Below are 47,629 nucleotides of genomic sequence, written 5' to 3' on the forward strand. Positions count from 1 at the left end.
TCTTGAAGGAGTCAGTAGAGGCGCTTTGATTTCGCCTTTGAAAGTTCGCATTTGGACTCTTCAAGAATCCCCGTCCCGGAGCGGGCTGGGGAGTATCAAGGGACTACTGATACTAAATTCTGGTTTGTTACTCCTTGATGATTCGGCGATTGAAATCGCTACTACACAAGCGAAGTCCGCCTCCGCGGACTAAGAAATAAACGGGGTATTTAAGCTTGATTTGGCATGAAAACTGAAAACTGACAACTGAAAACTGAAAAATGCTTACTTTGATTCACCCAACTGCTGTGATTCATCCCCGCGCCGAACTGCACCCGACTGTAGAAGTGGGTGCTTATGCTGTAATTGGGGAAAGAGTGAAAATCGGGCCGGAGACTAAGATTGGTGCCCATGCAATTATCGACGGGCTAACAGAAATAGGTGCTCGCAATCAAATTTTCCCTGGTGCGGCCATTGGTTTGGAACCTCAAGATCTCAAATATGAGGGTTCTCTGACTAGGGTGACAATTGGCGACAACAATGTGATTCGGGAATACGTGACAATCAACCGCGCTACTGGAGCGGGGGAAAGCACGACGCTCGGCAATAATAATATGTTGATGGCTTACGTTCATGTGGGCCATAATTGCGATATTGCCGATCGAGTAATCATTGCCAACGCTGTAGCCCTAGCGGGACACGTCAAAATTGAGTCTCAAGCCAGACTCAGCGGGGTTTTGGGCGTTCATCAGTTTGTCCACATCGGCCGCTTATCCATGATCGGTGGCTTGAGCAGGATCGATCGAGATGTGCCACCCTATATGCTAGTCGAAGGGAATCCTTCGCGAGTGCGAGCTATCAACAAAATAGGCCTCGAACGTGCAGGTTTAACTCCAGAAGATTTGCTAGTTTTAAAGAAAACTTTTCGGATTTTATACCATTCTGGCTACACTCTCAATCAAGCTTTGGAACAATTGGATTTGTTACCGGAAAATCATCACTTGCAGCACCTGCGGAGATTTGTGCAACAGTCTGTAACCAAAGGGCGGCGAGGCTTGATTCCTGGTAAAAAATGAATGAGCCTTATATTAATTCTTGCGGACTCAAAGAATTAGTATTATTGAACCGCGAAGACGCGAAGGACACGAAGGAAGAGAAGGAAGCTGTACGGTGCGTCAGTCACCAGCTATAGGTAACTCAAACAGTTTTTGTCTGACGCACCTTACCGAGGATATTGAGGAGTTTATGAAAATTTTTATCAGCACTGGTGAGGTTTCTGGCGATTTGCAAGGAGCTTTGTTAGTTGCAGCTTTAAAACGTCATGCTGTCGCCGCTGGTTTGGAGTTGGAAATAACCGCATTGGGCGGCCCTCGTATGGCTCAAGCTGGCGCTACTATTTTAGGCGATACTCTGGGTATTGGTTCTATGGGTATTATAGAATCTGTGCCGTATATTTTGCCAACGATCGCAGTTCAGCAAAAAGCTAAACAATATCTCAAAAAATTCCGTCCCGATGTTGTTGTATTGATTGATTATTTGACTCCCAATCTCGGTATTGGTAGCTACATTCGCCGCTGTTTGCCCGATTTACCTGTGGTTTGGTACATCGCACCTCAAGAATGGGTTTGCTCGATTTCTCCTCGCAATACGGATCTGATTGTCAATATTGCCGATCGCATTTTGGCGATTTTCCCCCAGGAAGCTACTTATTATCGCGCCAAAGGCTCTCAAGTCAGTTGGGTTGGTCATCCTTTGCTGGATAGAATGCAATCTGCGCCCAGTCGGGAAGTTGCCCGCAAAACTTTGGGAATTGAGCCGGAACAGGTTTCAGTCGCTCTAATTCCTGCTTCTAGAAAGCAAGAACTCAAGTACCTGATGCCGGTGATATTTGAGGCTGCTCGCATTATCCAAGCTAAAATCCCGGAGGTTCATTTCTGGATTCCGGTTTCTCAAGCAGCTTTCCGCAGCAAAATCGAACAAGCGATCGAGAATTACGGTTTGCGGGCTACTTTGTTGGAAAATCAAAATCTGGAAATATTGGCTGCTGCCGACTTTGCGATCGCCAAATCTGGTACTGTTAATTTGGAATTAGCTTTGCTCGGCGTTCCGCAAGTTGTCGCCTACCGCGTCAGTCGCATTACGGCGATGATTGCTCGCCACCTGCTGAAATTGTCGATTCCTTTTATCTCTCCGCCCAATTTGGTGCAAATGAAGGCGATCGTTCCGGAGTTGCTGCAAGACGAGGCTACTGCCGAAAATATAGTTTTCCACGCCCTGGAATTGCTGCAAAATGCCGATCGACGCCAGCAAACTTTGACGGATTATCGCCAAATGCGCGAAAGTCTGGGAGATGTCGGTGTGTGCGATCGCGCTGCTGCCGAAATAATCAAAAATGTTAAAATAAATACAGCTTCTTAAAACAATTTTAGTATTGAAATATTATGTCAAGCTATCGGAAAAAGCGACCGATCGCTGTTGATTTATTTGCAGGTGCAGGCGGCATGACGCTGGGCTTTGAACAAGCAGGTTTTGATGTACTTGCTTCAGTCGAAATTGACCCCATCCACTGCGCTACCCACGAGTTCAATTTCCCGATGTGTTCTGTATTGTGCAAAGATGTCTCAGAGCTGACGGGAGCAGAAATTCGGCAAAAATCTGCGATCGGCAAGCGCGAAATCGACGTAGTAATCAGCGGTTCGCCCTGTCAAGGATTCTCGCTGATGGGGAAGCGCGATGTCGGCGATCCGCGAAATTCTCTAATTTTCCACTTTCAACGCTTAGTTTTGGAGCTCAAACCCAAGTTTTTTGTAATGGAAAATGTGCCGGGAATTGTAGCAGGTGAACACAAAGAACTCCTGAATCTTTTAATTAGCTCTTTTCTGGAAGCAGGCTATCAAGTAGAAGAAAACTATCAAGTTCTTAACGCAGCTCACTACGGAGTACCGCAAGCTCGCAAACGATTGTTTCTGATTGGTTGCAAAAAAGACTACGATCTGCCAAACTATCCTCAGCCAACTACTTTTTTGCCTAAAAAGAAACTTCCTAAACGCTATAAAAAAGTTAATTTACCTGCGGTTCCGACAGTTTTGGATGCGATTGGAGATTTGCCGGAAGTAGAAAAGTATAGCGAGTTGCTACACCGAGATTGGGTAATGGTGGAGTACGGAAAGTGCAGCAGCGATTACGCGAGTTTTTTGCGCGGATTCGATGATTTTGATAATGATTATGCTTACGATCGCCAGTACGATCGACAAATCCTCTCATGCAGTCGGCGCACCAAACATTCTGCCGAATGTATGGAAAGATTTGCAGCCGCAGCCTACGGCGAAAAAGAGCCGATCAGCCGTTTTTACAAGCTGCACCCCGACGGAGTTTGCAACACTCTCAGGGCTGGAACCGACAGGGCGAGGGGCGCTTATACTTCGCCAAGGCCAATTCACCCGATCGCGCCTCGGTGCATTACAGTCAGAGAAGCAGCGCGATTGCATTCCTATCCTGACTGGTTTAGATTTCACGTCACAAAATGGCACGGTTTTCGCCAAGTCGGAAATTCTGTACCGCCACTATTGGCGAAAGCTGTAGCAGCGCAGATTATTAGCGCTTTGGGCGTAAAACCAATTAAGCCGAGTTTCAAGCTTTCAAGTGGAGAAGATTCGTTACTTAAACTAAATTGGTCGGAAGCAGAACAATATTATCTCGAAACATAAGAGTTAGATTTAATAATTGGTAATTGGTAATTGGGAACGGGTAATTGGTAATTGGTAATTGGTAATTGGTAATTGGTGTTTCATAGCGGTTCTAAACTTTCGCGATCTACTCGCTATTTGTCTTGCTAATTAGCCATTACCAATTACCAATACTGTACCTCACTTGATAATTGCTATATATACTCTGATTATTAATCAATTATTTTTCTTGATTGTTACCTATTGACTGTAGATAAGCATTCAGCTTCGGTGACAATTCATCAATTATTGGTTGGAATCTTTTTACCTGTTCACTTCCCACTAATTTTCTGGCATATGCTAGCCTCAAAAAGCTGATTGTTTCATACAAAGAACCTCTGGCAATCTTGACAAAACGCCGATTGTCTTGATAATTATATCTACCACGTCCTTCTGCAATATTAGCGCAAACGCTATCGGCGGCGCGTACAAGTTGCTTCCCGATAGTATCTTTTGTAAAATAGTCCCATTCTTTGACGATAAACCAAACCTCATTTGCCAATTTTTCAGCCAACTTGTAAACATCCAAATCCTCAAAATCTGGTCTACTCATATCTCACACCCCTTAATCAATAATTACCAATTACCAGTTACCGGTTCCCAATTACCGATTACCAATTCCCAATTACCAATTCCCAATTACCGATTACCAATTCCCAATTACCAATTCCCAATTACCCATTCCCAATTCCCAATTAAAAATCAACTTCCAATCTTCCTTTTAATAAATAAGCAGCCATTTGGCCCTTACCTTTGACATTGATTAAACCGCGTTTTTCAAACTCATACTTGTCTTCTATAAGCAAATAAGTTGCGTCGGAAATCTGAATTCCGTCCGGGATACCGTGAGATTCCATGCGGGAAGCGGTATTTACTGTATCGCCCCACAAATCGTAAATAAACTTTTTTGTCCCGATGATTCCAGCTACCACTGGGCCCGAATGAATGCCGATGCGGATGCTAATAGTGAGACCGAACTCTTCTCTGTATTTCACTATGGCTTCTTGCATATCTATGGCCATTTCGGCGATCGCATCTCCGTGATCTGCTCTCGGATTTGGCAACCCCGCCACTACCATATAAGAGTCACCAATTGTCTTAATTTTTTCTAAACCGTGTTTTTCGGCGAGATCGTCGAACTTGGAAAATATATCGTTGAGTAAATGTACTAATTTTTTGGGCGATATTGATGCTGACAACTGGGTGAAGCCAACAATATCCGCGAACATCACGCTAACTGCTGCGAATTCGTCGGCGATTACACCTTGTTCTTTTTTTAATCTTTCGGCGATCGCCTCTGGCAATATATTTAACAGCAACTCCTGAGATTTTTTTTGTTCTATCTCTAATTTGACTAGATAATCCTGCATGGTTTGATAGGCGAGATTCCTTTCTTGCAGGTGCATATAAGCTTTTGAGTGATAGCGAATTCTAGCAATGAGTTCGACTGGATTGGGCAGTTTTACTAAATAATCGTTAGCACCCAAGGAAAATGCTTGCGCTTTTAGTTCCGCTTCTTCTTTACTGGAGAGAACAATCATCGGAATGTCTCGCGTCAGCGAATTCCCTCGAAAAAAGCGCAGCAACTGCAATCCATCTATTTCTGGCATTACTAAATCTTGGAGGATGACTGTTGGCTTCACCTCTAATGCTTTCTTAATTGCTTGAGCTGGATCGTTACAGTAATAAAATTTAATGTCTTTTTCATTAGCAAGCATTCGGCGCACCGCTTCGCCGATCATTTCCTGATCGTCAATCAGTAAAACTGTAACAGTGTATTCGGTCAAGCTAGATATTTTTTTGCTTTCTGAATTTAAAGGTAAATTTAAGTCGATCGAGTGACGGCTTTTCTCCAATTTGAGGTTACTGAGAATGGCGCTATCTCTGGCGGTAACTGGGTTTTTCCCATTGTTTCCCCTATCCTCAAACTTCAACTTTACCACGTTGCCGTTGACTATTTGACTTTCTCGTTGATTTAGTGCACAACTGCAATCGAATTCAATAGCCTGAGAGTGAGTTAATTTCATAACTAGATCGGGCAACGGCCATTGTCTGGAGAGGATCGAAACTTTTACTTAAATATTTTCTAAGTGTCAATAGCGACCCGGTATTATTTAAGTACGCTTACCAGGTGATAATACCAGGTTGGTAAAGTTTTATCCGCTGATTTTTGTAAAATCTTTACACAGCCTAGCACGCTTGACATTGATTGCAAGGGCTACGATCGCTAATTGTTGGGTCAGCCGACTGCTGCTTGCTAGCAGGTGCCCGGTAACCGCAGCATTCCGTGAAATTACAGACTGCTGGCAAGATACACGCGCGATCGCGATCCCAAAACATCACCCCAATAGATTGATTATGATCGCTGAGAGTCTGGCACGACCTCGGCCATTGTGCTCAACCACTTAAGCCTTATGGCCCAAACATCTCTAGTATTTTCTACACGAGATATTTCATGCAGGCTGGGGCGATCGCCTCGATCGGCAAAACCTGCACAGCCGCATTCAAATCAGCAGCAGCTTTCGGCATCCCGTAAACTACTGAGGTAGCGCGGTCTTGGGCGATCGTGTGCCAGCCAGCCGATCGCAAAACTTTGAGCCCTTTAGCGCCGTCTTTGCCCATACCGGTTAACAGCACTGCCACCCCTTTGCCCTGCCAGTATTGAGCGACACTCTCAAAAAAAGTGTCCACTGAAGGGCGGTAAGGATATTCTAAAGGTTCTTTCGTATACTTAAGTGTTAAATTCGATTGTAATACTAAGTGGTCGTTAGTCGCGGCAATTATCACCTTACCGACTTCCAAAGGTCGATCGGCAACTGCGACACTCACCGCCAACTTACTTTTTTGACTCAGCCAATCTGCCAAACCAGGAGCAAACTCAGCATCTACGTGTTGGACGATCGCCACAGCCGCCGATAAATTGGCAGGTAAAGCCGATAGCAGAGTTGCCAAAGCTTGGGGCCCGCCAGTCGAAGAGCCGATCGCCAGCAGCGGCGGAGTCAAGCATTTAGGAGTTGCGCTGTGAAATAAAGAAGTCGAGTTACTTTTACCAATCAATCTAGCGACTTTAGAAATAGTTTTTAACAACTCCATACCGCCGCTTGGGGAATTGCCCATCAACCCCAAAATTGGCGTATTAATAGCATCCAGAGCTCCATATCCCATAGCTTCAAAAACCCTGCCCGCATTACCTGTCACCGAAGATGTCACTAGCAGAATCGCGCAGGGAGATTGCTTCATGATCAGGCGCGTCGCCTCAACACCATCCATCACCGGCATGATCAAATCCATCAATATCACATCCGGTGTATTGCGGGCGCACTTGGACACAGCTTCGGCCCCATCCGCCGCTATCCAAATAATTTCATACTCCGGTACCGTCACCAAAACTCGGCGCAAAGCTTCAGCAGCAATCAACGTGTCGTTGACGATCGCTATTTTCATGTTGAAATTGCTCATAGTTAATTAATTTTCAGTTGCGGGTAGTTGCGGGAGCCTGCCGATCCAGTTTTTTATGCTGCGGCCTTTTCTTTAAAACTGAGATATTGCACTATTGTCAATAAGCCTTTTATGAACAGGCAAGATGCCTGTTCCACAAGAGATGAATTTTTTTGTGGAACAGGCATCTTGCCTGTTCCTGAGAATGGTGTTCGTCGGTCAGTTAAAACTAAACTTGTAGACGGAGGCAGCAAACCGCTTCTCAATTAGCGATCGATACTGTTGGGTTAACACTTTTTCGGGCCCGGAGATCCCCCTAAATCCCCCTTAAGAAGGGGGACTTTGAGTGCTTCCGGTTCCCCCCTTCTTAAGGGGGGCTAGGGGGGATCTCCGGGCTCGGGGCCAAGCGTATTGAATTACCGATTGAATTACGAACTATCACGCAGCCTACCACTATTCATACCACATTTTGGTCGTATTTTTAGTTTTTAATTAAAAAAACTTAACCCGAGATTTTTTTTCAAGCCTCACCGATTAAATCAACCACCGCATTTAACAGCGTATCGTCGTGAAAACTGCTTTTAGTTAAATAATAATCCGCTCCCACTTCCAATCCTCTGATTCTATCTTGCTCGCGGTCTTTGTAAGAAACAATAATTACCGGAATCGACTTTAGGGCCGAATGATTTTTAATTTGACTAACCAGCTCAATCCCCGTCATGCGCGGCATATCAACATCGCTAATTACCAAATCAAACTGCCCGGTACGCAGAGCATTCCAACCATCCATACCATTAACAGCTATTTCAACCTCATATCCTTGATTTTCTAAAAGTTTGCGCTCTACTTCTCGAACAGTAATTGAATCATCTACTACCAAAACGCGCTTGCGAGTTGTTGATTCAGCAGTTTGTTCGGTTTTACTAACTTTCTGTAACTGACTTTCAGCCAGCAGTTTATCAGTCGATCGCACCAAATCTTCAACATCGATAATCAGCACCGGCGTACCGTCTTCCATAAAAGCAGCCGCGCTGATATCCGCTACCTTACCCAAACGCGGATCTAAAGGCCTGACAACTAAATCGCGTTCGCCCAGAAACTTATCCACAGCTAAACCATAACTGCTAGAGCGATCGCTCACAATGATCACCGGCAGCAAATCCAACTTTTCAGGTGGCGCAGCTAACTCCAACACCTGATAAGCTGTCACCAAACCAATGTTTTGGTTGTCAAGAGTAAAATACTGTCGGTTTTCGGCGATCGCAATATCAGCAGACTCAACCATCACAATGCGATCGATCCGAGTCAGCGGAAAAGCATAAGGTTCCCCCGAAATTTCCACCAACAGCGTCCGAATTACCGACAGAGTTAGCGGCAACTGCAAATGAAAACTCATACCTTTTTCCGGCATAGATGTCGCCCGGAGAATGCCACCAACCTCCTGCACCATACTTTGCACAATATCCAAACCAACACCGCGGCCCGAAATTTCCGTCACTTGACTAGCAGTAGAAAAACCAGGCAAAAACAGAAAATCCATCAATTCCGGTTCAGTCAATTTCGCAGCCATTTCCGCACTTACCATACCTTTCGTGACAATTTTTTGGCGGAGTTTTTCCGGTTCTATTCCTTTTCCATCATCCGAGACGGTAATTGATAGCATCCCGCCCCGATGTGCAGCTTCCAGTCGGATCGTACCTTCAGCCGATTTTCCCGCAGCCAAACGTGCGTCTGGGAGTTCAATACCGTGGTCGATAGCGTTACGCAAAATGTGTGTTAGCGGTGCTTCTAATTTTTCTAAAATATCTCGATCTACCTGAGTAGATTTGCCAACAACTTCAAATTTCACTTGCTTACCCAACTGTCTCGCCAAATCTCTCAGCATTCGCCCAAAAGCTGAAACGCCGTCAGCAAACGGTCGCATATTGCTGGCAATAACTTCTCGGTACAAGCGATCGGACAAGTTGGCAGAACGGCGGGCAAACAGTTCTAGTTCGTTGAGGCGATCGGACAAAATATGGCGGCAATCATTAGCTTTTTTGCGAGCACTGCCGAGATAATCTTCCGATCGCTGATCTAGAACAGAATCGCTTAAAGATTCCTGCAATTTCTCCAACAAATTATAAAGCTGTCCTTGGTTTTTTCTCAGTTTTAATAATGAATCAGCAAACGGTTGCAGCCATTTTGCTTCTACTAAAGATTCGCCTGCCAAACCCATAATTCGGTTTAAGTTTTCCGCATTTACTCGTACTACGCGGTCAGCGGTTTTAGGCTTTTGAGCGTTTTCCCTGAGATTTGAAGGTGCAGGTTTTGCGCTAACAATTTTAGTCGGTCGTTGCTCTACAGCTACTGCTGTAGAATTGGCGACGGGGGAAATTTGACCGCTATTCTTTGTGCGTTGGGAAGCATTATCTTGAGGTTTTGGTTGTGGTGTCGGGGTTGTTTGGGGACTCGTTGCTTCGGCAGATTTTTGTGAAACAACTGCGGCAGTTGTTGCCGATTGTTTAGTTGTTAATAATTCAAGAATCTTACTTATATCTGCGACAATATTATCTATTTCTGCCTCTTTTTCTGCCAGCCAAGCTTCGATTTTCAGTACCGGAATTTCCTGCATATTTACCAGAAAATTTACTCCGGCGAGCAGGGTGTCAATTTGACTGGGATTTAAGCTAGATTTGTGCTTCTGAAGTGCCACAAATGTATCTTCTATCGCCTTCGCAAGTTTAACAACTTCATGGAACTGAACTATTCTGCCAGCACCTTTTATTAAATGAGCGGATTTAACAAGGGAGTCTAAGTCTAAATATTCATTGGGGTCATTTTTGAGCGAGAGTAAAGTTTGGTTTAATAGTATTGATTGTGCTTCTACTTCTCCGGCAAATAAAGCTAACATCGATAAATCAGTTTTAAGCAACCGAGTTTCTGGACTTTCAACCTGTGGCAAATCGGGCAATATTTCATGAGGAATATCAGAATTGAATTGTACGTGGTCTGTTATTTCTGCGGTAAAATCAACAGGTAATTGCGGCTCCCATTCCGGCAGAATTTCTGTTTCAACAATGGTCTCTTGTTCTATTGTTTCTGCTTCATCTGGGCTGCCCAAATCTAATTGTTCGTTATTGATAATTGCTAAGATGGCAGTTTCTAAGGTTTCAATTTGCGATCGATTAACCGGGAGCCAATTTTCGATCTCGGTTTCCGGAATCTGGCTGATTTGGGCCAAAAGGTCGATCGCCCGCAGCATCACATCAATCTTATCAGGTGAGTCTAGGGCGATCGAGCCAGCCTGCGCCGCCACAAAGCAATCCTCCATCACGTGAGCGATTCGCACCGCAGCATCTAGTCCCACAATCCGCGCCGCGCCCTTGAGCGAGTGGGCTGCCCGCATCAAAGATTCCAGTTCAGCCGGAGAATTAGGGTTATTTTCTAATACCAAAATGTTCTCATTTAATACTGCTACTTGAGTGTCCGCCTCCATGCGAAATAAATCCATCATGGAGAAATTGCTCATATCTTGATTGCTCATTTTTTATTAATCCTTAATTTATTCCAACCCACTTTCGCCCGGTTTTGTTCATGTAGGCGCGAATTCCCTTCGCCCGTTCTTCAACCCGCGGAGGCGGGTTTCGTCTGTGTAGGCGCGAATGACCTTCGCCCGCTTTTATTCGCCAGATTCCATTCACCCAATGCCCAATTCCCAATGCCCCATGCCCAATTCCCAATGCCCCATGCCCTATTCCCAATTCATTAGATAATCTTCTTATTCAACGTATAAAACAGCAAATCATCATCCAGATAACAAACACTTTGCCCCTGCCAACTGATAATCCCTTTAGTATAAGTTTCTGGCACTTTAGAAACAGTAGATGGAACATTTCTGATTTGTTCCGGGAGAATGCGGTGAATGCCGTAAATCTCATCCACTCCAAACACCCAGCGGCTGCCTTCTCTCTCAACAACTACCATCCTTTCGTAAACAACAGGACTAATATTTTGTCGGCTAGCATCTGCTGCTTCCAATCCCAAAAGTGCTTTTAGGGAAACGCACAACTGGATTTCACCGCGAATATTCACCAAGCCGATAAGTATATTATTACTGCGGTGTGGCAAAGTGTGGATAACAGAAATCTGCGTCACTTCCTTAAACAGCGCCGCCGGTAAAGCCAACCATTCGCCGTTAAGCCTAAAAATACCTACAGATATAGTACCCGCAGCCGTGACGGCGTTAGTTACTCCTTGACTCGATCGCAATAAATTAGTCCACTCTTCCAGATATCCAGTCGGCAATTCCTGTTCCAGCAAACTCCGGCCCGCGTCGGAATAGACTGGACAGTTGCGGCAGTGAATAAATGTTTTTAATTGAGGACAAGTGCGATCGCCCCCAACTCCGATCCGATTCCAGCAATCATCAGTCATTCGATTTTAGATTTTAGATTTTAGATTTTAGATTGTAGGGTGTGCACCGCGCACCAGTTTGTAGTTTGTAGTAGTTTGTAGGGTGTGCACCGCGCACCAGTTGATTTAACTAACCGTAGGGTGGCCAGCGGGGAGAAATGTTTAGTTTTGCGATCGTCACATTCAGCCCTCGACCGCACCCTACAATAACTATTGTACAAAAAAATAGATTTTAGACTGAGCCTTGCTACACCTGTTATTCTTGTGACATACTCCCACGTCAAGCCTCGTGGTGCTATGACGTGGGCATCTTTGCAGCCCGATGAAGGGTATCCAAAATTTCCTTCGCGGTACTGTCATCTATAGTTCCTACTACAGAAAGATTCCCACTACGGCGTTTTATTTTGGGGAAAATGTCCAACCCCAATTTCTTCAAATTAATCGAAGCGTTGATATCGCGATCGACCATTAAAGAATGTTGCTCGTCCCAATAGCTTCGCATACCGCAATCGGTGAAAACGATTTCATTCCGATAGCACAGAAGCATTGAGGTATAAGCAGGTTTTTGCGGAACGACGGCTGATCCAGCTTTTTCGGCTATGTATTCCAGCGTCTTGAAAAATTGACCAAACGCAGCATCCAGCCAAGACTTGTTTAGTCCTGATTTGGCTGATTGACCGTTTGGGAGGTAGTTACCCTCATCCAGAAAGCTTAACTTTATTCCGCTTCGTTAAGCCTTTTAAGTTCAAATCTTCGTGAAAAAAGAATTTAGCTCCAGACCTGACAAGTTTGTGAGCTGTTTTATAGTGGAAGTCTTGGCGAGAACGCGCTATTTTTTGGTGCTGTCTCGCTTCTTTTTTTGCTAATTTCCGTCGGGCGCTACAGCCACGCTTCCGCTTATTCCGCTTTTTTGAAATGCGGTCTAACTTAGCTTGGTTTTTGCGAAGCGGTTTCAATGAAGGCAACTTTTCGCCCGATGACGTTGCTAAATAGACATCTTCATGCAGCACCGCATCTAACCCAATTGAGTTATCCCAGTTTGGGGTAACTTTGTCAGAAATAAACTGGGGTACTGAAGCGTCTTCAAGCATTATCTGGGCGAACCAACCATCAGCCTTTCTAGTTACACTAATTTGCTTGACGGTAAATCCATCGGGGATTGGGCGGTGCCTCCGAACTTTTATCACGCCCAACTTCGGCAATCGGATATAAAACCAATTCTTGCGAACCAACTTAATCCAATCGCTGTTAGCCGTAGAAAAAGTCATCGTCCGGTAATCAGCTTCAGTCTTGAATCGGGGTTTACCCGATCGACCGCCTTTACTATCCCCTACTATAAACCGTTCAAAGGCTTTATCTACTCGTTTAGAAACATCTTGCAGGATAGTTGAATCTACCTGCTTGAAGTCCAATAGCTCACCACTGTGGAAGACTTTTACTAGGTCTTTTTTGAGGGCGGGCAATTGTTGCTTTTGAGAGTAGTAGTTGGGCTTTTCGCGAGGCGCAGAGATGCTAGCAACCAATGGACAAGCATTTATAGCAGTGCGGTTTCTTTCCCACCAATCAAATCGATCGCCTAGCTGTCTGTTGTACCAATAGCGACAAATTCTCAACCAATGGTTGAGGGTTAATTTTTGATTGGTGTCGGGATAGAACTGATACTGATACGTTACTTTCATTGCGCTACGACCTTTACGCATTTGCTGGTCATAAAAATACCAGAAAATACTAGATAAAGTCAAGTAGTAATTTAATAATTGTGTCGAGTAATGATGCTAGCAGATAAAGATTTGTTGATCTCGTCATCCACACCTTCATTGCTCGCCCGCTATGCTGACGAGGACATGAAGATGTGGAATCCTCGGTTCACGCGCCTTTCATCCCACACTAATCGAAGCGATATAGTGTGGGGATTCCCGTCTGACTAGCTAAAAAAACCGACTCGATCCGCCGACTCCCTATTTACTTTAAAAACGCTAGCATTTCGTGGCGTAAACCGAGTGTAGCATCATTAACTTGCCCGATCGCCCCATTGATATCCCGGAGCGCCGACGCAGTTTGCGAAGAAGCCTCACTCAACTGCACCATCGCCTCGCTAATTTGCACAGCACCCTGAGACTGTGCATCCATCCCCTCATTCACCTCTTCAAAACGCGGAGTCAAAGCTTGCACCCGCTGGATAATCGATTCCAACTGCAAACTAATAGTTTGCACATCTTCCACCCCGCGGCGCACCTCATTAGTAAACTTATCCATTTCCATCACGCCAACACCCACCGCAGACTGCATTTCTTTAACCATATTTTCAATATCCAAAGTAGCCACCGCCGTTTGATCTGCCAGTCGGCGAATTTCCCTAGCCACCACCGCAAAACCCAACCCGTACTCTCCCGCTTTTTCCGCTTCAATAGCCGCGTTGAGCGAAAGCAAATTAGTTTGATCTGCCACCTTCGTAATCGTCGTGATAATACTGTTAATATTATTAGCTTTTTCGCTAATAACTCCCAATTTACCCGAGATCGCACTGGTAGAATCTGCTAATTTATTCATCGTGGATTCCATGCGACCAATTTCTTGTTTACCGCCGCCGGCAGATTGAGCAGCTTGGTGGGACATCTCCGAAACTTCATCCATTGTCCTCGCCAGTTGCATAGCAGTAGCAGCAATTTCTTTAGCCGTGGCTACTACTTCATTAGTCGAAGCCACTTGTTGATTCATCGTCGCTTCCAATTCCTTGCCGGAGGAGGCAATTTGGTTCGTAGATCCACTAATTCTGAGGCCCGACAGATCTATTTGATTTTCCAGAGTTTGGGATACCGTACTCGTGAGAAACAGTCCAAACAGTCCAGCCGTTAGCGGCCCGAGAATCATGCCCAAAATTACCCAGAATGTGGTTTGACTAATATCGTTTTTAGACTGCTGTTTAGCTAGTTGTCCCGTTGTTTCATTGATTTTGAGGTCTTCCAAGATTAAGTTAGTAGCTGATTCAAACGAGGATCGATTCGCTTTGGCGCGATCGCTCAATTGATTGTAAAACGCCCCAGCCCTTCTAGCAGCCTCGATATCGGGCGACTTAGTATTCCCTTGGCCAATCAGTTCGATCTGCCTTTTAAATGGGTTGAGAATTCCTAAACTCTCAAATCTTTTATTTAAATCTAAAAAAGCTTCGTGATTTTTCTTCCAGATATCCCATTTAGCCTGCAATTCTTTGTATATCTTATCTTCCTCCGCAGTTCTGGATGTGGTTTCATACTCTTTGAAACCCTCATTAATCTGCTCCCAAGCTTTCTGAATTCTCGTCAACTCACTTCTCCTTTCCTCTGGGCTGAGTTCCAGATCCAGTAATGCCCGTTCCGACGACTCAATTTGCGTTTGTCCTTCATTAACTTTCCACAATCCACTAACGCTCGGCAGGCTATTGTTAGCTAGCGTATCAATATGTCCACCTAGCCGATAAGTGCCACTCCAACCAATACAAGCCACAGCTAAAACAATCACAGCTAGAAAAATAAATGCAGCATTCAGGCGCTTTTTAAAACTGATATTTTTAAACATTTTCTACATCCTTATTGCTTACTTTAAACCGAGAAATTTCTTGACGCAAACCTTGAGATGCCTCATTTAATTGAGAGATAGCACCGTTAATTTCGCGCAATGCGCCCGCCGTTTGCGACGACGATTGACTCAGATACACCATCACCTCGCTAATTTGCTGAGCGCCTTCCGATTGAGCCTCCATACTCTGATTTACCACTGAAAAACGCGGAGTGATAGCCTGCACCTGCTCGATAATTTCAGTCAGTTGCCAGCTCACACTTTCCACATCCTCAACGCTATCATTTACTTCTTCAGTAAACTTGTTCATTTCCGTCACCCCAGTAGAAACTGCTGCCTGCATTTCTTTAACCATTTTTTCAATATCTAAAGTAGCAACAGCAGTTTGATCGGCTAAACGCCGAATTTCTCTAGCAACTACAGCAAAACCCATACCATATTTTCCTGCTTTTTCTGCTTCTATGGCAGCATTCAAAGAAAGTAAATTAGTTTGGTCAGCTACCTTGGTTATTGTAATAATAATTCGACTAATATTATTAGCTTTTTCGCTGATGTTGCTAAGTTGGCTAGAAATAGAAGTTGTGGCGGTTGATAATTCCCGCATGGTATTTTCCATGTGGCTTAAATTCCGCTGACCGCCCTCTGCTGCTATTGTGGTAGTTTGGAAGGTAGAAGTAATTCCCTGCATTGCTTGCTTCAGTTGTCGAGAAGTAGCAGCTATCTCTTTTGTAGTAGCTTCCACCTCTCTAATCGAAGCTGCTTGTTTGGCGATTACTTCCTCCAATTCCTTGCCAGAGGCAGCAATCTCATGAGAGGAAGCAGTTACTTGAAGGCCAGAATTTTGTACTTGCCCGATCAAGGAACTTAGGCTTTGAGTCATGCTTTGGAATCCGGCGAGTAGTTTGCCAACTTCTCCCTGATAATTTGCTGAAATATTGGCAGTTAAATTGCCCGCCGATACCTCTTCTGCAACTTTTACTGCTATTCCCAAGGATTGCGCGATATTCCGGATAATTACCCAAGAAATTAACACCCCAACTCCGACAATAATCAAAGTGCTCGCCCCAGCAAAGTAAGTTGAAAAAATTTCAGCTTCCTGGGCGAATTTCTTTCTTTCATCCAAGAATCGATTTTCAGTTTCTTTGATTTCTGTGATTTTACCCCTCAACTTCGCCATAATTTCTAGTCCTGTTCCAGCACTTACTATTTTTTTTACCTCCTCTTCTCGACCAGATTTGCGGAGTTGAATAGTTTTTTCTAAATAATCGATTCTTTCTCTAATCAGGATTTGCAATTGACCGAGTTTTTCTTGTTGTGTCGGATTTTTCATCTTCTCTCTCAACTCTGCTAGTTGCACGTTAATGCTTGCATTTGCTTCATTGTATGGCTCTAAAAAATTCTCTTTTCCCGTGTACAGATAGCCGCGCTGACCAGTCTCAGCTTCCAGCAAAAGCATATCTAACTGTGCCAATTCTTGCAAAATTTTATGGCTCGAAGTAACGTTATCTAAAGACTTAACTAAAGTATTTTTAGTGTGTTGTGCTACAATATTTGCTATAAGTATTAACGTAAAGATTGTACCAAACCCCCTCCACAAAATTTGTTGAATAGTTGAATTTTTCTGCACTTAATTTACCTCTTTTTTGCCTGCTACAAATAATGAATAAAATTTGATATTTTAGAGTTTAGATACTGACGAATATTGGGTGTGAGTAACTATCAATTGACTTTGAATCGCGAAATTTCGTGGCGCATCCCCTGGGCTGCTTCGTTCAAAAGGCCGATCGCACTATTGATTTCCCGCAAAGCATCAGCCGTTTGCAGGGAAGTTTCGGCCAACTGCGCCATAGTTTCGCTAATTTGCTGAGCTCCTTCCGATTGAGCTTCCATGCCTCTATTTACCGAATCGAAGCGGGGAGTGAGAGATTGTACTTGCTGAATAATTTCGGCTAATTGCACGCCGATGTTACGAATATCTTCCATCCCTTTGCTGACTTCATGGGAGAATTTATCCATTTCCATCACCCCAGTAGAAACGGCTGACTGCATCTCTTTAACCATGTTTTCAATATCGAGTGTGGCAACGGCTGTTTGGTCGGCTAGGCGGCGAATTTCGCGGGCGACGACGGCAAAACCCATGCCGTATTCTCCGGCTTTTTCGGCTTCGATCGCTGCATTTAAGGAAAGTAAATTAGTTTGATCGGCTACTTTTGTAATCGTGGTAACAATGCTGTTGATATTGTTGGCTTTTTCGCTAATGATTCCGAGTTTGTTAGAGATAGAAATGGTAGCATTTCCCAAGACTTTCATGGTATTCTCCATGCGAACTAACTCTTTTTGACCTGTGCTAGCTTCGCGGGCAGTTGACTCTGCCATGTGGGAAACTTCATCCATCGTTTTTACGAGTTTACCACTGGTGGCTGCGATTTCTTTGGCAGTAGCTACAACTTCGTTGGTGGATGCTGCTTGTTCGTTGACTGTGGCTTCTAATTGTTTGCCAGAAGCGGCTATTTGGGTGGCTGATGAAGTGATTTGTATGCCCGATGTTTGCACTTGTTTGATTAATCCGGCCAAACCGCGATTCATGCTGCGGAAGGAGTTCTCCAATTTGCTAATTTCGTCTTTGGTGTCGCTGACATGAACTTCTCCTGTTAAATCGCCGATCGACATTTTCTCTGCTACATCCACCACTCCGGCAATTTTAGCCCCTAACGGTTTGGCGATTGTATTGCTAAAGTACAGTCCAAACAGTACGGCCGTTAAAGGGCCCAGCAGCGTGCCTAAAATCACCCAGAACCGAGTTTGACTGATATCTTCGGTGGCAGCTTTGCCTGAGTCTGCTGCTAATTGGCGATCGTAGTTCAGGAGTTCCAGCATTCCCTCTGTCGCAGCTTGAAATGTAATTACTTTCTCGTTCAAAGCTTTGTCGTTCATTCTGTTAAGCACCTCAACTGCTGATGCAGCAGTTGCTAGTTCAGGTGATTTAGTTTTACCCTGTTTGAGCAAATCAATTTGGATTTGCCGGGGATTGACAATGCCTATTCTTTCATATTCTTTATTGAGTTCTTGGAATTCTTTGTGAGCCTCAGTCCACTTTTGCCACAGCGGTTTAAATTTTTGATAAAGTTTGTCTTCTTCCTCGTTGCGCCCAAGTTTATCGTACTCTTGAAAACCTTGATTTATCTGATTCCAAGCATTATTTATTCTCGCGATTTCTCGGCGTCTTTGGTCAGCATTGATTGCTTCGTTGAGCAGCATCCGATCGGAAGACTGCACCTGTGTTTGTCCTTCGTTGATTTTCCACAAAGCGACGGTGCTGGGATAAGCATCGTTGGCGATCGATTTCAGGTGCCCGGATAGCCGAAAATTTCCGCTGGCGCCGACTAAAGCTACAACAAGCACGATCGCCCCCATGAACACAAACGCAGCGATCATGCGTCTTTGCAAAGTCATATGCTTAAAAATATTGTCCATGCTTCGATTCTCAGTTATTACCAGAAAGAATTGGTTGAAAGCCTCTCCCTTTGAGGGAGAAATTAAACTCAGACTATTAATTACTCCAATCCTCTTCCTTGTAGGTAGAGGTCGCCCTCAACTGTCAACTGTCAACTATCAACTGTCAACTGTCAACTGAATTCTTAGGCTATTTTTCCATTCGCTGAATGCGCCGGCGGACGATCGCAGCACCGGCAATATCTCCTCGCTCTTCTTTGAGCAAAGCTAGGTGAATTAGTCCTTCATAGTGATCCGGCTTGAGGTAAGTTGCTTTTTGGAAAGATTGCTCAGCTTGTTGGCGATCGCCCCTTGCTTGGTAAACTTGGCCCAATAAGACGTAAGCATCAGCATTCGTGGGATTTTGACTGAGGTAAGTTTCGCACAGTTTGGCCGCTTCCTGCAATTGTCCGCGATCGGCCAAACGTCGCGCTGCGTCTAAATCCGCACTCGCAGACTTAGCAGGATCTGGTGGTGGGGCGATCGCCCGAATTGGCAAAATCCCCGAATTCTCATTCTCTCTCGGATATTTTTGATGGGAAGTAGAGGATTTACTGTTAATACTTGGCAACTGATCGTTGCGAAGATTTTCCCTATTTCCCGCGTGTTTAAACTCTCGAACAATCCGCGAATAACTGATATTAGTCGGCTCTTTTTTGACCTGAACTTGCGGGCTGTATGGAATATCTGTTTTGCGGTAAGCAAATGCTAGGGAATGACGCACCGAGACAAATTGAGGAGGCAGTTTCTGCCCGCTTTCTGAGTGACCCAAAAATAATATTCCTGTTTTGTTTAACAATCGATTTAACAGTTGAATGGTCTGATTTCTGCCTGTTTGATCGAAATAAATTAACACATTGCGACAAAAAATTGCATCGTAAGGAAGTTGGTTAGATAAAAAATAGCTATCTAGAATATTACCCTGAATAAAATTAACTTTCCTTCTCACCAAGTCGTTCAACTGATAAAGATCTCCCGGCACCGGAGTAAAATAGCGATCGCGAAAATCCAAGTTTTTGTCGCGGAAAGAGTTTCTGCCGTAAACTGCGCGCTGGGCTTTTTTGAGAGCAACTTTGCTGATGTCTGCCGCATCGATGCTGAAGTTGATCGGATTTAAACCAGCGTCTAGTAGGGCGATCGCGATCGAGTAAGGTTCCTCTCCCGTCGAACAAGGAAGGCTCAACACGCGCAGGGTTTTGCCGGGATTTTGTGGAAACCATTCCGAAAGCGCGTAGCGGCTCAAAAAAACAAAAGGTTCGCGATCGCGAAAAAACCAAGTTTCCGGTATCACGACAGCTTCGATTAATTCTTCCAATTCTGGAGCGGATGTTTGCAATTTTGTCAAGTAAATACTGATATCCGTTAAACTGCAATCTTCCATCCGACGGTTAACGGCTCTAGTAATTGTATTAGACCCAATAGTCAGGGCATCTAAACCAATTTTTTGTCTGAGTAGAGCTTCAATTGCTACTTGTGTCATTGATTTTAGCTCGTATGACAGTTGACAGTTGACAGTTGACAGTTGACAGTTGACAGTTGACAGTTGACAGTTGACAGTTGACAGTTGACAGTTGACAGTTGACAGTTGACAGTTTACCAATTACCAATTACCCATTGCCAATGACTAATGACCAATTACCCATTGCCAATGACTAATGACTAATGACCAATTACCCATTGCCAATGACCAATAACCAATAACCAATAACCAATAACCAATAACCAATAACCAATGACCAATGACTAAATCTCAGTCTTCCTGCTGGGGAAGCAGATAAGTTTTTTGGGATTCAGGCAGCAGATGTTCTACCCTGACAAATTGAATCATACCGCGATCGTCTGCAATCATTTCTCCCAAATAAGGAGTGCTGTCAATCTTAATGCCGGGACTAACAAATTCGGTTTCTGGTTTGTCGAGAGTTTCTGTCACCCGTTCCGCCATCAGCCCTAAAATTAGGGGGCCGTGCAAACTGTGGTTGTTCCCCTCAGAAGTATTGGGAAACTGGCAATTGACTAAGACAATGCGCGTGCTCAAGTAAGCGCGGGCGGCCGTCCCCTGTATCATTTGGCACAAATCAATGACCGGGACGAGATGTCCTCGGTAGTTAAACAAGCCGGGAATGTATTCCGGCGCGTTGTGGAGTTTTTTCAAGGTGACAGTGGGAACTACTTCGACTACGCGCCTGCTATCGAGGGCATAGCGATCGTCCCCGACATAAAAAAGTAACATCAACATAGGGATACCATTGGAGATTTTAGATTCTGAAAGTCGGTCGAAAAAGCATTTTCAGAAATTTCGCTTAGTTTTGCAACAATTACGATTCTTTTGGAATTCTAGAGCTATCTTGGAAAAAGTGTATTTTCTGGAGACTCAACTTCTATGGGTTGGTTTAAAAGACTGTTTGGAATGGAAAAGCCTGAAGAACAGGCTCAACCGATGGCAGAAGTAGTACAGCAAGCTGCCGAAGCACAATCGATTGCTCCTGCTAAAGTCGGCCCAGACGGAAATTTTGACGAAAGCGGCCTGGCGAAGCGGGTGGCCTTGGCTTTTGACGGCGATTCAGAAGTTGCTGATATCGAGACTGTTTGGGTTGCTCAGCTCAGCGGCACGGTTGTTCTCAAGGGTCAAGTTCCCAGTCAGGAAGTTCTTGACAAGTTGGTGGCCATTGCCTCTGCTGAAGAGGGTGCGACGGGCGTGCAAACCGATCAAGTGACAGTCGGGTAGTTCTTCGGATCTCGATCCGTTTCGTTCTGAGTACGATCGAATTAGTCAAAGCTCGATTAAACCCGCTATGGCGGGTTTTTTCCTGCCTTCTCACCCTCAAAATATTAATTTTTGTAAATAAGCGCGCTTTACTTAAAAAACAGTATAATTGAATACAGAAACTAAATAAGTTTTAGGTAACAAAAAGCAAACCTGACCTGACCCCGCCCAAAAACGGGTACAAGCCGGGACACTCATGAGGGTCGATCGCAAAATTTTAGACGAAAGTCCCAGCTACCAGATTCATCTGTGAAGTAAACCTCAAATCGACTGACGATCGTTTTTATCTCAATATAAGGATCGAAAAATATGAAACTCACTTATCGCGGTGCCAACTACGAGTACGACATTCCGACAGTGGATATGATCGAAGGGGAAGTCGCGGGCAAATATCGGGGTCAAGACTGGAACTATCGGTATCCGAGACACCTAGCTGTCCCCAAAAAATACGGCGGTATCAACTCTACCACAAAGCGAGATTTTCAAGCCCAGCAGCAGGTCACAACAGTTGGCGCAGCTTGCGCGGCGGTTGAATCTGCACCAACTGCTGCGGATTTGGCGCAAGTTCACCGGGTGCATATTTGCAGTATTCTCGATCGGCGGAAACAAGTAGCCGCAGCTAAAGGCGATGAAAGATTACTGCGCTTGCTAGAAAGAGAGTGGCAGCAGATGGCCTGTTAGGAGATAGCTTGGGAAAATTACAATCCCCGGTTCAATAACCAAAAAATAGGTTTGTAGTGAGGACTTCAGTCCGCATAAATCCAAAAACTCGCATTCCTCACTACCAAAACCTCGATCGCGCTTAACTAACCGAAGATAATATAAACTACGATCTTAAATTCAGCATCAAAAGCAAGTCAAGAAAGTGACAAAAATCCAACTTGCCTATCCCAAAATTCCCGACAGCAAAAACGCTCCATTAGATAAGTGCACAGCCTTTGAAAAGTACGATGGCACTAATCTGCATTGGGTTTGGGAACAGCAACTGGGCTGGTATGCGTTTGGAACACGTCGCGACAGATTTGATTTAGACGATCGGGGAATTGCAGAATTTAACGCTGCACATCCGGGTTTGGAGGAAGCGCCGCAGATTTTCGTCAGAGACTTCGCGAAATCTCTGGAAGTTGTATTTCAGGCGAACCCAGAATATCACAGCCCAGAAATCACGGTATTTACAGAGTTTTTTGGTGCTAGCTCATTTGCAGGAATGCACAAACAGGAGGAACCCAAAAATTTGGTGCTGTTAGACGTGCAGGGCGATCGAGGTATTGTCGATCCAGAGCAATTCCTTCGAGATTTCAGTTTAGTAAACATTGCCAGAGTTGTGTATCGCGGAAAGTTGACAGGCAAATTTATCGATGAAGTCCGTCAAGGAAAATACGGTGTAGCCGAAGGAGTTGTTTGTAAAGGAAAGGATAAGGCTAACAGTATCTGGATGGTCAAGATTAAAACTATGGCTTACATGAAAAAACTGCAACAAGCGTTTAAAAATGATTGGGAGACATATTGGGAATAAAATAGCGTTCGATCGATACCACGATTTTGTAGGGCGGGTTCGCCAAGATATCCAGCACAAATCCGAAATCTTGTCAACCCGCCCCGCCTCGATCGAGATCTGACGATCGCTAAATCGAACACGATCTCAAGGGCGAAACCGATTTAAACAATTGAAACTGGTTCCAGCACTTTTTGCTGTTTTGGGCGATCGATGGTTTCTAGCTGTTGCAGCAGTTGCGCTTTCACTTCATGACGGTAATTAAAGAAATGTTCGCCTAGGCCTAAAACAGTCATGTAATCGTAGAATAGACGAGGTTTAATCAGAGCGATCGCCATCATTTGCCACCAGAAACGAAACCGCGTCGAACGCATGACACCCTGACGCCAACAAACAGCCAAAAAATAGAACTTAATTGGGGCAATACTTAAGTGGATAAAAGCCCACTATAATAATTAAATACTCACATCGAAACGGCTAAAATATAAAGAGATCATGTATTATTTATTTAATTGCTCCTTGATTTTTAAACAAAAACTTATAAAATCTTGAAAATTCAGTAAATGATCTGAATTTGCCTCAACTCTTGCCATCAGTTGTTTAAGATAATATTCTTCTTGCACTTCTCTCGGTCTAGGTTTACTATAAGATAAATGCGTTTTTGAAGCCAAACTACGTTCTTTAAAAATTTCTCTAAGATAACCTTCATGAAACAGAGCTTTTGTTTTATATCCAAAAATATCCTTTGTATTTTCCCCATCTTGAACAAATTCACTCGCTAAATCTTCAGGATTATCTTGACTGACATCAAAATATTTAATATATTGCTTCAAAATTTCATTATGTTGTGGATTTCTCACAAAAAATTTTCGATTTCCTAAAAACCAAGTTTCCAGACAAACTTTCTGCACAATAACTTCGAGTTGACAATTTACCGGTAGAGATTGAAAAGGTTTATCTTTTAATTCCGACTTAATTTGCTCATCAGCTTCCGCTTGTTTCTCCGAAACTGTAAAACGATCTGCGTCTGTGAATACAACCAAGTAATTATATTGAGGAAATAGGTTTATTTCTTGGATAGCATTAGCAGTAACTCTATAGCAACTGGGAACGCCCATATCACTTTCGTAATAATAATTATTCTGAATTACCGCATCAAAACTATCCACTTCCGTCAACTCTGGAAGCAGCACAGATAACCACTTTTTATAAACAATCGGTTCTGTCTTTCCTTCAAATACAAAATACAAATTCATACTACGATTGTTTTTCGAGAATTTTGTTTAACTGAATAAATGCGTCTTGTTTAGATTTACCTAGATGATAATCCGAGGCATTACAGGTTTTAATGTGTCCGCCTTGTCGGGTAACAATTTTCCAATATTCATAGGGAATATTATTGATAATATAAGGATGATGACTTGTGGCAATAAATTGCAAGGTTTTATTTTCATGAATCAGGTCATCAGTTAATATATCAATACAATTAATTCCTAAGCTATTCTCAAATTCATCAATCAATATTACCGAACCTTCATTTGAGAGAAAAATTTCGCCAAGATGAATAATTGTACGTAACATACCCGAAGACATCCTATCTTCCCTAATCCATTTAGGCACAGATTTCTCTTTGATAGAAATAACAGGGACAAATATATCAGCAAATCCTTTGAACAAGTCGTCTGTTTTAAAAGGCTCAACTCTGACATCTTCGATTTGTTGAAAAACATCAATGAATCTTGACTTAATTGCTTCAAAAATATCTAACTTATTTTCATAAATCAGATATAGCTTAGTTCTAATATCCTCATCGCTATTTACTATGCTCTCTAAGGTTTGATATTTGTTTTTAATCGAGTGCAAAGATTGCTTTGAGCTTCTAAGACGCAGACCGTTGATTGTATGGTCGCGATATTCTATTTTATTTAGAGCATCAAAAGCTTCTTTTATAACAGTTTCTTCTTTTAATAAATACATCATTGATTGATGTGAAGAAAGCTTTGGTATTTGGCTATTTTTGAATTTTATATCCTCTTTATTCCGCTCAAATAATACCTCATTTTTTGAAATCAGTTTTTCATAAATAAATGATGGTTTTTCATTTTCATCTGGGTTTTCTTTTTCAGGATCGTCAAAATTTAGTTCATTGGTTTCAACAGTATCAAAACCACCTTCCCAAATAAATTCAGTGCCGTTTACAGTAGAAAATATGATTTTCCATTCCAATCCATTGATAGCTTTTCCATTGGCTATACGTTTTAAATCGATAATTCCACGCAAGATTTGGGTTTTGCCTGCACCTGATATGCCAACTAAAAGAGTTAAATTGGATGAAAATTTAATTTCATCAAAATCCCAACCCAAAAAATGATTTTTTAATTGGAGTGAAATAATTTTCATAAGTTAATTCTTTTTGTTCAAATTGCTAAAAATATTTAAATTGTTGCAGTTGAGCAATATTGTAGCATGGAAGAAAGAGGAGACGATCGCAAAACTTCAACCCTAAAATAGGCTGAAAATCTCTCCCCACTTCCCCCATCACCCCTTGACGCAAACCACCTGCTTCAGAGTCGCCACAACTTCCACCAAATCCGACTGCTGACTCATCACCTCCTCAATCGGCTTATAAGCCCCCGGAATTTCATCTAAAAATTCCTCATTTTTTCGACACTCAACCCCCTCAGTTTGCCGCACAAAATCATCGAGAGTGAATACATTCTTCGCCTTACTGCGAGACATCAATCGCCCCGCACCGTGAGAACAAGAACAGTAACTTTCCACATTACCTTTGCCCTTCACAATAAAAGATTTCGCCCCCATCGAACCTGGAATAATCCCCAAATCGTCAACTTGCGCGCGCACAGCACCTTTGCGAGTCACATACACATCTTCCCCAAAATGCACCTCTTTTTCCGCATAATTGTGGTGGCAATTCACCTGCAACAGCGGCTTCGTAACTTTGCCACCCGCGAGATGCTTTTCCACAATTTTCTTAAACCGATTCATCATGATATCGCGATTAAAACTCGCATAATCCTGTGCCCACTGCAAATCGTGCCAATAAGCAGCAAACTCCGGCGTACCCGCTACAAAATAAGCTAAATCTTTGTCAGCCAAACTAATTTCTGCGAGTTTAGCTAAGTCTTTGGCAGTGTCGATGTGGTGTTGGGCTAGCAGATTGCCGATACCGCGCGAACCAGAGTGCAGCATCAGCCAAACCGAGTTTTCGGTGTCAACGCAAACCTCAATAAAATGATTGCCGCCGCCGAGGGAACCTAACTGTTTTAAAGCTTTATTATCTTGGTGCTGGACTCCTTGATGCAGTTCCTTGAAATCGCCCCATCTTTGCCAGTTGGTGACAGATTTTTCGACTTCTTTATTTTCTGCAAATCCGACGGGAATTGCTGCTTCGATATCGAGGCGAATTTGTTTGAGTTTGCCTTCTAATTTGTTGGCGCTGAATGGCATTTTTACGGCCATCATCCCGCAACCAATATCCACGCCCACAGCAGCAGGAATAATTGCTTCTTTTGTGGCAATTACTGAACCGACTAAAGCTCCTTTTCCTAAATGTACGTCGGGCATTAATGCGACGTGTTTGAATACAAAGGGCAAAGATGCTACATTGGTTGCCATCTTGGTCTCTTTGTCGCCCAGGGCGTGATTTGCCCAGGATAATACTGGTTTTGGGGTGGATATTTCTAATTTTTCGTAGGGCATTTTTGTTTAAATATATTTAACTCGATCTACTGTGTAGTATATTTGTAGCACAAATATCGGCTAAGGTCAATAGCCCGATCGCCCAAAACGCGGTTTTCAACCAAAAAACTTACTTCAAACCTCGAATATCCGTTAAAAACCCCGATCGCAGGCAGAAAGTTTGTAGTGAGGACTTCAGTCCTCCAAAAGAGCGCCCTACAAGCTCAACCCGCTCGCAGTGCACACCCTACAGGCTACTTACAGGCGGTTATTTGTCGATCGCAAATACCAGTTGTTTCAGCACATCCAACCGCGAACAGTTCCAGTAATCGATGTGGGAAACGATTAAACCGTCGCCGTTAACCTTCAGTTCGCTTCTACCGCTAATTGCCATTTTCGGTTTCCAAGGTAGAGGCGCGATCCAACTCAGAGTCCAGCGAGTTTGTACAGTATCTCCAGACTGAGAAATATCGTGCAAGTCGAGTTTAATCTGTTGAAAAAAAGTTCCCATAAACCCGATCATTTTTCGGTAGCGATCGACTCCAGTAAATCGATTTACTGGGTCTTCAAAATAAACATCTTTTGCATAAATGCTGTAAGTCTGATTTTCAGGAAATCTGCGGTAGTCATCTTTAAGAATTTCCAGAATATTCATTATTATTAATCATACGCCTTAAATCACTATAATATAATCATACCAAAAAATAGGGTTTCCCATCCGGGTTCCCAGGATTCCCCAAGTTTTTAGAACAGGGTATAAATTCCAGTCTTAAAAACCTTGTCCTCAACTGTCAACTGTCAACTATCAACTGTCAATTATGATCGACCTCTACACTTTTACCACACCGAACGGCCGCAAAGTCTCGATCATGCTCGAAGAAATAGGTTTACCCTACAACGTGCACGTCATAGACATCAGCAAAAACGACCAATTTAGCCCGGAATTCATCGCCATCAACCCCAACAGCAAAATACCCGCTATAGTCGATCGCGATAACAGCATTACAGTCTTCGAGTCAGGCGCCATCCTGATCTATCTAGCCGAAAAAGCAGGCCAATTTCTGCCCACAGACAAACACAAATACTTTCAAGTCATGGAGTGGCTGATGTTTCAAATGGCCAGCGTCGGGCCAATGTTCGGACAACTAAACCACTTCAGACGTTTTGCACCCGAACAAATTCCCTATGCAATTCAACGCTACGAAAAAGAAACCTTGCGCCTCTACGGAGTATTAGATTCTCAACTAGCAAAATACGAATACATTTGCGGCGAATATTCGATCGCGGATATCGCGACTTATCCGTGGGTGGCTATTTACGAATTTCAAGGATTAACCCTCGACAACCATCCCCACCTCAAACGTTGGGTAGAAAACTTGCAGAAGCGTCCCGCCGTTGAGCGCGGTATGGCTGTTCCAGCTATACAAAAATAGCACTTTTTGTAGCGGGCTAGGAGCAACGCCCCACAATCAAATATTCTGGTTTTGGGCGGGCTAGAAGCCCACCCCACAATCAAATATTCTGGTTTTGGGCGGGCTAGAAGCCCACCCCACAATCAAATATTCTGGTTTTGGGCGGGCTAGAAGCCCACCCCACAATCAACTTCACTCTTTCTTTGTGGAACGGGCTTCTAGCCCGTTCAAAAAAATCCCTCAAACCTAATCAGCAAAGTGCTTAATAATCGCTTCAGCAAACTCCGAACACTTTAACTCAGGTACAGGCGGTTCCATTAACCTTGCCAAATCGTAGGTAACTTCACCGTTAGAAATTGCCGCGCCCAAACCCTTCTTAATCAAATCTGCGGCTTCCTGCCATCCCATATATTCTAACATCATCACCCCCGACAAAATCAGGGAACCGGGATTAACTCGATCGAGACCGGCGTGTTTCGGTGCAGTACCGTGAGTCGCCTCAAAAACAGCACATTCATCACCAATATTCGCACCGGGGCCCATGCCCAATCCGCCGACAATTGCTGCGGCAGCATCTGACAAATAATCGCCGTTTAAATTCATGGTTGCCAAAATTGAATATTCGGCTGGTCGAGTTTGAATTTGTTGGAAAATACTGTCAGCAATCCGGTCATTGACCATGATTTTTTCTTTCCACTTTCCGCTACCGTGACTTTCCCAAATTGCGGACAGAACATCGGCAACTTCTTTACAAATTACTGCTTGTTTTTCCGGAGTCAAAGCATCGTAGCCCGGATCTATTTGGCGGGCATTTTCTTCTAAGCTAATCTCGGAATTGTGCTCTTTGTTGCCGAGAATCCAGGACTCTCTTTCTGTTACGCAATCAGCACGAAATTCGGTGGTTGCCAACTCGTAACCCCAATCTCGGAAACCTCCTTCGGTGTATTTCATGATGTTGCCTTTGTGCACCAAGGTTACTTGCTGCTTATCTTTTGGCAACCGCAAAGCGTGGGTAATTGCCCGCCGCACTAAACGCTGAGAACCACTTTTGCTAATTGGTTTAATGCCGATCGCAGAATCGAGGCGTATTTGTTTTTTGCCGTGTTCTGGCGTTGCAGGAATTAACTCATTGTTGAGGTATTCAATTAGTTTGTTACCGATTTCGCTGCCTTGTTTCCATTCAATTCCCAGGTATATATCTTCTGTATTTTCCCGGTAAATAATTACATCTAGCAGTTCGGGAGTTTTGTGCAGCGATGGGGTGCCATCGTAATATTTGCAGGGCCGCACGCAGGCGTAGAGGTCAAATATTTGGCGCAATGCTACGTTGAGCGATCGAATTCCGCCACCTACTGGGGTTGTCAGCGGGCCTTTGATGGCGACGCCGTACTCTTTGATGGCATCTAGGGAATCTTGGGGTAAATACTGGTAAGTACCGTAGACATCGCAGGCTTCGTCGCCTACGTAAATCTTGAACCAGTTGATTTTCCGCTGGCCTCCGTAAGCCTTTTCTACGGCAGTATCCATGACTTTCTGGGATGCTGGCCAGAGGTCTACGCCCGTACCGTCACCGCGTATGAAGGGGATAATTGGGTCGTTGGGGACGATCGGCGAACCGTCTTTGAATGTAATTTTAGAACCAGTTGTGGGGGCTACAATCTTTTCGTACATATCTTAACAGTGCGGATAGCAATTCTCCTTATTTTGCCACGATTATCTGTCTAAACCTCAAATTTTTCTAAATAATTGCCAAAAATTTGGATGACTTTATTTTTTACCGCACAGCAAAGCAGATGAACGCAGATAAACGCAGATTCTTTTGATGATGTCTTTATTTGCGATATTTTTCCTTCTGCATATTCTTTTTCACAACCCACAAAATAAAGCCGATGACAATAGTCACGGCAACTATTTTGGAAACGGGAGCGAGGTAATCATCTACAAGTGCATAATTTTCACCTAATTTATATCCGGCAAAAGTGAGGAAACTCACCCACAAAATTGTGCCGATTGTTGAGTAGACTAAAAACGGGATTAAAGCCATATTGTTGATGCCGGCGGGCAGGGAAATCAGAGTGCGAACTCCCGGTACCAGGCGACACAAAAATACGGCTTTGTTGCCGTGTCTGTTAAACCATCTATTTGATTTGTCAATATCTGCACCGGATACTGTAATCCATTTGCCATATTTGTCTGCTAAATTTCTCAAGCGTTCTTCGCTCAATAATTTGCCGGCATAGTACCAGGGAAGTGCTCCGAGAATGGTGCCGATTGTCCCTGCTGCGATCGCCAGGGTTAAGTCCATATCGCCCTTCGATGCGGTGAATCCTGCCAGCGGCATGATCAATTCTGAGGGGATCGGCGGGAACAAATTTTCTAAGAACATCAACAGTGCAATGCCGAGATAGCCCATCGACTGCATTGTGTTAGTTATCCATTCAACCATTTTGATTTAATAATTGGTAATAGGTAGTCAGTAGTCAGTAGTCATTAGTCAGTAGTTTGCTCGTTCCTAGGCTCTGCCCATTGGTGACAACTTAAGACTGAAAGCCCTGAGAAATGTCGTTTTTACCTGAGTCTAGATCCCCCTAAATCCCCCTTAAGAAGGGGGACTTTGAGAAGATTCCGGTTCCCCCCTTATTAAGGGGGGTTAGGGGGGATCTAGACTTCGACACAAACAAGAAAGACTATCGGTTTAACATTAACTTGCCAGCAATGGGATTGCCGCTACAACTCAATACTATGATTAAGTGCCCGAAGTCCAGGAGTTGGTGTACTCAATTTGATCGGGAGTCAAGGTATCAATGTAAATACCCATTGCTTCCAATTTGAGACGCGCGATTTCTCTGTCAACTTCCACAGGGATTGAGTGAATACCTGGCTCTAGTTTGCCTTTGTTTGTGACAAGATGTTCGGCGGCTAAAGCTTGGTTGGCAAAGCTCATATCCATCACGGCGCTAGGGTGTCCTTCGGCGGCGGCTAGGTTGATCAAACGGCCTTCGCCCAAGACAATAATCGACTTGCCGTTATTGAGACGGTATTCTTGAGTGAAAGAACGTACTGTCTTCACGCCAGTGCTTTTTGCACCGAGGGATTTGAGGTCAATTTCGATGTCGAAGTGACCGGAATTGCAAACCATTGCGCCGTCTTTCATGGTGTCGAAATGTTCGGCACGAATGACGTGTTTGTTGCCGGTGACGGTGATGAAAATGTCTCCGACGGTGGCTGCTTCGTCCATTGGCATCACGCGGAAACCGTCCATCACTGCTTCGATCGCCCGAATCGGATCGATTTCGGTGACAATTACGTTAGCGCCCATGCCGCGAGCCCGTTGTGCCGTGCCTTTGCCGCACCAACCGTAGCCTGCAACTACAATATTTTTACCGGCTAACAAGATGTTGGTAGCGCGGATAATGCCGTCTAGAGTGGATTGACCGGTGCCGTAACGGTTGTCGAAGAAGTGCTTGGTGTCGGCGTCGTTAACGTTCATGGCTGGGAAAGTCAGCACGCCATCTTTCAACATCGCCCGCAGACGTACAATGCCTGTGGTGGTTTCTTCGGTAGTTCCGATCAAGTCGGCAATTTGGTTGGGGCGGTGCTGGATCAGGGCTGCTACCACGTCGCTGCCGTCATCGATGATGATGTTTGGACGGTGATCTAGGGCTGTGTTAACGTGACGTTCGTAGGTAGCCGCGTCTTCTCCTCTCAGGGCGAAGACGGAAATGCCGTAGTCTTCAACTAGGCAAGCTGCTACGTCATCTTGGGTGCTCAAGGGGTTGCTAGCGATGAGTACAGCGTCTGCACCGCCCATTTTCAGCGCGATCGCCAAATGAGCTGTTTCTGTGGTGACATGGCAGCAAGCTGAAATACGGATGCCTGCGAAGGGCTTTTCTTTAGCGAAGCGTTCTTGAATTTGACGCAATACCGGCATTTCGCGGCCGGCCCACTCGATACGTTGCTTGCCCAACGGGGCGAGGGATAAGTCTTTGACTTCGTGTTTAATTTTGACGGATGTAGCTACCATTTATGTTATTTCCCAGAAATCATTCAACTTTGTTAGTTGTACCAGATTAACCTAGGTCGCTGCAAGTTCCCCGATTTATAGATATTGTGCCCGATCGACCTTTTTGACACACACCAGTCTCGCACTCCTCGCCATCAATCTTTTTTGTTAGCGCGGCGTTCTTGAATTATATGAATAACTGAAGGCACAAAAGAAAGTACAATTATTACACCAACAATCGGCAGTAAATATTGGTCAACTTTGTCCGGAGGAATCATCTTTCCCAAAAAATAACCGAGTAGAGTCAGCCCCACCGTCCACACAAACCCGCCGATCAGGTTGTAAAACATAAAAGTTTTGTATTTCATTGCCGCCACTCCCGCCACTATCGGTGCAAAAGTGCGGACAATTGGCATAAATCTCGCCAGTACAACTGCTTTTTGGCCGTGTTTTTCGTAGAAGTTTTCGGTTTTATCTAAATATTCTTTCTTAAACAGCCAGGAATCTTCCTTGTTAAATAAGCGACGGCCCCAGCGGTGTCCAGTTGCATAGCCCACATTATCGCCAGCCACCGCGCAGACAAAACACCCAAAAATTAGCGTCCAAATATTCATAGAGTTTGGCCCCGACGCCACAATTCCAGCAGCAAATAGCAAGCTGTCTCCCGGCAGAAAAAAACCGAACAGCAATCCGGATTCTGCGAACACAATAGCCCAAATTCCCAAATAGCCGAAGGTTTTAATCAGTTGCTGCAAATCAAAATTCATCTTTCTGTTTTTCCGGGGAATGAACTCAGCAGTACATATGACATCTCGGATATCATTGTCTGTTGAATATAGCATAAACGAGGGTCAGGCAAAATAATAAATTAGCCAGCGATCGATATATTTACCTAAAAATTTTTAGTTCAAATTTAACAATGGGCGCCATAATTCAACAAATCCAAACTAGCTTGTTAAATCTGCTGGGTCAAGCGATCGAGGCAATGCCTTCAATAGCAGCGGCTGTGGTAGTTATTGTGCTGACGAACACGGCAGCAAAGTTTGTTAGCCTCGCAGTCTCGGCAGCTACTCAACAGACTGTCAAAAGTTTATCCTTGCGATCGCTCTTGGTGCAGATAGCCTTTGCCCTCACTTGGGCGGCTGGCAGTTCGATCGCCTGCGTCATTGCTTTCCCGGCTTTGCGTCCCGGAGACATCATCGGTTTGTTAGGATTGGGTTCAGTAGCTGTTAGTTTTGCCTTCCAAGACATCTTCAAAAACTTTTTAGCGGGAATATTAATGCTGCTGCACGAACCGTTTCAATTAGGCGACCAGATAGTTGTAGAAGGCTTTGAAGGTACAGTCGAAGAGATTTCGATGCGATCGACTCAAATTATGACTTATCAGGGAGAGCGAGTGATTGTGCCGAATGCGATCGTCTTTACCAATTCAGTGCGGGTACTCACAGCCATGCCGCACAGGCGAACTGACTTGCCTTTAATTTTGGACTACGATACCGAACCTTCCTTGGCAATTGAAACCTTGGTCAAAGCTATTTCCGAAGTCGAAGGTGTTTTTTCGCAACCAACCCCAGAAGTAGATATTTCAGGTCTTAACGATGGTTCTTTGCATCTGATTGTCCGTTATTGGACGCTGCCGGAACTTTTCACAGGTGCGACGGACAAAAACCAGGGCTGTGGTGGCGATTCTAGCCGCGTGCGATCGAGCGGAGATTAAAATTCCTCAACCCGTACCGGTAAAGTTGTATGACTTACGCTCCTCGAACAACTCTGCGTCAAATTCAGCTAGCGACGCATAATTAAGGATCGCAAATTAAATAATTTACACAAGTTTGTGGAATGGGCGTCCCGCCCGTCCAGAAAGGACGGGCGGGACGCCCATTCCACAAGAATAATAAAGATTGTAAGTTATTTAATTCTCATTCCTAAGCTACTGCCAGAGTGGGAGAGTGGGAGAGGGGGAGAGAGGGAAAGGGGGAGATGGGGAGATGGGAGCATCTCAATTTTTGCAAAAAGCATTTTTTATTCTAGTGCTGTCCCCGATCGCGTATTTTATAAGCCAATACGGTTGACTTAACGCTTTTTGACGAATGTCATCTCAGGATTTTCTAGGCAATACAGGCATTTCTTGAAAGTCAGATTGTTCTTAAGTCAACCGTATTGTTTTATAAGGAATGAGAATTAAATAACTTCCACAAGTTTGTGGGATGGGCGTCCCGCCCGTGCTTTTTGGACGGGCGGGACGCCCATCCCACAATAACAATTAAAATTGTAAGTTATTTAATTTGCGATCCTAAGCAAGCGAGTGGGGACAGCACTACAAATGCAAAACAGAGATTCTCCCTGCGAAACATCCTCTTCCCTCTTCCTTCTTCTTTCTTCCTTATTCCTGATGACTACTGACTAATGACTTCTTAAATCAAGCAAAAGGCGAGCCGATTTCCCATCAGCGCGCCTGAAAATTTTATGCTTTTTTTGTCAAACGTAATTGAACAGATCGTTCCGTTTCAAAAAATTATCAAACTGTCTTGCTAGCGCGGCGGCGGCGGGCTGCAACCAAGCCGCCCAAACCGAGAGCCAAACCAGTCATGGTAATCGGTTCGGGAACTGCTTCTGCGCTGACGGTGAAGTCTTGGAAGTCTGCGTCGTTACCGCCACCGCGATCGTCAAAGGAGATCAGAGTGCCTCCGTTAGACAGAGAAGCTGTTCCATTTGTATAGCTTCCAGCAGCTTGGAAAGCGTTTGTTGTTTCTCTGCCGAGCGCTGTCCACAAGGAGGATCCGCCAAACACGGCTTGTTGGGTGCCAGCGTTCAATGCCGAGGTCGAGTAGACAGTGCCGCCATCGCCGCTGTTGAGTCCCAAAGTGTAAACTTGATTTGCCAGGAATGTGAATACTGCTGTTCCCGAACCCAAGACTGTATTGCCCAAAGATCCTTTCCATTCGTTCTGGTCGCCATTGTCAGAGGATTTAGTTTCCGAAAACAGCGTGCTAACTAGAGATGTCACCGAGTCCTTCACGCTGTAAATTCCCAAAGAGGAAGTGTAGCCACCGTGAGACTCTTTGAAGTTAAACATGACATCTGTATTTTTGGCGAAGGTGATACCGTTGGTACCAAAGGAGAAGGCTTGGGCTGGAGATCCTGCCCCTAACAAAGCGGTGGCGGCTGCGGTAGCTGTTAGGGCAGATAAGAGTTTGGTATTCATGGCCTGATTCCTTGTGTTGCAATAATTAATTAATAATTTCATTATCTGATAGTTTGTGTTTGTTTTTTTCACTTTATGTGAATTTTGACCAACTCTTTATCAAGCCTTTACAATATCTTTATAAATGCTGTCGAGCCAATCGGTAAGCGGGCGATCGCTCCCTAAAAATACACACCAAAAATTATAAAAATTAGGGCTATAAACCTTGCACTCGCGGTCATGCGAGCGCTAACCCCCAACATAGATTTCGGTGAGTTTATCCTAATTTTTAATTTTCTTCCAAGTCTAAATCTTTAACAGCCAACACTTAGGTACAAACACTGTCAGTCTATTTTAGATTTTAGATTTTAGATTTAGTTGCACGATTGAATCTGGGAGATTGAACTCGGGTAGAAAATTTTGGCTTGTACCCTGACGCTCGTGCACGTGGGACGGTACCTGTTTTTGGGCATGGTCACTGTCTGGGAATCTAACAGTTATAAAAGTTTTCTATTAATCCAGAAACTAGGAATATTTGTTGTTTCCGACTCGCGTATGGGAATTAAAGTAGTCGATCGCTCGGGTAAATTACTTACAAAGTGCGATCGTTTGGTTTAGGTCTTGTGGTTGAACAACACAGAGCCCGCACCGTGATGGATCCCAAAGATGCGATCGAGAGGGGCTTTCTGCTTTGAAAATTGCCAAAAAGCAGATTTCCATCAGAAAATACCATATATAGATGCGCTTGGCAAGCCCTATTCGCGATAGATCATCAGATCGCATCAAAAAAGACCGCTGTAGCGTTCCTCAGCCCAAGGTTCGCCCCTGCGGTGGTAGCCGTTGCGTTCCCAAAAACCGAGTTGTTCGGTTTCTGTAAACTCCAGGCCGTTAATCCATTTCGCGCTTTTCCAGGCGTAGAGGTGCGGAACTACCAACCGCATCGGGCCGCCGTGATCGGGGGATAGCGGTTCGCCGAAGACGGTGTGGGCGAAAAAGTTTTCTTCTCGGAGGAAGTCGGCGATCGCAATATTAGTAGTGTAGTCGCCGTAGCAGTGTTCCAGGACGTGGAGGGCTTTAGGATCGACTTCTATGCTGTTCATAAAATCCGTGACTTTGACTCCCGTCCACTGCACGTCTAGTTTTGACCAGCGGGTGACGCAGTGAAAATCCGCAGTAAAGTTACTTTGGGGCATGGCCTGGAAGTCAGACCAAGTGAAGGTTTTTGGTTTTGCCAATCCCCAGACTTTAAATTCCCAAGTCTCAATGCTGACGGAGGGTGTATCGCCGTAAGTCAGAACGGGAAAGCCGTTGGCGAGGTATTGACCCGGGGGGACGCGATCGCTGTTATCTGATTCTGGCTTGCGAAAAAATTTGCCCTGCATTTATTCAAACTCTACAGTAAATGACTGCAATCCTCAGTATAACTTAGAGACAACTACAAACAACAGCTTTACCGGTGGATGATTTACCGACTTTGACCGAAATTGCAACGCTTGATTTTTTCCCGTTTTCGCCACCGAAATGATGCTGATGAACATTGGCGAATTATTAAAATATTGCTGCCGCAAGTGGAGTTTGCGAGATCGTTTTAGGATGGCAACCTCAGCGACTGGGGAAACGTTTTCACGTGCAGATTGCCCGAGGATGCGTAGAAAAAATATATTAGAACTGGGAGTGTCGATCGCCTATACTGAAGAGAAAAAATTCACACCACACTAAAACTCAAAAGGCTAGTTCCAGCAGTTAATATTGATTGATGTAGCACAATGATATATCCTACACCAACTACCACGATTCGGCTTTCGCCGGCGCTAAGCGATGTCTACCGAAACATTAGTTAACTGGCTCGAAGAGAACACGGAATTAGGCATATTATCCCGCGATATCTTACAGGCGATCGCGCTGGAAATGTCCATGTCAACTTTTCCCCCGGGATTTCGAGTGGTAATCGAAGATACACCAGTCACCAATCTCTACATCCTAGAAAGAGGACAAGCCGATCGCTACCGCCGCAAACAACCGGGTTTAATGTGGGGGAGTAGTTTGTTACCGGGGGCGATCGTCAATTTATCGGCACTCCAGCGATCGCAAGCTGCGGATAGTAGAATTATTACTCGTACAGAATGTCAATTTTGGGTCATTAGTGCCGATCGCTGGCGCAATTTACTAGAAAGATATCCGCAGATTGTCGAAGCCTACGCCCAACGTTTGGCTGCGAAATTAGAGCAGTTAGAAGCAGAAATCGCCTACGAAAAAGAGCGTCAAAATGCCCTCCGCAGCTATCTAGTACCGCAGGCGAAACGGGGAGTCATTGGGAATAGCCGTTATGCGGTAAAATTGCGGCAACAAATTCGCACTGCATCGAGTGACGCGCGATCGGTATTAATCTCTGGCGAACCCGGTTTAGAAAAAGATAATTTAGCCGCTTTAATTCATTTCGGTTCAAGTCGCCGCAACGAGCCAATTATTCAGATCAAAAGTGCCTTGCTTCAGAGCAATGGAGCAGAATTATTCGGGCGTTTGGGCGGTAAGCCAGGGTTGTTGGAATGGTTGGGAGAAGGGACGTTAATTTTAAATGACGTTCAAGAATTACCCGCTCAATTAAGCCCCCAAATTCAGCAACTATTAAGCCAGGGAACCTATACACCAGTTGTCAGAGAAGGACAAATACCGCGGCCACCGCGTTCTAGCAATGCCCGAATAATTTTAATCTCAGAAATCGTCCAACCCCAGCTAGATAAGCTAACGCAACACAAGATTAAAGTACCGTCATTGCGGGTGCGTAAAGAAGATTTAGAAGCACAAGTCAACTATTATCTCAACATCTTTTGTCGCCAAAAGAAATTAGTCAAGCCCCAAGTCACGCCGGAAGCAATTCGCCGCTTGCAAGCCTACGATTTTCCGGGAAACTTGCAGGAATTGCAGGGAATGGTCGATCGCGCTTTAGTTCAAGCACAAGGAAGTCAGGTATTAACAGAAGAAGTCTTTTGGGCGCAGGCGGCAAAGCAACAAAAATTTAGACTCAATTTATTCAAGATATATCCCAAATTTCGGCAATTTTTACGGAGCGATTGGTATCCCGATCGCGTGAATTATTGGTTTACCACTTGGGTATTTGCATTAGTGGTAACTATCCTGTTTGTTGCTCCCCAAGATCGACAGCATAATTTTGCCCTAAATATCTTTTGGGCTTGGTGGTGGCCGTTAATTTTATTATTATTCCCCATCATCGGGAGATTGTGGTGTGCTTTTTGCCCTTTTATGATTTATGGAGAAATCGTCCAGAAACTATCGCTGAAAATTTTCCCACGAACTCTCAATAAATGGCCGCGCCAATTAGCCGAAAAATGGGGCGGATGGTTTCTCTTCGGAATGTTTACTTTGATATTTCTGTGGGAAGAGTTGTGGAATTTAGAAAATACCGCCTATTTATCCAGTTGTTTGTTATTGCTAATTACGGCGGGCGCAGTAATTTTTTCGCTGATATTCGAGAGGCGGTTTTGGTGCCGTTATTTATGCCCGATCGGCGGCATGAATGGATTATTTGCTAAACTCTCAATTATCGAACTGCGCGCCCAACAAGGAACCTGCGCGGCGGAATGCAGCACCTACCATTGCTATAAAGGAGGCAAAGGTTTTGGGGAAGGATTAACTACGAATGGATGTCCGGTTTATTCCCATCCCGCCCAATTAACCGATAATAAAGATTGCGTCTTGTGCATGACTTGCTTAAAAGCTTGTCCGCATCGATCGGTAGAATTAAATCTGCGCCCTCCCGGAATTGAATTGTGGACAACCCACGTTCCCCACGGTTATGAAGTTGCACTATTATTTCTATTATTAGGCGGAATTTATATCCACCGCTTGCCGGAGATAAATATTTTGTTGGGGCTGGGCATCAATTTAGAACAATTTTTACCACATTTAGGAATGTCAATCGCGGTGTTAATTATCCCGCCGATGATTCCGTTATTTGCCTATGCAGTCATGCAAGCAATTTATCGATTGGGAAAAGCAGAAACTATCCCATTTAAAATTACTAAACCCCTTTCATTTGTCTGTCTCGCCTACGGATATCTACCTCTAGTTTGGGGCGGTAGTTTGGCTCACTATTGGCGATTGGGTTTGCAGGAAGGCGGGCGAGTGATTCCCGTAACTTTTGGGACTTTCGGACAAATTAGAGATGATTTGCCGAGTTTTGTGGGAGATCCGGCGGTGATTAGTTTCTTGCAAGGTCTAACTTTAATTGTGTCATTGTTGGTGACGATATTTGTGACTCAGAAAATTGCCAAGCGATCGATTAAATCTTTGATGCCTCAGCATTTAGCGAGTTTGTGTTTGATGGTGAGTTTGTGGTATGCGATCGTGGGAAATTAATGTAAAATAAAACAAGGAGGATTTACTATGACTTCACAACTTCAACAAGCGATCGATCTTGCTCAGTCACTGTCATTGACAGAACAACTTGAACTACTTAAAACACTATCCGATATTATTCAACGCACCCATTCTCTGGAAACTCAAGCTGCAACAACAGAGGAAGATACAGATTTTTCACGTCTCAGCTTTCGCCAATCTTGGGAGCAAGCAATAACCGGACAAACCTTACCCCTTTCTCAACTGTGGGAGGGAATCGACGTTGACTAATTCTCCCCTTGTTGAGATTCGTCTCACACCTGAATTTCAGCGAAAACTGAAAAACCTCGCCAAGAAATACCGCCAAATTCCAACCAATATTCAACCTGTGCTTGAACAATTACAAGTTGGAGAATTTCTGGGAGATAGAATCCCTGACATTGGCTTCCCAGTTATGAAGGTGCGGATTAGAAACAGCGATACTCAAAAAGGTAAGAGTGGTGGTTATCGCCTAATTTACTGGATTTCATCAACCACGCTGATTGTTTTACTGGACATTTACTCAAAATCAGAGCGCGAAGACATTGAGATAGAGGAGATTCGTCAAATTATCAAAGGGTTCAGCACAACTCCTGAAGAAACAGATGCTTGAGTTTTTTCGTTTTAATCACGCAAGTAAGCCAGCTTGAAGCAAACTATGTCAATACCGAAAAAAGGAACAAGAAAAATCCTTGTTGACGGGGAGCCTTTCATCTGGCTCATCCGCAGACAAGCTAGTAATATGCAAGCAGACTACGGTTGCGGAAAGCTTCATGTTGCTGTCGAACACGCTGAAAATTCTGGTTCGGTATTAGTTATTATTACCGATCGACCTCACCCTCAAGATTGTCTTCGATCCAACAAAGTAATACCAGTAACACCCTCTGATGTAGCACAATGGATACGGCAAGCGATGCAACTCGGATGGCAGCCAATGCGATCGGGAATAACTTTTCGCGTGCAAATTGCAGGGCAGTGTATGGAAAAAATATAATGCTTTATGCTGTTGCCCAACATTAAGCATTATATTAAAGCTAATTCAGTTGATTTGGTAAATGTAAACATCGTCTGAAAGTTAAAAGTGTATAATTAAGTTGACAACCACAGAGAACTGCGATGACTATTCTGAAACCCCGTTATAGCAAGCAAGAGTTTGCACGACTTGGCGATGAGATATACGATCGCATAGTGCGATCGCAAGTTGAGCCGAGTAACAAAGGTAAAATTGTGGCGATCGATATTGAGACATCTGCATGGGAGATCGATAGTAACGAGATAGTTGCCTGTAGCCGACTCCGAACAAAGTACCCCACTGCTCAGATATGGATCGTGCGCGTTGGTTCAACCTATGTGCGTCGTTTTGGTGCCGGTCGCATCCAAAAAGCCAAATGATTACAGGAGTAGTTAACGGCGATTATGAACCAATTCTTCGCATATCCATCTACAGCAATAACGGTGAACTATACGAGCGAGATGCTGTTGTAGATACGGGTTTTAATGGCTGGCTATCTCTACCACCAGATTTGGTTGTTATTTTAGGATTGCCTTGGCAGAGACGAGGACGGGCAATACTAGCTGACGGCAGTGAGAGTATATTTGATATCTATGAAGCAACTATTCTCTGGGATAGTCAGCCAGTTACTATACCAATTGATGAAGCTGATTCAGATCCACTTATTGGTATGTCATTGATGGATGGCTACGAGCTAACAATTCAGATTGTAGACAGCGGTATCGTAACTCTCAAAAAAATATAAAGTCTAACAAATTACTACGCTCGATGCTGGGCAACAAAGTTGACAAAGGACGCTAATTGTGATAATAATATTTACACATTCAAATATATATAGCCTTTCTCAAAAAGATGAGGTATGACTGACAGCTTGTATAACCAGTTCAACTAAGAGGGCCCAAGCCCAACAACATACCTCATCTTTCTGAGAACCGCTATAGTTATCGACCCACTCCAAACAAAGAAACCGGGTTCTCAACCGAGATAGAGGGCCTCAAGCAAGTATTTGGATAAAAACCAGGTTGTCGATCGCCACCCGTGCGTAAGTCCTAATCTCCCAAAAATTGTCAAAAATAATTTATTAAATATAAAAAATCATCGCGAACTTATGAGCGAATTATCAACCAGACCAGCCCTAATTACCAAAGTTATCCCCGACAGCATCTGCGCGGAAATGGGATTTGATGCCGGAGACTCCATCGTCGCCATCAACGGCCAAAAACCCCGCGACTTGATCGACTATCAATTCCTGTGCGCCGATGAATTTCTGGAACTAGAAGTTTTAGATGCTAAAGGCAAAACTCACAAGTTGGAAATAGAAAAAGAGTATGACGAAGACTTGGGTGTGGAATTTGAAACCGCCCTCTTCGACGGATTAATTCAGTGCAACAACCGCTGTCCTTTTTGCTTTATCGACCAGCAGCCTCCGGGAAAGCGCGAAACTTTATATCTCAAGGATGATGACTACCGCCTCAGCTTTCTTTATGGCAGCTATCTGACTCTCACCAATCTGACTGAAAAAGAATGGAACCGAATCGAACAAATGCGACTTTCTCCTCTTTATGTTTCCGTGCACGCTACGGAACCGGATGTGCGAATTCGCTTGTTGAAAAATTTTCGGGCTGGGAAGATTTTAGAACAAGTTAAATGGTTTCAAGAGCGCCGCTTGCAAATTCACGCTCAAGTTGTGGTTTGTCCGGGGATTAATGATGGCGAACATTTGGAACGCACTTTGTTGGATTTGGCAAAGTTTCATACTGGAAATATCCCGGCTGTAGCGTCGGTGGCTGTGGTGCCGGTGGGTTTGACTCGCTTTCGTCCTGCTGAAGATGAATTGATTGCTGTAACTGCCGAAAAAGCGCGGGAAGTTATCGCGCAAGTGCAGAAAATTCAAGCTGTTTTGAGTCAAGGGAAAGGCGGTAAAAAGGCTAATAAAAAAAGTTCAAAATTCACCCCCCCCAGCCCCCCCTTACTAAGGGGGGGAGAAGAGTTAGAAGATTTAGAAGATTTAAACTTCCCTGTGGTAAGGGGAAATTCAAAATCGCGCTGTATTTGGCTGGCTGATGAGTGGTTTTTAATCGCGGGTTTGGATTTGCCGTCGGCGGCGGATTATGAAGATTATCCCCAAATTGGTAATGGTGTGGGTTCGATTCGGCAGTTTATTGGGCAGTTTGAAACGGCTTTTGCTAAGCTGCAACCGCTGCCAGTTATTGGGCCGCGCCGGTTGGTTTGGGTGGTGGGAAATGCTGTTGAAAAGGCTTTTTTGCCGATCGCACAACAACTAAACCAAATTCCCGGCTTGTCTGTCAACATGGTGGCACTGTCCAGCCGCTACTGGGGACAAACTATCACTGTTACGGGTTTGCTCACCGGGCAAGATTTACTCGAAGCTTTGCAGGGAAAAGACTTGGGAGATGGTATCCTCCTGCCCTCGGTTATGCTAAAACAGGGGGAACCTCGTTTTCTTGACGACATGACGGTAGAACAGCTCGAAAAATCGCTGAAAACCCGGATTTGGCCGGTAAGTGGCGTAGAGGAACTAATCTCGGGGGCGATCGGTCTGGCAACTGCTGAAGTTCAATTGTAAATTTTGAATCAAGCCTTCACAAGCAACACGAGTACGGTAATTATGACTTGTAACTGTCGAGTTCAGGTCACAAACTAGAAACTTGAGACTTCAATCTTGATCTAAAATTGTCTCTAGAATTGCAAAGTAATTAAAAAATTATGCGTGTTTTTCGTCAAATCGTGGTGGTCGGAGTGGGCGCTGCAATTACTTTCAGCAACGCCGGACAGAGTGCTTCAGCACAGCCTCCGGCTCAATCTCAGGACGGTTCCCCCCTTAGCAATCCGATCGAATTAGCGCAGAATATTCGATCGACCTCCAACACATCCTCAGAACCAACATCAGAAGATCCACAACAGTCGATCGCCCAAAACCCACCAACCTCGGAGTCTCAGGAACCTGGGGAAGCTACGGCAGCAACTCTCCCAACCGAGTCAGACCAAGCATCAAAGCCCCAACAGGCTGCTCCGGCTGCCCCATCAACCCAGCAGCAGGAGTATTTGGCGCAGTCTCCAAAACCAGCACCGGCAAACAATCGGCAGAAACCTGTCCCGAGCAACCCCAACAATGTTCCGGTGCCGAATTTACCAGCACCAGTTCCCCGCGGCACTCCGAATGAAACTTTCCCGCCTCTCACCCCGAAGGGCATTTTAGAAACCAAGCCTCCGGCTTCCCTGGAACCTAACCCGAATCCGCTACAGTTTCCGACAAAGCCCGAGGATGTCAGAATCGAGGAAATTCAGTCAATTACTTTGCAGCAGGCGATCGATCTGGCCCGCCGCAACAGTCAAGTTTTGCAAATCGCCCAGAAACAAGTCGAACAAAATCGATCGGGCGTGCGCGAACAGCAGGCTGCTTTATTTCCAGATCTGACTTTTCAAATGGCCGCAACCCGCCAAGTCAGCGCCAGCGGACAGATTGGAGTGCAGACTCGACTTCGCCAGAATGCAAATTTACCCGTCAGCCGCCAACTTCCGACCAATTCTCCCGAGTTTCAAAATTTCGGCACCATCGGTCTCAACAACACTTTACAGTTGAGCTACGATCTAGACATTTTCGGCCGCCGCAACGCTAATATCCGCGCGGCTAGGGAACAGTTGCGCTTTCGGGAACTGGATTTGGAACGCCAAGCCGAGCAACTCCGCTTCGACACTGCTGAGGCTTACTACAACCTGCAAAACTCCGACGGACAAGTTGCTATCCGCCAAGCTTCGGTGAGAAATGCCCAGCAAAGTTTGCGGGATGCGGAAGCTTTGGAACGCGCCGGGGTGGGAACCCGCTTTGCTGTGTTGCAGGCTCAGTCAAATGTGGCCAACGAAGTGCAGCAACTGTCCGTGGCCCGTCGCGATCAGCGGGTGGCCCAGCGGCGGCTGGCTGAGATTTTGAATATCAGTCAGTCGGCGAACTTGACGGCGGCTGACCCGGTGGAGCAAGCTGGCTCCTGGAGGCTGTCTTTGGAAGAGAGTATCGTGCAGGCTTTTAAGAATCGCCCTGAGTTGGAACAGCAGTTAGTACAGAGGAATATCAGCCAGCAACAGAGGCGATCGATTCGGGCGGGGGGGCTACCTCAAGTTAATGTCACTGGTTCCTACAACTTTCAAGGGCTAACTACTGACGATACAAGACCGTTTTCAACTCGCGGCTGGGCGAGTGGGTATGCGGTACAAGCCAATTTGACTTGGAATTTCTTCGACGGGGGCGCGGTGAAGGCGAGGGTGAAACAGCGGGATGCCGATATCTCGATCGCCGAAAGTCGATTTGACCAAATCCGCAACCAGGTGCGCCGAGAAGTTGAACAAGCTTATTTTGGTTTGGAGTCGAGTTTTGAGAATATCGAAACTTCTGAAGCCGGAGTTTTGCAGTCGAGGGAAGCTTTGCGTCTGGCCAGACTCCGGTTTCAAGCTGGCGTCGGCACTCAGACGGATGTGATTCAGGCGGAAACGGATTTGACTAGGGCTGAGAGAAACCGATTGTCGGCAATTGTCAACTACAACCTGGGGCTTTCGTCTCTCCAGCGCGCTGTGAGCAATCTTCCCACTAATAACCTCTCGGATGCTCCTTGAGGTTGGGTTGGGTTGGGTTGGATTGGGTTCGTTCGGGCGATCGACCTTTTACCGCCAACGGCATTGGGCATCGTGTATTTGGCAACTCAAAACTAAAACCCAGAAATCCGGTTTCTGGGCAAAATATTCGTTTGGCGGCGTGAAATCTAGGAATAAACCGAGTTTCTGACCCCGCACGCCGAGCGTCATGTCAAAATCACCAATGCAAAAATCTGGCTCCTGATTTTTGCATTTTGAGTTGCCCCACGACCAATTTCTACTTTCTGCGCCCTAAATATTCTTAATAACCGACACATTAGTTAATATTTTGTAATAGAGTTCTATGTCAACTGCGTTAAAGGATCGGCAATGGCTAATATCAAGTTTGTGAAGGAAAATCAGGAAGTCATCGCAGCAGACGGAGCCAATTTGAGATTCAAAGCTCTAGAAAACCGCATCGACTTATACACGTTTTCGGGAAAGATGATGAATTGCGGGGGCATCGGTCAATGTGGCACCTGCATTGTGGAAATTGTTGAGGGTAGTGAAAATCTGTCGCCACGCACTGACTTTGAGAACCGCAAGCTCAAGAAAAAGCCCGAAAACTATCGGTTGGCTTGTCAAACTATGGTCAACGGCCCGGTGAGCGTCAAGACTAAGCCTTAACTGCCGGTGGGCGAAGTGAAGCGGAGGGATGGGGGATGGGGCATGGGGCATGGGGCATGGGGCATGGGGCATGGGGCATGGGGCATGGGGCATTAGGAAATAAAAATTCTTGGATTTTGAATGTGGATTTTTTACCTATTCAACTGTCTGGTGCTACCTTCTGCTCCATTCCAGTTTCCCTTTTGCCTTTGAGTGATATCCTAGTGGTGTGTATTTTCCTATTTTCCGATACAGGCGGGGGTCTTCATGGAAGTTAACGATTTAGGGTTTGTGGCAACCATTCTGTTTGTATTGGTTCCCAGTGTTTTTCTAATCATTCTGTACATTCAAACCGCTAGCCGTCAAGGCGGAAAAGAGTAGCAACTGCTGCTATTTATTTCTGGTGAAAGCTAGTTGTAAAAAAAGCGCCAACAGTTTTTTGCTGGGGCGCTTTTTTGTTAACTATTAGTATTGAGAGTTTAGCTGACGATCGTCCGGGCTAGCAAGACGGGACAGTTGGCGTAGACTCGCACGTAATCTGATAGGGAATTTCCTAGGAGTCGATCGAGATCCAGGAAATTTTTAGCAACGTTTGGCCGCCGATCCGGGGAACCGATGACCAACAAATCTGCATTCACTTCCTCTGCAATCTGACAAATTGCTTCACCGGGCTTACCTGTAGCACTCACGCAACGGTAGCTAACTCCCATTTGTTTCGCCAGTGCTACTCCCTCAGCCAATACGGGGTCTTTTTCAGCATTTGCTGTCACATCTTCGGTGTATTTTCCCGTCAAATCTTTGGTGACGTGTACTAGAATTATCTGCCCGCCACTCACTTCTTTAACCAAAGATAGCGCAAGCTGCAATGACTGTTTGGCAGATTCTGACTTGTCGAGCGCCACCATGACGCGCCTAATTTTTTTGACGTAGATGTCGTCTTTTACTAACAACATCGGTCTCGATGTTAGCTGGAAAACGTACTGACTGACTGAGTTTTCCAAAATCGATTGCAGCCGTCCAAATCCCCGCGAACCCATAATCACTAAGTCGGATTGTTCTTCTTCTGCGACTTGGCAAACTGTGGTTTTCGGGTCTCCCTGTTTCAGCCGCGGATTGACTTTGCTGGGATCTATTTTCAAAGACTGCACTGCTTGTGCTAAAATCTTCCCTCCTTCTTCCAACTTGTCGGCCATGCCATCGGAAGTTACTTGCTGCGGCACGACGTGCAAAACGGTGACAGAGCTTTGTTGCAAGGAAGGGATGTCCATCAACATATTAAACATCTCTTCGCACAAGCCGCGACCGGCGACGGCTACTAAAATTTTTTCTATCATGGTTTTTGGTGTGAAAACAGTTGAGTTTTGTTGTGGGGCGCTCTTACTAGGGCGTTGTTATACCAATTTAATGTGAAGTTGCACATATCTTGATCCCCCTAAATCCCCCTTAAGAAGGGGGACTTTGAGCGGAATCTTGTCCCCCCCTTATTAAGGGGGGCTAGGGGGGATCGGATTCTATGCAGCTTCATAAAAAATTGGTATTACTCTAGTGGGTTAATGTTAAGCATAAGCCTGAAGTTTGCTTTATGATTTGTAGAAATGTAGCGTTTTGGAACAATTTGTAACGTGTTAGAGAACGATCGAACTCAACCAGAACTTGCAGCGGCTGGCGCTATTCAAAAGCGGTCGGGGATGATGGACTCGGAGGGCTGGTTTGAATATTTGGTGCGAGTCTACCGCTCGTAAAAACCTGGACAAAGCTACCCAAAAGTAGTCAATGTTAGACATCTACGTTAGTAATTTTAGTCCACAGTCCTAAAACTACAGGAATA

43 protein-coding genes are annotated in these 47,629 nt (G+C 44.7%); 19 read left to right on the plus strand and 24 right to left on the minus strand.

The window, feature by feature from the left end; all coding sequences use genetic code 11:
- The first annotated feature begins 260 nt into the window (after positions 1-260).
- From lpxA to JGK14_RS23200, 3 genes are all read left to right on the plus strand, one after another.
- Positions 261-1,055 carry an acyl-ACP--UDP-N-acetylglucosamine O-acyltransferase gene (gene lpxA / locus JGK14_RS23190; RefSeq protein ID WP_293183966.1) on the plus strand — a complete coding sequence of 265 codons (795 nt, stop codon included), beginning with the start codon at positions 261-263 and terminating at the stop codon, positions 1,053-1,055.
- 169 nt (positions 1,056-1,224) lie between these two features.
- Positions 1,225-2,397 (plus strand): lipid-A-disaccharide synthase, encoded by a 1,173-nt coding sequence (lpxB, locus tag JGK14_RS23195; RefSeq protein WP_293183963.1) that lies wholly within the window; start codon positions 1,225-1,227, stop codon positions 2,395-2,397.
- 23 nt (positions 2,398-2,420) lie between these two features.
- Complete coding sequence (locus JGK14_RS23200; RefSeq protein ID WP_293183960.1) at positions 2,421-3,686, plus strand: DNA cytosine methyltransferase; 1,266 nt, start codon at positions 2,421-2,423, stop codon at positions 3,684-3,686.
- 199 nt (positions 3,687-3,885) lie between these two features.
- On the opposite strand, the gene JGK14_RS23205 is transcribed toward JGK14_RS23200, so the two are convergent.
- The 12 genes from JGK14_RS23205 to JGK14_RS23260 all read right to left on the minus strand — a co-directional run bounded on the left by JGK14_RS23205 (position 3,886) and on the right by JGK14_RS23260 (position 20,820).
- Positions 3,886-4,257 (minus strand): four helix bundle protein, encoded by a 372-nt coding sequence (locus JGK14_RS23205; RefSeq protein WP_293183958.1) that lies wholly within the window; start codon positions 4,255-4,257, stop codon positions 3,886-3,888.
- 142 nt (positions 4,258-4,399) lie between these two features.
- Complete coding sequence (locus tag JGK14_RS23210) at positions 4,400-5,731, minus strand: adenylate/guanylate cyclase domain-containing protein (protein WP_293183956.1); 1,332 nt, start codon at positions 5,729-5,731, stop codon at positions 4,400-4,402.
- 412 nt (positions 5,732-6,143) lie between these two features.
- Positions 6,144-7,163, minus strand: a complete 1,020-nt coding sequence (locus JGK14_RS23215) for a chemotaxis response regulator protein-glutamate methylesterase (protein ID WP_293217130.1) — start codon at positions 7,161-7,163, stop codon at positions 6,144-6,146.
- Between the two features lie 499 nt (positions 7,164-7,662).
- A complete protein-coding gene (locus JGK14_RS23220; protein WP_293325868.1) occupies positions 7,663-10,668 on the minus strand; it encodes a hybrid sensor histidine kinase/response regulator in 3,006 nt (1,001 codons plus the stop codon).
- 221 nt (positions 10,669-10,889) lie between these two features.
- Positions 10,890-11,558 (minus strand): chemotaxis protein CheW, encoded by a 669-nt coding sequence (locus tag JGK14_RS23225; RefSeq protein ID WP_293183950.1) that lies wholly within the window; start codon positions 11,556-11,558, stop codon positions 10,890-10,892.
- A gap of 274 nt (positions 11,559-11,832) precedes the next feature.
- Positions 11,833-12,258 (minus strand): zinc ribbon domain-containing protein, encoded by a 426-nt coding sequence (locus JGK14_RS34110; RefSeq protein WP_442921472.1) that lies wholly within the window; start codon positions 12,256-12,258, stop codon positions 11,833-11,835.
- Positions 12,236-13,216, minus strand: coding sequence for an RNA-guided endonuclease InsQ/TnpB family protein (locus tag JGK14_RS23235; protein WP_293217136.1), 981 nt, complete (start codon positions 13,214-13,216; stop codon positions 12,236-12,238). The genes JGK14_RS34110 and JGK14_RS23235 overlap by 23 nt, the downstream gene beginning before the upstream one ends.
- A 283-nt stretch (positions 13,217-13,499) precedes the next feature.
- Positions 13,500-15,092 carry a HAMP domain-containing methyl-accepting chemotaxis protein gene (locus JGK14_RS23240; protein ID WP_293183948.1) on the minus strand — a complete coding sequence of 531 codons (1,593 nt, stop codon included), beginning with the start codon at positions 15,090-15,092 and terminating at the stop codon, positions 13,500-13,502.
- Positions 15,085-16,719: a methyl-accepting chemotaxis protein gene (locus JGK14_RS23245; protein WP_293217139.1), complete on the minus strand. Its 1,635-nt coding sequence runs from the start codon at positions 16,717-16,719 to the stop codon at positions 15,085-15,087. The genes JGK14_RS23240 and JGK14_RS23245 overlap by 8 nt, the downstream gene beginning before the upstream one ends.
- A 92-nt stretch (positions 16,720-16,811) precedes the next feature.
- Positions 16,812-18,566 (minus strand): methyl-accepting chemotaxis protein, encoded by a 1,755-nt coding sequence (locus tag JGK14_RS23250; RefSeq protein WP_293183944.1) that lies wholly within the window; start codon positions 18,564-18,566, stop codon positions 16,812-16,814.
- A gap of 169 nt (positions 18,567-18,735) precedes the next feature.
- Positions 18,736-20,064 (minus strand): CheR family methyltransferase, encoded by a 1,329-nt coding sequence (locus tag JGK14_RS23255; RefSeq protein ID WP_293190602.1) that lies wholly within the window; start codon positions 20,062-20,064, stop codon positions 18,736-18,738.
- A gap of 270 nt (positions 20,065-20,334) precedes the next feature.
- The gene (locus tag JGK14_RS23260; RefSeq protein WP_325315537.1) at positions 20,335-20,820 is read right to left on the minus strand and encodes a chemotaxis protein CheW; all 486 of its coding nucleotides are present in this window, start codon (positions 20,818-20,820) and stop codon (positions 20,335-20,337) included.
- Between the two features lie 144 nt (positions 20,821-20,964).
- Here JGK14_RS23260 and JGK14_RS23265 point away from each other — a divergent pair, with 144 nt between their 5' ends.
- From JGK14_RS23265 to JGK14_RS23275, 3 genes are all read left to right on the plus strand, one after another.
- Positions 20,965-21,309: a BON domain-containing protein gene (locus JGK14_RS23265; protein WP_293126189.1), complete on the plus strand. Its 345-nt coding sequence runs from the start codon at positions 20,965-20,967 to the stop codon at positions 21,307-21,309.
- A 348-nt stretch (positions 21,310-21,657) separates the two neighbouring features.
- Positions 21,658-22,029 carry a DUF4278 domain-containing protein gene (locus tag JGK14_RS23270; protein ID WP_293277359.1) on the plus strand — a complete coding sequence of 124 codons (372 nt, stop codon included), beginning with the start codon at positions 21,658-21,660 and terminating at the stop codon, positions 22,027-22,029.
- Positions 22,030-22,213: 184 nt separating this feature from the next.
- On the plus strand, positions 22,214-22,864 hold the full coding sequence (locus JGK14_RS23275; protein WP_293183938.1) for an RNA ligase family protein: 651 nt from the start codon (positions 22,214-22,216) through the stop codon (positions 22,862-22,864).
- A gap of 143 nt (positions 22,865-23,007) precedes the next feature.
- Here JGK14_RS23275 and JGK14_RS23280 read toward each other — a convergent pair whose 3' ends face one another.
- From JGK14_RS23280 to JGK14_RS23300, 5 genes are all read right to left on the minus strand, one after another.
- On the minus strand, positions 23,008-23,244 hold the full coding sequence (locus JGK14_RS23280) for a DUF4070 domain-containing protein (RefSeq protein WP_293183936.1): 237 nt from the start codon (positions 23,242-23,244) through the stop codon (positions 23,008-23,010).
- A 99-nt stretch (positions 23,245-23,343) separates the two neighbouring features.
- Entirely contained in the window at positions 23,344-24,099 is a 756-nt protein-coding gene (locus tag JGK14_RS23285; protein ID WP_293277358.1) for a hypothetical protein, read from the minus strand.
- A 1-nt stretch (position 24,100) separates the two neighbouring features.
- On the minus strand, positions 24,101-25,243 hold the full coding sequence (locus JGK14_RS23290; protein ID WP_325315538.1) for an AAA family ATPase: 1,143 nt from the start codon (positions 25,241-25,243) through the stop codon (positions 24,101-24,103).
- A gap of 138 nt (positions 25,244-25,381) precedes the next feature.
- Positions 25,382-26,563, minus strand: coding sequence for an RtcB family protein (locus tag JGK14_RS23295; RefSeq protein ID WP_293197933.1), 1,182 nt, complete (start codon positions 26,561-26,563; stop codon positions 25,382-25,384).
- Positions 26,564-26,810: 247 nt separating this feature from the next.
- Entirely contained in the window at positions 26,811-27,197 is a 387-nt protein-coding gene (locus JGK14_RS23300; protein WP_325315539.1) for a DUF2358 domain-containing protein, read from the minus strand.
- Positions 27,198-27,360: 163 nt separating this feature from the next.
- Here JGK14_RS23300 and JGK14_RS23305 point away from each other — a divergent pair, with 163 nt between their 5' ends.
- Entirely contained in the window at positions 27,361-27,975 is a 615-nt protein-coding gene (locus JGK14_RS23305; protein WP_293190605.1) for a glutathione S-transferase N-terminal domain-containing protein, read from the plus strand.
- 225 nt (positions 27,976-28,200) lie between these two features.
- Here JGK14_RS23305 and JGK14_RS23310 read toward each other — a convergent pair whose 3' ends face one another.
- The 4 genes from JGK14_RS23310 to JGK14_RS23325 all read right to left on the minus strand — a co-directional run bounded on the left by JGK14_RS23310 (position 28,201) and on the right by JGK14_RS23325 (position 32,799).
- The gene (locus JGK14_RS23310) at positions 28,201-29,625 is read right to left on the minus strand and encodes an NADP-dependent isocitrate dehydrogenase (RefSeq protein WP_293183923.1); all 1,425 of its coding nucleotides are present in this window, start codon (positions 29,623-29,625) and stop codon (positions 28,201-28,203) included.
- Between the two features lie 160 nt (positions 29,626-29,785).
- On the minus strand, positions 29,786-30,400 hold the full coding sequence (locus tag JGK14_RS23315) for a DedA family protein (protein WP_293183920.1): 615 nt from the start codon (positions 30,398-30,400) through the stop codon (positions 29,786-29,788).
- 300 nt (positions 30,401-30,700) lie between these two features.
- Positions 30,701-31,978, minus strand: a complete 1,278-nt coding sequence (gene ahcY, locus JGK14_RS23320) for an adenosylhomocysteinase (RefSeq protein ID WP_293206694.1) — start codon at positions 31,976-31,978, stop codon at positions 30,701-30,703.
- A 134-nt stretch (positions 31,979-32,112) separates the two neighbouring features.
- Positions 32,113-32,799 (minus strand): DedA family protein, encoded by a 687-nt coding sequence (locus JGK14_RS23325; protein ID WP_293183914.1) that lies wholly within the window; start codon positions 32,797-32,799, stop codon positions 32,113-32,115.
- 77 nt (positions 32,800-32,876) lie between these two features.
- On the opposite strand from JGK14_RS23325, the gene JGK14_RS23330 reads away from it, so the two are divergent.
- On the plus strand, positions 32,877-33,674 hold the full coding sequence (locus tag JGK14_RS23330; RefSeq protein WP_293183911.1) for a mechanosensitive ion channel family protein: 798 nt from the start codon (positions 32,877-32,879) through the stop codon (positions 33,672-33,674).
- A gap of 801 nt (positions 33,675-34,475) precedes the next feature.
- Here JGK14_RS23330 and JGK14_RS23335 read toward each other — a convergent pair.
- Both JGK14_RS23335 and JGK14_RS23340 read right to left on the minus strand, forming a co-directional pair.
- A complete protein-coding gene (locus tag JGK14_RS23335) occupies positions 34,476-35,162 on the minus strand; it encodes a PEP-CTERM sorting domain-containing protein (RefSeq protein WP_325315540.1) in 687 nt (228 codons plus the stop codon).
- A gap of 761 nt (positions 35,163-35,923) precedes the next feature.
- Complete coding sequence (locus JGK14_RS23340; protein WP_293190608.1) at positions 35,924-36,523, minus strand: sulfite oxidase-like oxidoreductase; 600 nt, start codon at positions 36,521-36,523, stop codon at positions 35,924-35,926.
- Between the two features lie 436 nt (positions 36,524-36,959).
- On the opposite strand from JGK14_RS23340, the gene JGK14_RS23345 reads away from it, so the two are divergent.
- The 11 genes from JGK14_RS23345 (at position 36,960) to psbM (ending at position 46,182) form a co-directional block, all read left to right on the plus strand.
- Positions 36,960-39,518, plus strand: a complete 2,559-nt coding sequence (locus JGK14_RS23345; protein WP_325315541.1) for a sigma 54-interacting transcriptional regulator — start codon at positions 36,960-36,962, stop codon at positions 39,516-39,518.
- Positions 39,519-39,545: 27 nt separating this feature from the next.
- A complete protein-coding gene (locus JGK14_RS23350) occupies positions 39,546-39,788 on the plus strand; it encodes a hypothetical protein (protein ID WP_293183901.1) in 243 nt (80 codons plus the stop codon).
- Entirely contained in the window at positions 39,781-40,149 is a 369-nt protein-coding gene (locus JGK14_RS23355; RefSeq protein WP_293183899.1) for a type II toxin-antitoxin system RelE family toxin, read from the plus strand. The genes JGK14_RS23350 and JGK14_RS23355 overlap by 8 nt, the downstream gene beginning before the upstream one ends.
- Positions 40,150-40,194: 45 nt before the next feature.
- A complete protein-coding gene (locus tag JGK14_RS23360) occupies positions 40,195-40,530 on the plus strand; it encodes a hypothetical protein (protein ID WP_293183897.1) in 336 nt (111 codons plus the stop codon).
- A gap of 122 nt (positions 40,531-40,652) precedes the next feature.
- Positions 40,653-40,928, plus strand: coding sequence for a hypothetical protein (locus JGK14_RS23365; RefSeq protein WP_293183895.1), 276 nt, complete (start codon positions 40,653-40,655; stop codon positions 40,926-40,928).
- A complete protein-coding gene (locus JGK14_RS23370; RefSeq protein WP_293183893.1) occupies positions 40,925-41,293 on the plus strand; it encodes a clan AA aspartic protease in 369 nt (122 codons plus the stop codon). Before JGK14_RS23365 ends, JGK14_RS23370 begins: the two co-directional genes overlap by 4 nt.
- Before the next feature lie 363 nt (positions 41,294-41,656).
- Positions 41,657-43,135 (plus strand): DUF512 domain-containing protein, encoded by a 1,479-nt coding sequence (locus JGK14_RS23375; protein ID WP_293197927.1) that lies wholly within the window; start codon positions 41,657-41,659, stop codon positions 43,133-43,135.
- 140 nt (positions 43,136-43,275) lie between these two features.
- Entirely contained in the window at positions 43,276-45,177 is a 1,902-nt protein-coding gene (locus JGK14_RS23380; protein ID WP_293206685.1) for a TolC family protein, read from the plus strand.
- Positions 45,178-45,194: 17 nt separating this feature from the next.
- Complete coding sequence (locus tag JGK14_RS23385; RefSeq protein WP_293203105.1) at positions 45,195-45,320, plus strand: hypothetical protein; 126 nt, start codon at positions 45,195-45,197, stop codon at positions 45,318-45,320.
- A gap of 205 nt (positions 45,321-45,525) precedes the next feature.
- Entirely contained in the window at positions 45,526-45,822 is a 297-nt protein-coding gene (locus JGK14_RS23390) for a 2Fe-2S iron-sulfur cluster-binding protein (protein WP_293151570.1), read from the plus strand.
- Positions 45,823-46,068: 246 nt separating this feature from the next.
- Complete coding sequence (gene psbM / locus JGK14_RS23395; protein ID WP_193970859.1) at positions 46,069-46,182, plus strand: photosystem II reaction center protein PsbM; 114 nt, start codon at positions 46,069-46,071, stop codon at positions 46,180-46,182.
- Between the two features lie 98 nt (positions 46,183-46,280).
- On the opposite strand, the gene JGK14_RS23400 is transcribed toward psbM, so the two are convergent.
- Positions 46,281-47,135, minus strand: coding sequence for a universal stress protein (locus JGK14_RS23400; RefSeq protein WP_293183883.1), 855 nt, complete (start codon positions 47,133-47,135; stop codon positions 46,281-46,283).
- Between the last annotated feature and the right edge of the window lie 494 nt (positions 47,136-47,629).

Source organism: Microcoleus sp. PH2017_28_MFU_U_A, from assembly GCF_020738035.1.
In the GTDB taxonomy this organism is placed as follows: domain Bacteria; phylum Cyanobacteriota; class Cyanobacteriia; order Cyanobacteriales; family Microcoleaceae; genus Microcoleus.

Coding starts and splice junctions, on each gene's coding strand:
- lpxA (WP_293183966.1), top strand. CDS start 261: ATGCTTACTTTGATTCACCCAACTGCTGTGATTCATCCCCGCGCCGAA.
- lpxB (WP_293183963.1), top strand. CDS start 1,225: ATGAAAATTTTTATCAGCACTGGTGAGGTTTCTGGCGATTTGCAAGGA.
- JGK14_RS23200 (WP_293183960.1), top strand. CDS start 2,421: ATGTCAAGCTATCGGAAAAAGCGACCGATCGCTGTTGATTTATTTGCA.
- JGK14_RS23205 (WP_293183958.1), bottom strand. CDS start 4,257: ATGAGTAGACCAGATTTTGAGGATTTGGATGTTTACAAGTTGGCTGAA.
- JGK14_RS23210 (WP_293183956.1), bottom strand. CDS start 5,731: ATGAAATTAACTCACTCTCAGGCTATTGAATTCGATTGCAGTTGTGCA.
- JGK14_RS23215 (WP_293217130.1), bottom strand. CDS start 7,163: ATGAGCAATTTCAACATGAAAATAGCGATCGTCAACGACACGTTGATT.
- JGK14_RS23220 (WP_293325868.1), bottom strand. CDS start 10,668: ATGAGCAATCAAGATATGAGCAATTTCTCCATGATGGATTTATTTCGC.
- JGK14_RS23225 (WP_293183950.1), bottom strand. CDS start 11,558: ATGACTGATGATTGCTGGAATCGGATCGGAGTTGGGGGCGATCGCACT.
- JGK14_RS23235 (WP_293217136.1), bottom strand. CDS start 13,216: ATGAAAGTAACGTATCAGTATCAGTTCTATCCCGACACCAATCAAAAA.
- JGK14_RS23240 (WP_293183948.1), bottom strand. CDS start 15,092: ATGTTTAAAAATATCAGTTTTAAAAAGCGCCTGAATGCTGCATTTATT.
- JGK14_RS23250 (WP_293183944.1), bottom strand. CDS start 18,566: ATGGACAATATTTTTAAGCATATGACTTTGCAAAGACGCATGATCGCT.
- JGK14_RS23255 (WP_293190602.1), bottom strand. CDS start 20,064: ATGACACAAGTAGCAATTGAAGCTCTACTCAGACAAAAAATTGGTTTA.
- JGK14_RS23260 (WP_325315537.1), bottom strand. CDS start 20,820: ATGTTGATGTTACTTTTTTATGTCGGGGACGATCGCTATGCCCTCGAT.
- JGK14_RS23265 (WP_293126189.1), top strand. CDS start 20,965: ATGGGTTGGTTTAAAAGACTGTTTGGAATGGAAAAGCCTGAAGAACAG.
- JGK14_RS23270 (WP_293277359.1), top strand. CDS start 21,658: ATGAAACTCACTTATCGCGGTGCCAACTACGAGTACGACATTCCGACA.
- JGK14_RS23285 (WP_293277358.1), bottom strand. CDS start 24,099: ATGAATTTGTATTTTGTATTTGAAGGAAAGACAGAACCGATTGTTTAT.
- JGK14_RS23290 (WP_325315538.1), bottom strand. CDS start 25,243: ATGAAAATTATTTCACTCCAATTAAAAAATCATTTTTTGGGTTGGGAT.
- JGK14_RS23295 (WP_293197933.1), bottom strand. CDS start 26,563: ATGCCCTACGAAAAATTAGAAATATCCACCCCAAAACCAGTATTATCC.
- JGK14_RS23300 (WP_325315539.1), bottom strand. CDS start 27,197: ATGAATATTCTGGAAATTCTTAAAGATGACTACCGCAGATTTCCTGAA.
- JGK14_RS23305 (WP_293190605.1), top strand. CDS start 27,361: ATGATCGACCTCTACACTTTTACCACACCGAACGGCCGCAAAGTCTCG.
- JGK14_RS23310 (WP_293183923.1), bottom strand. CDS start 29,625: ATGTACGAAAAGATTGTAGCCCCCACAACTGGTTCTAAAATTACATTC.
- JGK14_RS23315 (WP_293183920.1), bottom strand. CDS start 30,400: ATGGTTGAATGGATAACTAACACAATGCAGTCGATGGGCTATCTCGGC.
- ahcY (WP_293206694.1), bottom strand. CDS start 31,978: ATGGTAGCTACATCCGTCAAAATTAAACACGAAGTCAAAGACTTATCC.
- JGK14_RS23325 (WP_293183914.1), bottom strand. CDS start 32,799: ATGCTATATTCAACAGACAATGATATCCGAGATGTCATATGTACTGCT.
- JGK14_RS23330 (WP_293183911.1), top strand. CDS start 32,877: ATGGGCGCCATAATTCAACAAATCCAAACTAGCTTGTTAAATCTGCTG.
- JGK14_RS23335 (WP_325315540.1), bottom strand. CDS start 35,162: ATGAATACCAAACTCTTATCTGCCCTAACAGCTACCGCAGCCGCCACC.
- JGK14_RS23340 (WP_293190608.1), bottom strand. CDS start 36,523: ATGCAGGGCAAATTTTTTCGCAAGCCAGAATCAGATAACAGCGATCGC.
- JGK14_RS23345 (WP_325315541.1), top strand. CDS start 36,960: ATGTCTACCGAAACATTAGTTAACTGGCTCGAAGAGAACACGGAATTA.
- JGK14_RS23350 (WP_293183901.1), top strand. CDS start 39,546: ATGACTTCACAACTTCAACAAGCGATCGATCTTGCTCAGTCACTGTCA.
- JGK14_RS23360 (WP_293183897.1), top strand. CDS start 40,195: ATGTCAATACCGAAAAAAGGAACAAGAAAAATCCTTGTTGACGGGGAG.
- JGK14_RS23365 (WP_293183895.1), top strand. CDS start 40,653: ATGACTATTCTGAAACCCCGTTATAGCAAGCAAGAGTTTGCACGACTT.
- JGK14_RS23370 (WP_293183893.1), top strand. CDS start 40,925: ATGATTACAGGAGTAGTTAACGGCGATTATGAACCAATTCTTCGCATA.
- JGK14_RS23375 (WP_293197927.1), top strand. CDS start 41,657: ATGAGCGAATTATCAACCAGACCAGCCCTAATTACCAAAGTTATCCCC.
- JGK14_RS23380 (WP_293206685.1), top strand. CDS start 43,276: ATGCGTGTTTTTCGTCAAATCGTGGTGGTCGGAGTGGGCGCTGCAATT.
- JGK14_RS23390 (WP_293151570.1), top strand. CDS start 45,526: ATGGCTAATATCAAGTTTGTGAAGGAAAATCAGGAAGTCATCGCAGCA.
- psbM (WP_193970859.1), top strand. CDS start 46,069: ATGGAAGTTAACGATTTAGGGTTTGTGGCAACCATTCTGTTTGTATTG.
- JGK14_RS23400 (WP_293183883.1), bottom strand. CDS start 47,135: ATGATAGAAAAAATTTTAGTAGCCGTCGCCGGTCGCGGCTTGTGCGAA.